This window comes from Streptomyces cellostaticus, assembly GCF_023630175.1.
In the GTDB taxonomy this organism is placed as follows: Bacteria; Actinomycetota; Actinomycetes; order Streptomycetales; family Streptomycetaceae; genus Streptomyces; species Streptomyces cellostaticus_A.
The window spans coordinates 1-56,695 of record NZ_JALLIN010000038.1; the positions used below are offsets into that span (position 1 = coordinate 1).

Consider the following 56,695-nt stretch of genomic DNA (forward strand, 5'->3'; position numbering starts at 1 on the left):
TTCGGTGCCGGGCAACGGTACGCGCCCCCGCCGACAAAGCAGCGCACCGCGATGGCTGAGAGGGACCGCTGCAACCTGCCGGCCCGCGTGCTGGCCGTCTGGTCGGCCGCACGGCGAGCAAGATGGACGTAGGACTCCCGTTCCGTGTTACCCCCGAGCCGGGATGGGAGCCCCCTTTCGTCCGAGCGGCCCTGCGCAACCCTGCCCGGCCCTCCTGCGACCGGGTCACGCACCCAGGGGAGCCTGCTCCGGCATCTGGAGCAGGCTCCCCTGGGTGGCCCCTGGCTGCTGTGGCGGGTTACTTGAACCAGTAGCGGACGCCGTGGTGGCGGGAGCAGGTGCCCTGGGAGTGCCGCGAGTACGACAGCGAGGCGTCCTTGCACTTGGCCGTCTCGTACTTGTTCGCGGGCTTCTTGTTGTGCGTCCAGCCGCACACCCCGGTGGTGTGGTGGACACAGTGGTGAGCGGTGTTGGTCGACGGCAGCGTCGCCGCGGACGCGGCCGGTGCGCTGAACAAGACGCCCGCGACGGCGATGGCCATGGCTGAGGCGGCAAGACGAGCACGCAAAAGGGATCCCCCCCTTGAAGTCGAGCAAATGCAGGGGGACTCTATCCGCCTTTCACTCGCGTATGAGGGCGTTCACGCCCAAGTCATCGTTCGACGCCGAGCGGGTACGAAGTGCGGCTCAGAGCGCGCGACGGGCCTTCTCCCGCCGCACCCATGCGACGCCGGCTGGGCCCGGCCACGGTCCGCGTGCGAGTCGGCTCTCCACAGGCGAGAATCAGCCGACCGTTCAGCCAGGAGCGCCCGAACGTCGAGCAGCGACGGCAGCGATGCCACCACTCTCACCCTCCGGGCCAGCGATTCCCTCTCAGGTGCGCCCGCTCGACCGGTGCACCGCGCCTCGCGCTGTGCCGCCCCCCGGAGCACCCTGGCCCGTCGTGGCGCCCCTGACGGTTCTCCGATCTCGGTCGTCAATCGCGCTCAGAGGGTGGACGTAACCGAGCACGAGGTCTCGCGCAGCACCAACACGTTCCATACGGCGTCACCCCCCTGAGCCCGTGGCTGAAGGGATTGTTCCATGGGCCGCCAGCGTCTCCGCAGGACGGCATTCTGAAACGATCGGTAAGTACGGATCGAAGATCCATCGATCACCGAGCGGACGGGTCTGCCCCTGCCCGTCGGAACCTCAGGGGCGAACCCGCACGACAGCCAGGCACTGATCCCGCTGGTGAAGGGCATACCTCCGGTCCGTTCCCGCCGCGGGCGGCGACGCAGGCCGGACAAGCTCCCCGCAGACAAGGGCTAACTGCCACCTGCACCGATGGCTACGAGGGCGTGGCATCGAGCACCGCATCGCCCGCAAGGGGATCGAGACCTCGCAACGACTCGGCCGCCACCGCTGGACCATCGAGCGAACCATGTCCTGGCTCGCCGGCTGCCGCCGCCTCCACCGCCGCTACGCGCGCAAGGCCGAGCACTTCCTCGCCTTCACGAGCATCTCCTGCACCTTCATCTGCTATCGGCGGCTTGTCTGCTGATGTGGGCCTGCAGCAGTTTCACGGCCAGGTCGTGGCCATAGTGATCGGCCATGTCCAGAGGGGTGCGACCGTCTGGGTCTGCGAGCTCCGGATCAGCCCCAAAGGCCAGCAACACGTCCGTGGTGTGCACAGTCAACGGCTGCCCGCTCTGCATGGAGCAATCACCCTCGGCGTCGATCGCCTGCGTCGGCAGCGTCATGTTGCTGGAGACCTCGTCGGGATCGGAACCAGCGGCCAGCGATCGGGCCCAGGCCTCTGCGTCCTCATGCTCGACTGCTTGATGCGCGGGTGTCCAGTAGTCGCTCACCACAACATTCAACTGTCCCCACAGCGCGCCTGCCAGCGACAATCTATGTCATGAGCCACCAATTGAGATGACTCTAAAGCAACTTCCAGTGGCCCTCGGAGACCACTTCGACGGCGCCATCGGCCACCTTGATGGCAGTCTGCTCGTCAATCGCGTACGCCCGACCCGCGATCCCGGCCGCCCATTGCTCTGCCGCGGCCAGGGTGTTCTCCGGACAATCTGGATGATCCAGGTGCGGGAAGATCGAAAAGTCAACCACGCCCAGCGTGCTGTCGTCGCCGGTGGGCGGCCTCCAGCCCACGAAGTCCTCCCCTATATGGGGGGTCATCACCATGCTCCCGGCGCTGAGTCCCACGTAGACCGTGTCGCGCAGCGACGGCAGGAGTTCCACCAGCCCGGATTCCCGCATCCAGTAGGCCAGGTAGAGCGCGTCGCCTCCATTGACCAGCAGGGCGTCGGCCTCCCGGACCCAGGAGACCCAGCGGGCTTCGTCGATGCTGGGCAGCGCGGTGAGTTCCAGCAAACCCACCGACTTCCACCCCAGCTCGGTCATGGGGCTGGGAGATCGTCCGCTGACGAATCGCCATGGCCCGCCCGGATCGGCACCGGGGCCCCCATACCCCGCGGTGGGGATGCACAGGGCGCTGGACTCGGCGATCGGCTTACCCAGGAGATCGACCAGCGCATCCCGGATGATCGCGTTCTTGATACCGGAGTCGGTGAGGAGAAGCTTCATCATGTCCTTCCCGAGGTGCTGACTTCACGCGTCAACATCCAGCCGTTCGGCAGCGCGTCACGGCTGCCACCATGTCATGGCTGCAACACGAACAGGTGCTAGCGGGTACGGCCCCGAGGACGTCCGCCCGTGCCGCGCCCGGCGTCACCCCGACGCGAAGGACTCCGCCCCGCACATGCGCAGGGCCGGGTCCTGTCGGGGGCCTACGCGTCCCGCAGGGCCGCCGACCGTGCGCACAGGTCGGCGCGGTTGGCGGCTCCCGTCTTACTGATCAGACTCGCGATGTGCTTCTCCGCCGTGCGCGGAGAGATGAACAGCCGGTCGGCGATGTCCTTGTTGCCCGGACGCTCCGCCAGCAGGCGGAACACCTCGAACTCCCGCACCGTCACACCCCGGGCGCGCAGCCGGTCGGGGATGCCGCTGGTGCCGGTGCGGTGCTGGTGCACCGAGGCGCCGAGCCGGCGCAGCCCGGCCCGGCAGGCGCCCGAGACGGCCTGCACGTCCCGTTCGTGGAAGTGGTGCTCCGCCTGCCGCAGCCAGGCCACCGGATCGCCCCAGCCGTCCTGGTGGGCCGCGTCCGCGATCAGCCGCAGTCCGAGGTGCCGGGCCAGCGGGTACGCCTCGGCCACCGCGAGCGCGGAATCCACCGCGGCCGCCGCCCGCCCGCCGTCTCCCTCACGGCCCAGCAGGACGGCGTCGGCCAGGAGCACGAACTGACGGTTCCAGCGCATCCGGGCGACGGCGGTGGCGGTGACCTCCTCGTGCCGGGCCCGGTCCGCGTCCCCGGCGAGCACGTCCAGCAGCAGGACCAGGCCGTGGGTGCCGCTGAGGTGGTAGGTGGAGGGGTTGCCCGCCTCCAGCGCCAGCACCTGCCGCAGCTCCTCGCGGGCCAGGGCGCGGTCCTCCTCCAGCAGGGCGCAGAAGGCCCGGGCGAGTCCGCGGCCCAGGGGTTCTTCCTGCGAACCGGCGCCGTCCCACGCGGCGAAGTCCGCCAGCGCCCGCTCCATCGCCGTCCGGTCGGCGTGATGGGCCGCCAGGACGGCCTGGGACATCAGGACGTACCGCACGGCGGGCGCGAGGCGCAGCCGTCGTACGACGGCCAGGCACTCGTCGGCGGCCGATCGGGCGGCGTCGTAGCGGCCGCTCAGCACCGCGTCCAGCACGAGGATGCCGTCCACGGTGTGCACGATGTTCACGGAGCCGAGCCGCAGCGCCTCCTCGCGGGCCGCGAGCAGACCCGAGGTGTCGCCGTCGGCCAGCCAGTCGTTGCCGCCGAGCCGGGTGGCCGCGTACATGCGCTGCAGGGGCAGGCGGTGGCGCTCCGCCGTGGCCAGGGCCTGCCCGAGCATCGCCGCCGACTCCTCGGGGTCCCGCTCGCGGGCCACCGTCGCGAGGAGTTCCCGGGCCTGGCAGGCGACGACGGGCAGCCCGTGCCGTTCGGCGGCGTCGGCGGCGGACCGGGCCAGCTTCTCCGCGTGCTGGGTGCGGTCGGGGCCCGGAGTGTCGAGGGCCAGGTAGGCGGCCGTGACGTCGACGGCCGCGGCGGCCGACTCGTCCGGCGCGGCCGCCAGCACCTCCCGGGCGCGGTCGATCTGCCGGTTGCCGTCGAGCCAACGGCCCGCCGTGTGGGCGACCTTGGCCAGCCGGGTGTGGAGCGTCGCCAGGCGGACGGGGCTCAGCCCGGAGCCGTCCAGCACGTGCAGGTCCTCGGCCAGGTCGAGGGCGCGGGCGAAGTCACCGGCCTCGGCGAGAGCCGGCAGCAGGTTCTCCAGCACCGTGGCCCGCGCCTGCGGGTCGCCCGCGCCGGCCAGCAGACTCTCGGACCGGCAGAGCAGGGTGACGGCGGAGCCGAGCGCCCCGGCCGCGAGAGCCCGTCCACCGGCCTCCGCGAACAGCAGACCGGCCTCCACCTCGTCGCCGGCCGCGCCGCGCAGCCCGGCCGCCAGCGGGCACCAGTCACCGGGCATGCCGGGGTGCAGCTCCTCGACCGCCTCCGCGCCCCGCCGGGCCAGGTCCGCGCGCCGGCCCGGCGTCATCTGCGTGAACAGGGCCTCCACGGTGAGCGAGTGCCGGAAGGAGTACCAGTCGGGTGCCGGTTCGTCGGGAACCACCAGGCGCGCGGCCACGCCGGCGTGCAGATGGCTCAGCAGGGCCCGGTCGTCGACACCGGTCATGCGCTGCAGAACCGTCAGCGGGAAGCGCCGGCCGAGCACGGCGGCGGCCGACAGCAGGGTCAGACCCTGCGCGCCGAGGCGGTCGATGCGCCGCACGATGCCACGGGCCAGCGAAGAGGAAACGTCACTGCGGAGGTCGCCGACGGCCCGCCAGCCCTCCGGCCCCCGCACCAGGGCACCGGCCCCGATCATCGACTGGAGCAGCTCCTCGACCAGGTACGGGCTTCCCGAACTGTCCTCCCACAGGCGCTCCAGCACCTCGGCGGGCACCCGCTCCGGGGCGTCGGAGCCGAGTTGGGCGGCGATCATCTCGTGGGCCTGAGGCCGGGTCAGCGGCGGCAGTTCCACCAGGGCGGCGGCGCCGCGCCGGCGGGCCGACTGCGCGAGGTCGAGGGCGTCGCTGAAGTCCGTGCGGACCGTGGCGAGCAGGAGGACGGGTGAGCACTCCAGGTTGTCCACCAGGTATTCGAGGACGCCGAGCGTCTCCGGGTCGGCGTCGTGCAGGTCCTCCAGCAGCAGCAACTGGCCCCGCTCGCGCCCGGCGGCGATGAGCAGGCGCAGCACCGCCTCGCCCAGGATCACCATGGAACTGCTGTCCCGTTCCCCGGTGTCCCAGTCCGGGATCAGCCGGCCCAGAACCGGCCGGTAGGGGCCGAGGGCCAGGTCGTCCAGTGGCTCGCCGCCGCGGAACAGCGACATCAGGGCCTCGGTGAGCGGCCGGAACGGTACGGCGGGACCCGTGGTGCTGCCGCGGCCCCGCAGCACCCGCATCCCGGCGCCCAGCGCTCCGCCGACGGCTTCCGCCGCGACCCGGGACTTGCCGACGCCCGCCTCTCCCACCAGGAAGACGACACCGCCGCTGCCCCGGCGCGCATCGGCCAGGGCGCTTTCGAGCAGGGCAAGTTGGGAGTTCCGTCCGACCAGGGTGGGCGTGTGGGAACGCATGAGCGCAGATAGTAATCGGACAGCGCGGCCTGCGGCAGGTGCCGCGTACGCGGAGGTGTTCCGTCACCGTCGAGCCGGCCGTGCCCGGACGGCGGGCGCGGGCCGGCGGGCAGGCGGGCAGACCCTCGCCCTGCCGCCCGCCGGGGCCGGCCCGGTGTCAGTGCGGCACCGAGACAGACGTGTCGATGGTGCTGAGCGTGATCACGACGCCACTGGTGAGCACCATGCCGGCCAGTGCACGGGTCCGGGCGCAGGCCCGGTTGCGGCCCTTGAGCACCATCCCGCCCGCCGCGTCGTGCTCGTCGTCGGCGTGCTCGTCGTCGCAGGCGCCGGTGGCGTCGGTGGTGGCGTCGGTGGCGACCGGGGTGAAGCGCTTGTCCATGAGGGTGATCCCCTTCTGTCGTCCCGTGCGGGAGGGCACGGGGTAGGCGGACGAGGTGCCGTGGTGCGCGGGTGGTACGTCGGTGGCGCGGGGGAGCGGGGGCCTGATCGGTCAGGGGCCGGACTGTGCCAGGAGCAGCACGGACGGCACGGTCCCGGGGGCGGCGAGACGGAGGAGTCCGTAGCCGATGCCGGACAGCCCGGCCAGCAGCCCGGGGGAGGGAACGTGGTCGGGGGTGGCACAACGGTGGCTCTGCGCCTCCACCAGCGCCAGCACCTGCCCCGTACGCCGGGACAGCGCCCGTCCGGCGGCCCTGTCGCCCCGTCCGGCGAGCACGGCCAGGGCCTCCAGAGTGCCGAGCGCACCCCGCCCGAGGCTCAGGCCGGGACACACCTCGGCGCCGGCCAGTGGGGCCGTCAGCGTGCCGGCGGCGTCCACGGGCGCGGCGGCGGCCACCCCGGCGAGCCCCGAGACCCAGGAGGCGTCCGCGGGCACGGTCCGGACCTCGCGGACCGCGGCCCGCAGCAGGGCGTCAGCGGCTCCCGCGTGCGCTGCGGCCCGCTCCGGCCGACGGCCGGCGTAGCGCCGCAGCGCCCAGCCGATCCCGGCCACGCCGTCCGCGAATCCGTGATCGCCGCCGGTGCCCGCCCCGTTCCCGGGCAGGGCGCGGTCCGGTGCGCTCACCGCCGCCAGCAGCAGATCCGCCACGGCGTCCGCCAGCAGCAGCGCATCGGGGGACCCGGTCGCCTCGTGGGCGGCGACGGCGGCGGCCAGCGCTCCGGCCGCGCCACCGGCCAGCCCGGGGTCGGAGCAGGCGGCGACGGCGTGCCGGAGTGAGGTGAGCGCGTCCGGCAGGCAGCCCGTCAGGTCCTCATCGAGCAGCGCGGACAGCCGCACGAGCGCGTGGACGATCCCGGCGAGCCCGTTGTAGGCGCCGGGTCCGGCCGCCGCGCTCAGTTCGGGATCGGCGGCCAGGGCCCTCATCAGGGCGGGCAGCGGACGGACCGCCTCCCGGGCCAGCGTGGCGTACCGCCCGGCTCCGGTCAGCGCGTTCGCCTGGGCCAGGAACAGCGCCACGCCGCAGTACCCCTGGCCCAGTCCGGCGCCCATCGGCAGCACGGCCCAGTGCGGTCCCGACACCTGCTCCAGGCCCAGCCAGTTCGTCCGGCCGCCGCCGCGTATCGCGCGCGCGGCGATCTCGTCGGCGATGCCGCAGGCGGCCGCCAGCAGCCGCGAGGTGTCCGGCACGACCGCCGGGAGCGGGGCGAGGGCGAGTTCGGAGCGCCGCGCCAGGGGCGAAGCGGCCCCCCGTGCCGCCAGCGTGGCCGAGATGACCCACTCCTGGTCGTGGCAGTCGACCTCGTCCATCCGGGCCAGCTTCTCGCCGACCGCGGCCGCACTCGCGACCGGCAGCACTCCCGGGAGCCACGTGCCATCGGCCGTCCGGACCCCTGTACCGGACGGCCGATGCACGAACAGGGGGACGTCACCGCGCCACAGGTCCGCGATCTCGTGCTCGATCAGCCGCCGGCGCGCCTCGTCGTGCTCGGACTCGGTCCACAGCACCGCGAACACGCTCTCCCGGGCGAGGGCGTTGCCGAGCAGCGAAGGGTGGACGGACTCCTCCAGCAGCGTGGTGTACAGGCGGGTGGAACGCGCCACGAGCCGCGCCGGGCTGTCGGCGTGCGCCGCCAGCGGCCCGTCCGGGCCGAGCAGTTCACGACCGTGCGCGGCCAGCGCCGTGTAGCCGGCGCGGAATCCCTCCAGCAGGGCGGCCCGGTGGTCCGCCGCCTCCAGCGGCGCGCCCGCGGGCAGCGGCTGGTTCTGCGCCGCCGGGCTGATCACCGGCCCCCGTACGGCCCGCATCGTGTCCCTGCCGCTGTCCTCCCAGCGCAGGCCCTCGCTCGGGAAGGTGCCGTCGGAGGACCGGCCGAGCGCGGAGATGTCGAGCGCGCCGTGCTCGCCGATCAGCAGGTGGGGCAGCAGGCAGGCGCGGTGCACGGAGGCCTGCAGGGCCTCCGCGGCCGGATCGGCGCCGGCCGTCATGGCCTGCGGCAGGCCGGTGTGCAGCAGGGTCTCGGCGTCCACCAGGACCGGCTGGTCGCCGCAGGCGATGACGTTCTCGTAGTGCATGTCGGCGCCGTCCACCGCGTAGAGCAGGGCCAGCAGCGCGCCCTGGCGGCGGTAGAAGGCGTCGGTCTCGGTGACCGACCGGCACCAGCGGTGCTCCACGAACTCGAGCCAGCCGTATCCCGGCCGGAGCACACTGCGCGGCGTGCGCAGCGCCAGGCCGGGCACCTTGGCTCCGAGCCAGGCCACCAGGTCGTCGAGCAGGGCGTGCTGGCCGAGCGGCCGGGGCTTGTACACGAGCCGGCCGCCGGTGGCGAAGCGCAGGACGGCGACTGCCCGGTTGCCCTGGTGGGCGTCCCCCAGACCGAGGTCCACCCCGGCCAGCGCACCGGGTCCGCGCCCGTCGAGCGGCCCGGCGGGCAGGTCCTCCCGGTCGGCCTGGAACCGGTTCACCAGCTCGACCGCCGCGTCCGCCGCGTCGAGCGCGGTCCGCGCGAGCATCCGGGCCAGCACCGGGTAGGCCGCGAAGAGCGCGACCAGCCCCGGCCGGCTGCCGGTGGCGGCGACGAACGAGGCGAACCGCTCGCGCGGGTCCGCTCCGGGGAGCCGTCCGGCGCGCCGGGCCAGGGACAGCTCGTGCACCAGGGTCCGGGCGGCCTGCCGGACGAGCTGCTCGGTCAGCCGGCGCTCGAACGCGTTCCGCCACACGGACCGTTCTGCGGCTGGCACGTCCGCCGTGCGGCGCGCGAGCCGGTCCGACACCGGGGTGACCAGCGGCCGTACGACGGTCGCGAAGACCTCGGGACCCGTGCCGTGCGCGGTCAGCTCGTCCAGACCCTCGGGGGCGGCGGCCAGCGCCGCCTCGGCGTAGGCGGCCCAGTCGGGCTTGGCCGCGCGGGCGGCGAGGGCCTCGGCGGACTCCGCGGCGAGGGCCGCCGCGGCCGCCCCGTCCACCGCGAGGTGGGCCAGCCGCAGGGCGAAACCGCCACCGTCCCCGGCGTCCCAGGGAGCGCGCCCGGCGGCCGAACCGGCGGACGGCGCAGGGCGGCCGGGCGCGGCGAGCCGTTCCGCGAGGGTCAGTGCCGGGGCCCACCAGGCGAGCGGCAGGCCGGAGCTCCCGGGAGTCGGGAGGCCGGTGCGGGGAGTCGGGAGGCTGGCGGTCTCAGTCACGGGAACGAAGCTGCCAGACCCCCGCGGCCCCCGCATGGGGGTGTGGCCCCCATATTTTCGGGCGCCCGCCCCACCCTTGGGGGGCGGGCGAGGCGCTCACGCCCCACGGCCCGGAGAACCGCGGGTCGGCGTGGTCGGCCCCGGGGCGGCGTGCCGGGGATCGGGCGGTGCCGGCGGAACGGTCTTCCCGGCCCTCGCGCCCGCCGGCGCGGCGCGCCTCCTCCCGAGCGGTGCCCCCCGGCGTACCGCGTCAGAGCCGGGACGCGGGCAGCAACCGCGGCTCGATCCGTTCCTCCACCGTCCCGGCGCCGGAGCGGCCGACCACATAGGCGCCCTTGCCGGGCAGTTCCGCCACGGCCTCGACCAGTTCGGTGCCCCGGTAGACCAGGCCCACCCCGTCATCGGTGCAGTGAGCCGTGCGGAAGGCGCCCTCGGCGACCAGCCGGTGGATCAGCGGGCGCCGGCCCGGATCGGAGTCGTAGTGCACGCCGTTGCCGTACGGCAGCAGGCCCAGCGCGTCCGTGACCGGACGCAGCCCGGGTCCGAAGGAGTCCGTCGCACCGCCCTCGAACCAGCAGATCGAACCCGCGCTGACCCCGGCGAGCACCACACCCGCCAGCCACGCGCGCCGCATGATCACGTCCAGGCCGTGCACCCGCCACACGGCGAGCAGGTTGGCCACCGAACCGCCCATCACCCACACCACGTCGTGGGCCAGGACGGTGGCCTCGACGTCCTCGACGTTCGGCATGGGGAACAGATACAGGGGAGTGAGGTCGTAGCCCGCCGCCCGGGCCGCCTCCGCCACGCGCGCCGTCACGTGCTCGGCGTCACCGGTTGCCGTGCCGACGTACAGGATGCGGGGACGCCTGCCGTGCGCACCGGAGAGGTCGACGGCGTGGTGGAGCAGGCCGTCGAAGAGCAACCGGGTGCGCGTGCCGGCACGGTGTCCGCCGGACGTGGCGAGGACGGTCGGTTCCGGAGCGGTCACGCGCTTGATCGTAGCGCGCCGAACTCGGCCCGGCGGGTGCGGAGTTCGGGAAGGGGCGCACCTGCGGGCGGGCCGCCCGCGGCCGGGTGGGCCGGCACCGGGTCATCGGCGGCGGCCGGGGCCGGGACGTCATCGCGGTGCTGCCCCGTCTCCGGCGCCGGGCGGGGCGGAGGGCCCCCACGACGACGAGGGCGCCCGCTCCGTACGCCGATCCGCCGGGTCCGCGGGATGGCCGCGGAGGTCCAGCATGCAGAAGACCTTGTCGTAGCGGCGCTCGCCGACGGCGACGAATCTCGGCAGGCGGCCGTACTCGGTGAAACCCAGCGACTGGTAGAGGCGCAGGGCCTCGGTGTTGTCGCCGCGAACGTCCAGAGTGAGGACCTCGACGCCCGCCGCCCGGGCGTCGTTGATCAGGCCGGTGGTCAGCGCCCGGCCCACCCCGCGACCGTGGACCGCAGCGGCCACCGCGAGCTTCTCCAGATCGGCGTGCGGCCGGTGGGTCGGCCGGGCGTAGCGCGTCCAGTGCCCCAACCCGACGAGCCGGCGGTCGAGGTAGGCGGCACGCAGCGCCGCGTCCCCGGTCCGGGCCGCCGAGACGACGTCGCGGAGGAGCCCCGCCACCTCGTCCCGTGCGGGCGGCTCCACCCATCCCAGGGCGGCACCCGCAGCGACCAGATCCGCCAGGATCCGGTGGGCCGACTCCGCGAGCCGGGCTTCCAGCTCGGGATCGGAGGTCAGTTCGAGGGTATCGAGGACGACGGGCTCGGTGGTCATGGCCCTGATCATGGCCGATCCCGGGTCCGGCGCCCACCCGGCCGGACCCGGGCAGCCCGGCGGGGGCCACTGCCGCCGGCCTGACCGTCCCGGGCTTCAGGAGAACTTCTGCGCCCCGCGGGCCCGCCCCTTCCCGGAGTGCCGCATTCCGGTACGCGGGAGCAAGTGGAAGGCTTGGCCCATGGCCTTTCGACCGTGGCGGGACCTCCGTCGTTCCTGGTGGCCGGGTCCCGTACCCGCGCTGATGGTGGTCCCCCTGGGACTGATCGTCACGGTCTGCGTGGTGGATGTGCTGGCGCCGCCGCACATCCACCTCGGCCCGTTGCTGGTGGCCGCACCGGCGATCACGGTGGCGTTCGCCGGCGCCCGTGTGACGGCGCTGATGGGGGCGCTCGCGGTGGTGGCCCAGGTGCTGATCGGTGTGCTGAGAGGGGTGCTGGGCACCGCGAACATCCAGGCGCAGATCATCGCTCTGATCGTCGTCTCCGTCGTCTGTGTCAGCCTCTGCGTGGTGCGGGACCGGCGTGAGCACCAGCTCCACCAGGCGCGGTCCGTCGCCGAGGCGGCGCAGAGCGTGCTGCTGCAGCCGCTGCCCGCCCGCACCGGCCCGCTGCGGATCGCCGGCCTGTACATCCCCGCGGAGGAGGAAGCCGACCTGGGCGGGGACCTGTACGCCGCCGCACGGACCGACCACCACAGCACCCGGCTGCTCATCGGCGACGTGCGCGGCAACGGGCTCGCCGCGATCAACAACGCCGCCCTGCTGCTCGGCGCGTTCCGCGCCGCCGCCCACCGGCAGGCCACCCTGTCTCGCCTCGCCATCCACCTGGACGCCGCGTTCCGCTGGGACACCAGCCAGTGGCGGCCACGGGAAGAGCGTGACACCGACGAGGACTTCGCGACCGCGATCCTGCTCGACATCCCCGACCACGACCCGGTCGTCCACCTCATCAGCTGCGGCCACCCCCCGCCGCTGCTCCTGCGCGGGACCCGCGTCACCCCGCTCATGCCCGACGTGGCCCACCTGCCGATCGGTTTCGGCGGACCGTTCGGCGTCGCCTCGTACGACGTCCAGACGTTCCCGTTCCAGGTCGGCGACCTGCTGCTCCTCTACACGGACGGCGTCATCGAAGCGCGCGACGGCACCGGACACTTCTACCCGTTCACCGAACGGGCGCCCGAATGGATCGACGACGATCCCGGCGAACTGCTGCGCGGTCTGCGCGGCGACCTGCTGGCCCACGTCCACGGACACCTCGACGACGACGCGGCCGTGGTCGCGATCCGCCGCCTGGCGGTCTGACTCCCGGACGGCGCACGAGCAGCCGCCCCCGCCCGGCCTCCGTCCCCGCCCGGCCGTTGCCGAGCGACCCACGTCGTACATGAGCCGTTCACCGTCCGGGCCGCGCGGCGTAACCGGGCCCTCCCCGGGGATCGCAAGGGTTGCCTCTCCCGTTGCCGAAACCCTGTCAGGAGTACACGCCCCCGATGGACAGCCCCACGCCGAGACCCGCCGGGACCCGCGTCACCGCAGGTCCCTCCGACCGCGCCGGTGCCACCGGGGAGAGTCCGGCCCGCGACCCCTGGTGGGACAACACCCGGTTCGTGTCCGCCTCGCTGATCGTGGTCCTGCACACCATGGGCAGCATCATGGACCGCCACGGGCCGCTGCACGCCTTCCACGTCGCCGCCTGGGCCTTCCGGGTCCCCGTGTTCGTGGTGCTGGCCGGGGTGTTCAGCAGCGCCGGGCCGCTCGGCGCGCGCCATCTGCGCACCCTGCTGCGCAGCATCGTGCTCCCCGCGCTCCTGTTCAGCCTGCTGTTCTCGGTGGAGTCGTACGCCCTCGGATCGCCCTTCGCCCTGCACATCACCCAGCTTCCGTGGACCCTGTGGTTCCTGATGTCGCTGTTCTTCTGGAGGCTGCTGCTGCCGCTGGTGGCTCAACTGCGCCACCCCCTGGTGGTGACCACGGCCGTGGCACTCGCCGTCGGGTACGTGGAGGAGTTCGGCCTCCAGTTCTCGGCCAGCCGGACCCTGGTGTACATGCCGCTGTTCCACTTCGGCTGGCGGCTCGGGCAAGGCGGGTTCGGCAAGTGGTTCGAGAGCCGGTGGAGCCTCCCCGCGGCGGCGGCCGGAGTGCTCGCCTCCGGACTCGTGGCCTGGCGGTGGCACCGGGACATCCAGGGCACCTGGCTGTCGATGCGCCATGCCTACCGGGCCGACACCGCGCTCGGTATGGAGGGCGCCTGGCTGATCCGCCTGGCGGTCCTGGCCTCGGCGGCGGCGCTGGTGCTGTGTCTGCTGCGGCTGGTGCCGAAGCGGCGGCTGCCGCTGATCTCCGCCCTGGGCGCGGGTGGCTTCACCGTCTACCTGCTGCATCCGCTCGTCATCCTGCCGCTGCGGGAGAAGGGCCTGATCGAGCGGGCCGACACCACGCCCGAGCTGATCGTCCTGCTGCTGGGCGCCGTCCTGCTCACGGGACTCCTCGCCTCGGCGCCCGTCCGCCGCCTGGCCCAGCCGTTGACCCAGCCCCCGGTGGGCTGGCTGCTGGCCCCGGCCCCGGCGGCCGCCCCCGCCCGCACGCCGGAGCGGGTGCCGGAGACGGTGCGTCCGCCGCGACACGGCGACAGGTCCCAGGGAGCCGGTGTCTCCTGACCTGCCCCCACCGGCCCGCCGCGGGAGGGCGAGCCGCGCCCGGGCAGTCCGCCACCGAGGCGGGGTGGATGCCGGGACCCGCCCGGCGGTGGGGGCCGAGAGGGGCGGGGCCCGGCTGCGCGGCCCGCTCCGGGCCCCTTACGGGAGGCGGGGGGCCTGCGCGCGGCGTGCGCGCAGCGGCACCGCGTTCGGTCGTCACCCGGTGTGCCTTCGCAGCGCGGCGAGGGTCTCTTCGACCAGCGCCCGCGCCTCGGCCACCGTTGCCGCCAGCGACCGCGCGGTACGGCCGGGCGCCGCCAGCAGGCCGCGGACCCGTGGGCCGAAGCCGCTCGGCGCCACCGGCAGGGCCTCGGCGACGGCCAGCGCGCCCTTCTCGTTCAGGCACCAGCGCCGCTCCGCCGCGAACATCGCCTGCACCAGCACCCCGACGGCCCGGGACAGGCAGAGTGAGACGTGGAGCGGGTCCGCCCGCGCCGCACCCTTCGCGGCGATGCCGGTCAGGAAGTCCGCCTCCCAGGCTCCCGCCGTCAACGCGTCGCGCAACGGCTCGGGGTACGTCGCGGTCCGGCGCCGCAGGCCCGTCAACTCGCCGGTGGGATCGGACAGCACCTGGCCGAGCGCCACCTCGCCCACATAGCAGGGTGACCAGAATCCGAGCGGATGCCCCGGCTGCGTGCCCACTTCGTAGCGGCCCTCGCGGCAGTCCGACCACACCCGCTCGACCCGGTCCAGTTCCCGCAGGATCCAGTCCACCGCCACGCCGTCGACCTTGAGCCACGCACCACCGTTCACCCAGGGCCCCCACCCGCCCGGGCCGGCCACCTCGGCATCGGGGCCGGCCAGCAGGCGCAACGCGGCGACGTCGAGTTCGCCGCGATAGTAGACGCCGAGGTCCCAGTCCGAGTCGTCCTGGTGCTCCCCGCGTGCCCGGCTGCCGCCGAGCATCACCGCGACCACACCCGGCACCTCGGCCAGGCGGTCGGCCATGTCCTCGACGATCACTCGCACGGAGCCGAGTCTCCCAACCGCCGGCGCGCCGGGCCGGGCGTTCGCGCCGGCGGTCGCCAGGACAGGGGGCGCCGTCCCGCCACCCGGCGGAACGCGTGGGCCGTCGCCGTGTCCGAGAGGCGCGGCCGCGCCCCTCTGCCCGGAGGTTCGCCCGCGCCACCGGGCCGGCGCCCCGGTGGCACGGGCCGCCGGCGCCGCCCGCGCCGATGGTGCGCCGTACGCCCGCGCGGAAGCAGCGCGGCCGGGCCAGGACGACGCTTCCCCTCGCTCATGTCGCGTCGTCTCCGGCCGGAGCGGTCACGGCCGAGGCCGTCCGGCGCGGGGTGCGCGCGTCCAGCCGCAGGCGCAGCCGCCGCGGGTGGTAGACGGTGGCCAGCGGCACCGGGCGGATGTCCATGCCGGGCTCGCAGGAGACCCGCCAGCGGCCGAGGATGGTGGCGAGCCCCAGAGCGGCCTCGGTCCGTGCGTAGAGGTCGCCGATGCACTTGCGGGCACCGGTGCCGAACGGCACGTAGGCGTGGCGGGAGGCCGGAGCGACACGGTCCGGGAGCCAGCGGTCGGGGTCGAACCTCGTGGGGTCCTCGAAGGCGTCCTCGTACTGGGCGACCGCGGCGGGGCTGAAGACGACGGTGGAGCCGGCGGGAATCCGGCGGCCCGCGAGTTCGGTCGGGGAGGTGGTGAGGCGGGTGAACAGCCAGGCCGGCGGGTGCAGTCGCAGCGTCTCGGAGATGATCCGGTCGGTCAGGGAGAGTTTCGGCAGGTCGTCCCACTGCGGGGCACGGCCGTCGAGGACGGTGTCGATCTCGTCGTACAGCGCGGCCTCGATCCCCGGGTGCTGGGAGAGCAGGTAGAAGACCCAGGTGAGGGTGCCGGCGACGGTCTCGGTGCCGGCCGCCATGACGGTGATGACCTGGTCGTGGATCTCCTTGTCAGCGAGCCGCCCGCCGTCGTCGTCGCGGGAGGCGATCAGCGCGGCGAGCAGGTCGTCGTGCTCGGTGTCGGAGCTGCGGTAGTCGTCGATGAGGAGCTGGGTGGTCTCGTGCAGGAAGTCCAGGTTGCTCCGGTAGCGGCGCTGGGAGGGCAGCGGCAGCCGGCGGATCGGGGCCGGCAGGAACATCTGCCGGAACAGACCGTTGAGCACGACGTCGAAGGAACGTTCCACCTTGTCCGCCAGCTCGGGGCTGACGGGTGTGGAGTACAGGGTGCGGCCGACCGTGCGCAGGGCCATGCCGTACATCTCCGGGAAGGCGTCCACGACCGTGCCGTCCTGCCAGCGTGACGCCGTGTCCGCGATCTCGGCGTGCATGGCCTCGGCGTACCGCTTGAGCCGGCCGCGGGTGAACGCCGACTGCATCAGCCGGCGCTGGCGGCGGTGGTCCGCGAAGGGGCAGGTGACCAGGCCGTTGCCGGCGATGTCTCGGGCGCGGTCGTAGAACACGCCGCCCTTGTCGAAGAGGCGGTCGTTGGTCAGGACGTGCCGCAGCAGTTCGGGGTGGGTCGGAACGTAGGCCGTGGTGGGGCCGATCCTGATCTCGACCAGGTCGCCGTGGGCCGACAGCGAGGTCATGAAGTTCACGGGGTGACGCATCATCTGGAGGGCGTGTCCCACGACGGGGAGCGCCCCGGGCGCCGCACCCGCCGAGAACGTGGTCTGCTCGGTCATTCGATTCTCAACTTCCCGTCTCTGCGATCTGATGACAGCCGTTCCGGTCCGCCCACGGCCGCGCCCCGCGACGGCCGGGCGCGGGCGCGGGGTGCTGGTGGGCGGTGCCGCCGGGGTCCGCTGCGAACGCCCCGCCGTCCGCCCGCGGGGCAGGCGGGACCTTCGCACCGGGCCCTGAGGGCCATCCCGCCCCGCGATCCCCGGCGGGCGCCCGACGACAGCCGCGGCACCTCGCGGCGTTGCCGGATCGCCCGGACACACCCGGTAGGAGGAGCCCCTTCCGCCCCGCGACGCACCGCATCCGGCCGTGCGCCGGTCCACCGGGGATCACGGGACAACCCTCAGCGCGCGGTGCTGCCGAGTTCCTCCAGGTAGCCCTGGGCGCCGGAGGCGAGCGCGAACTCGGCGTCGTAGCGGCCCGATGAGCGGTGCCAGTCGTAGGAACCGCGGATCACGGTGCGCACCGCGTCGTCGCGGTAGCGCTCCAGGGCCTCGCGCTCGGCCCCGTCGAGCCGGTAGATGTCACCCACCTGCGGCAGGCAGGACTCCATCAGGAGGTACTGCTCCAGGCGGACGCGCACCTCGCTCTGGATGTGGGCGACGCTGCGGTCCTTCGACCAGCCGTGTTCCCGGCGCAGGATCATGACCATGTTGTTCTGCTCGCCGCGGGCCTCCTCCTTCTCCAGCGAGGCGATGTCGTTGAGCAGCAGGTTGACGTCGACGGCGATCTGGAGCACCGCGGAGAGCACGGCGCTGTCGAAGACCCGGTGCGGCACCTCGAACCGGCCCGCGCGCTCGGCGAGGTCCACCGTCGGCTGCACCCCGATGGTCTGCCGGCGCACGGCCAGGTACTGCGCGGCGGAGTCGTAGCGGATGTCCCAGAAGCGGCTCTCCGCCTCGTCGACGTAGCCGTCGAGGTAGCTGCGCCAGTGCCGGGCGCTGCGCGCGCACCAGGCGGGTGACATGCCCTCGCTGGTGCGCCGCCAGATGTCGGCGAAGCCGTGGGCGATGGGCGGCGCGGTGTCGGGGAGGGGCCCGTCCAGCGCCGCGGCGACCGCGTCGGTGAGCCGTTTGGTCTCCTCCGGGTTCTCGCCCCGCGGCCCGTCGAAGAGGTCGTCGAAGAGGAAGAACCACGACATCAGGTCGACGCCGAGGTCCAGTTCGGCGCCGGTGGCGTGCGGGTAGAAGCGGGAGGCCAGGTCGGCGTAGCCGCCGCGCAGATGGCGCGTGGCCGCCGCCTCGGACTTGATCAGCCCGAGCGAGCGCGGCCAGACGAGCTGCTCGGCGTCGGCGCGGGCGTGGTCAGGGCTCTGCCGACCCGGCAGGGGTATGTGGAAGTCGACGTCCTGGGGCATGGGGGAATCCTTAGGAGTGGGTTGCAAGGAGGCGGCGGGCGTGATCGTGCCCGGGGACACCGTGCTGATCGGGAAGCGGGCCGCGGCGGGGCGGACGGATACGGAGCCGGTCCGGCATCAGACCTCCCGGTCGACGACGAACCGTCCCAGCGCGAGGAGTTCGTCCCGCGCGCCGGCGTCCAGCTCGGCACCGCGCAGCGCGGCCTCGGCCAGCGCCGTCCGCCGGGCGGCCTCGGCGAGCGCCCAGTCCCGGCCGCCGGCGTCCTCGATCAGTCCGGCCACGCGCCGCAGTTCCTCCGTGCCGGGTTCGCCGGAGGCGGTGAGCCAGGCGGCCAGCTCCCCGCTGAGCGGGCCCCCCTGGTTCAGCGCGTGGCTCACCGGCAGGGACTTCTTGCGGGAGCGCAGGTCGGAGTGGACCGGCTTGCCCGTGACGGCCGGGTCGCCCCAGATGCCGAGGACGTCGTCGACGAGCTGGAAGGCGATGCCGACCTGGTCGCCGAAGAGCGCCAGCGCGTCCACCGCCGCCTCCGCCGCCCCCGCGAGGACGGCGCCGATCGCGGCGCTCGCCGACAGCAGCGCCCCGGTCTTGCCGGCGGCCATGTCGACGCACTCCTCGACCGTGACGTGCGAGCGCTGTTCGAAGGACAGGTCCTGGACCTGGCCGCGGATCAGATGACGGGTGGTACGCGCAAGCAGCCGGGCGGCGGGTGCCGCCGTCGGCAGCCCGGTGTCCAGCAGCACCTCCTGGGCGAGCGCCAGCATGGCGTCCCCGGTCAGGATGGCGCTGGAGGGGCCCCACAGCTTCCACACCGTGCGCCGGTGACGGCGCTCCTCGTCGCCGTCCATCAGATCGTCGTGCACCAGGGAGAAGTTGTGCACCAGTTCCACGGCGACGGCACCGGGCAGAGCGACCTGGGCCGGTGCGCCGACCGCCTCGGCCGACAGCAGCGCGAGCGCCGGCCGTACGGCCTTGCCGGCGTCGGCGCTGGTGGGCGCCCCGCCGGCGGTGCTCCAGCCGAGGTGGTAGGCCGCCTGGTGACGTGACCGGTGGTCGAGCCGGTCGACGGCGGCGCGCAGCGCCGGAGTGATCGTGACCCGGCTGTGCTTCAGGCAGGCGGGGGCGCTGCTCATGCGGCGACCTCCGCACACCAGGGTGCGGCCGGGTCGTCGAAGATGCTGACGACCTGGCGCATGACGCGCCGTTCGGCCGGGGCGAAGGCCTGTTTGGCGTGGACGGTGCCGAGCTGGTCCCACATGACGATGTCCCCCGGCCGCCAGGTGTGCGCGTACGTGTACTGGGGCTTGCCCGCGTGCGCCAGCAGTTCGTCGAGCAGCTTGCGGCTGTCGTCGGGGGCGAGGTCCACGATCCGTTCGGTGTTCAGGGTGCTGACGTAGACCGACTGGCGGCCGGTGCGCGGATTGCGGGCGATGAGGGGGTGGACGGTGGAGGTGCCGTCCTCGGGCTGGATCCGCTCGGTGCCCTCCCCGAGGGACACCTCGCCCTGGAGCTCCTCCTCGATGGTCTCCTCGTACCCGGTGCGCAGGGCGTGGCGGACCCGGTAGGAGTGCAGACGCCTGCGCTCCTCGGGCGACAGCGACTCGTACAGGGCGTACATGTCGGTGAAGAGGGTCTCCCCACCGCCGGACGCGGGCACCTCCACGGCCTCCAGGAAGCCGACTTGGGAGACGCGGGGGCGAAAGGAGTAGTCGGTGTGCCAGCCCATCCACCCGGCGTCGCCCACGCCGATCTTCCGGCCGTCCTCCACCAGGTTGGAGACGATCAGGATCTCGTTGTGGTCGGGGTGGGCGCCGTTGGTCAGTCCGGTCTTCGGGATGTACCCGAAGCGGCGGCCGAAGGCCAGGAACTCCTCGTGGGAGGGGGTCTCGTGACCGCGGAAGGCGAGCACGAGATGCGTGTCCAGCGCCGCCCAGATCTCCGCCGTCTGGGTGCTGTCCATGTCGCCGGTGACCTGGGCGCCGTGCACGACGGCGCCGAGAGCGGAGCCGGGTATCGGCGTTACGTCCATGGGCGTTGCCGCCTTTCGCAGAGGGGACGGAGGGTGGTCAGCGCAGCTCCAGGCCGGCGAGGTCGCCCGCCTCGCGCCAGCGCCTGAGGATGTTCACGAACTCCACGGAGCCGCCGCCGTAGCTGGAGTTGAGCAGGGGCAGTCCGCCCGGGTCGCCCTCGTTGTTGTAGAGGCCCGGTGTGCAGTTCTCCAGGAAGTCCAGGTCGTTGCTGGCGAGCCGGAGGATCTCCTCGACCCATTCCTTCTCGCCGGCCTCGGAGGCCTCCACGATCTGGTGGCCCCGCTCCTCCACGCACCTGACGATGTGCGCGAGGTGCCGGGTCTGCTCGCCCAGCATGTAGGCGATGTTGACGTGCCGGCCGGCCTGGGCCTTGGACAGGATGAAGCAGTTGGGGAAACCATTCACCTGGAGTCCGTGCAGGGTGCGTGCCCCGTCCGCCCACTTCTCCGACAGCCTCACGCCGTCGCGGCCGACGATGTCGTAGCCGGCGCGGTCGGTGTACGGGACGGCGAACTCGTGCTCGTAGCCGGTGGCGAAGACGAGGCAGTCGACCGGGTACTCCCGGCCGTTCGCGACCACGCCGGCCGGGGTGAGCCGCTCCACGCCCCGCCCCTCGGTGTCGACCAGGGTCACATTGGGCCGGTTGAAGGTCTGGAGGTATCCGTCGTGGAAGCAGGGCCGCTTGCAGTACACGCGGTAGTACGGCTTGAGGGCGGCGGCGGTCGCGGGGTCGGCTACGACGTCGTCGATGCGGGCGCGCAGCTCCTCCATCTTGGCGAAGTCCGCCCGTTCGGCCGCGAGGGCCCGTTCCTTCGGATCGCCGCCGGTGTCGCCGGTGGGCAGGATCGCGGCGGCAAGCTTGGCCGTGGTCTGGGTCCACCGGTCCTGGACCAGGTCCTCGTCCTGCGGGACACCTGAGGTCAGCGCGTGGAAGTTCTCCATCCGGTGCTGCTGCCAGCCCGGTTCCAGGCCGTCCGCCCAGCCCGGCGGGGTGGGCCGGTTGCCGCGGACGTCGACCGCGGCCGGGGTGCGCTGGAATACGACGAGCTGCTCGGCCCACTCGGCGAGGTGCGGGGCGAGCTGGATGGTCGTGGAGCCGGTGCCGATGACACCGACCCTCTTGTCCCTCAGCCCGGTCAGCCCGCCGGTGCTGTCGCCGCCGGTGTAGTCGAAGTCCCAGCGGCTGGTGTGGAAGGAGTGCCCGGCGAACGTCTCCAGGCCCGGCAGGCCGGGAAGTTTGGGACGGTGCATCAGACCGATCGACATGGCCACGTACCGGGCCCGGAACAGATCACCGCGGTCGGTGCTCACCAGCCACCGCCCGGCGGCCTCGTCCCAGCGCAGCTCGGTGACAGTGGTCTGGAGGAGGGCGTCGCGGTACAGGTCGTACCGCTGGGCGATCCGCCGGAGGTGGGCGAAGATCTCGGGCCCGGTGGAGTACTTCTCGGTGGGTATCGTGCCGATCTCTTCGAGCAGCGGCAGGTAGATGTAGCTCTCGACGTCGCACCGGACGCCGGGGAAGCGGTTCCAGTACCAGGTGCCGCCGACGTCGCCGGCCTCGTCGATCAGGCGGATGCGCTCCAGGCCGGTCTCCTCGCGCAGACGGGCGCCGGTCAGCAGGCCGCCGATGCCGGCACCCACGACGGCGACGTCCACCTCGTCGGCGAGCGGCTCGCGCTCCCGCCACCCGGTGTAGGGGTCCCGCGCGTAGCGGCGGAAGTCACCGCGCGCGAACTGGTAGGTGCGGCCCGAGGTGCGCTTGTCGCGTTCCTGCCGGTATTTCTCCCTCACCGCCTCCAGGTCGACGGTCGGTGTTCCATCGCTGCGGTCGTCGCTTTCGGCGCGGGCCACGGCTCCTCCTCGGGGGAAGGGGGCGGAAGGGAGACATGACGCCACACGTCGTCGAACTGGTCGCGCAGCCGCGGTGGGGCGTCGGAGTTGGTGAAGAGATAGAAGCGGTCGGTGCCGAGCGCCTCCCACACGAGTGCGGCGACGTCCTCGGCGCTCATCGAGGTGTCACCACCCGCGCCGCGCGGGGCCGTCAGACCTCGGACCATGGGAGTGTCGACCCGGCCGGGACACAGCACCGAGACCCGGACCCCGGTGCCCCGCAGATCGGCGCGCAGACTGCGGGCGACCGCCAGGTCGGCGTGCTTGGAGGCGGCGTAGGCGGCGCTGCCCGCACCGACGACGAAGGCGGACATCGAGGCGGTGTGGAGCAGATGTGCCGGCCTGCCGCGCTCCAGCAGCCGGGGGACGAAGGCGCGGGCCACCAGGACGTGCGCCCAGTGGTTCACCTCGAAGACCTGCCGCATCCGCTCCAGCGGCACCTCCCACAGGGGCCGGCCGACCGGGCCGAGGACTCCGGCGTTGTTGCACACCACGTCGACGTCGCCGAGCACGTCGAACGCGGTGTCCGCGAGGCGCTCGACGGCTTCCGGGTCGGTGAGGTCCGCGGTCACGGCGGTGACCCGGGCCCCCGCCGCGGCGAGTTCGCCGGCCCGGTGGCCCAGCGCGTCGCCTTCGACGTCCGCCATGACCACGTCCATGCCGGAGCGGGCGAAGCGGGCGCTGAGAGCGAGGCCGATACCGCTGGCCGCGCCGGTCACCACGGCCGTCCTTGTCTGTAGCTGCACTTGGCTGTCTCCGCTTCTGCGCGTGGGAACGCCGAAGGACGGCGCGCCCTCGCCGACGAGAGGGTCCGGATCGGATGCGCCGTTCGAGGGGCGCCCGCGTCATCTCGGGTCGGGGAGCTTCAGACTGATCACGAGTACGGTCATCGTGAAGCACACCAGCAGGGCGACGACGAGCACGGCCGCCGACACCGTCGACAGCCAGCCGGACAGTGAGACGTACAGGGTTCCGCCGACGGTCGCGCCCAGCGCGGTCGCCATCTGCTGGCTGGTCACCAGCACACCGCTGCCCATGCCGGCCTGGGCGGGGGGCACGTCGGCGAGGATCATCCGGAACAGCGCCGGACCGGTCAGCGCCGCGCCCACCCCGAACAGGCCGATCCCGACGAGCACGAGCGCCAGGGAGGGGTGTGGCCAGCCCAGTCCGATCGCCAGCGCCAGCAGCGGCAGACCCGCGCACTGGACGACGGCGCCCAGGGTGACGATCCGGCCGCCGAGGGCCGCCGCGATCCTCGGGGTGAACAGCGTCACCACGAAGAACGCCGCGGCGAACGGCACCAGCACCCCGCCGGAGGCGAGCCCGTCCAGACCGAAGTGCCCCTGCCCGACCAGCGCGTAGACGAACAGGAACGCGCCGAAGCCGGCCGAGAACGGCACCATCGCCGCCAGCCCTCTGCGCATCCCGGGACGGGACAGCACCGACGGGGACAGCAGCGGCGAGCCGCCGTGCGCCTCCAGCCCGCGCTCGACCCGGACCAGGGCCAGCGCCGCCACCGCGGCGACCGCGAGCAGCGCCCACAGCCACAGCGGCCAGCCCAGGTCGGGGCCGGCCACGACCACGGCCAGGACACAGACCATGGTCACACCGAACAGCAGGGTGCCGACCGGGTCGAAGCCCGGCTTCGCGCCGGCCCGGGTGGCGGGGACGCGCCGGACGGCCAGCAGCGCGGCCGCGCCGACCGGCACATTGATCGCGAAGACCGACCGCCAGCCGATCCCGGCGACGTCCAGCGAGACCAGCAGCCCGCCCAGGATCTGCCCGACGACCATGCCGAGGGCCGCGGTCGCGCCGTACATGCCGATCGCCCGGGCACGCGCCTGCCCCTCGGTGACCGCCTGGATCGTCGCCAGCACCTGCGGCACGAGCATGGCGGCGGCGGCGCCCTGCAGCAGCCGGGCCGTGACCAGGAGCTCGATGGTCGGAGCGAGCCCGCACAGCGCCGAGGTGAGGGTGAACGCCGCCAGCCCGCAGGCGTACACGCGCCGTCTGCCGAAGGCGTCGCCCAGCCGTCCGCCCAGCACCAGTCCGAGGGCGTAGGTGAGGCCGTAGCCGGACACCACCAACTCCAGCGCGGCAGCGCCGCCGTGGAGGTCGTCACTGACCGAGGACAGCGCCACGTTGACGATGGAGGCGTCCACGATGGACAGGGCGTATCCGGTGAGCACCACCACGAGGGCGACACCGCTGAGCCCGGGAGCGGACGGCGCGGGGCCGGCCGTGGGCTGCCGTGTCGCGTCGGGCTCCGTCAGAGGGGGGACACCCTCGCGTTTCGTCATGCGCTGCCTACCCTGGCGCTTGTGGGGGACGGTTGAGGCCGGTGCGGAGGCGGCGACTCACTCGGTGGTGGTGGGGGTGCCGGTGATCTTCGACATGATCCCCTTGGAGGCGTCCTTCGCGGACTCCGGCCAGGGGGTCAGGGCGTTGAACCCGCGGGGGGAGGAGGCCGGCTGGATACGGGTGTCCATCGACATCCGCATGGCGGCCGGGTCCACCGAGACGTTCGGAAGGGACTTGTGGCACATGAAGGCATGGAAGACGATCACGTCGCCCGGTTCCATGGGTGAGAACAGCAGCCGCTCGTCCGCGCCGAACTCCTGTGCCGGGATGCCCCGCACGGGGTGGCCGAAGCGGCGGAAGCTCTCGGTGACGACGTGCTCGCGCGGCCCCTTCTTGTGGCTGCCGTCGGCGACGGCGACGCCGCCCGTGCCGCGGGTCGTCGGGAGCAGCGGTATCCAGGCGGTGCGGAAGTCCTTGTTCGGGCCGATGTAGAAGCCGTCCTGGTGCAGCGGCGTCAGGAAACTCGGCTCCGCGGTGTCCGGCGCGGAGGGGTAGTAGCGGATCGTCGTCGACTTGAAGACGAAGACGGGCTCGCCGAAGACCTTCTCCCAGACCTTGAGGGTCGAGGGGTGGTTCCACAGGTCGTCGTACCTGACGTGGTCGTGCATCGCCACCTCGTCGACCGCCTCGTAGGACTCTATGGAGAGGGTGTCCAGGGTGGTGCCGGGGGCGGCGTGGCCGAGTGCGACCAGGCCCTCGAGCATCTGCTCGGCGGCGGTCGCGACGAGTTCGCCGTCCAGGGCGCCGCGCAGATAGACGTAGCCGTGCTCGTCGTAGAACCGGTCGAGGGCCTCACGGTCGTCGAGAAGGGGTGTGCAGTCGACGTAGTCGCTGAAAGTGTCCGGCATGGTTCCTTGTCCTCGTGACGTCTGTGCGTGGGGGAGGAGCGGCAGAGATCCGGGCGGGCCGACGGCTTCGACCGTGCGGTGCGGGCCACCTGTGACCATGAAGGGTGGCCGGGTGTGACTTCGCTCGCGCGACACCGCTCAGAAGGTGACGGGTATTTCGTCGAACCCGCCGGTGATCCGGTGCTCCTGCCAGTGCAGCGACTCTTCGGGCACCGCGAGCCGGAGACTCGGCAGCCTGCGGAAGAGCCGCTCGAACACCGCGGTCAGCTCGATCCGGGCCAGCGTGCGGCCGATGCAGTGCCGGGCGCCGTGCCCGAACGCCAGGTGCGACCTGGGCTTGTTGCGGGTGACGTCGAACAGGTCGCCGTCGGGGAACGCCCGGTGGTCGTAGTTGGCCGCGCCGATGGCCAGCATCACGGCGTCCCCGGTCCGGATCACCTTCTCCCCGACGGTGATGTCGCCGTGCGCGTAGCGGGGTATCAGGGCGTTGGATCCCCTGCCGCCGACGCCCAGGCGCAGGATCTCCTCGACCGCGGCCGGCGCGAGTCCGGGATCCTCGGTCAGCAGGGCCCGCTGGGCGGGGTTGCGCAGCAGCAGCAGGGTGCCCAGGTCGATGCGCACGATGGTGGTCTCGTAGCCGAACAGCAGCACGGCGTTGCCCAACTGGGCGATGTCCGCGTCGGACAGGGCGCCGTCGGTGTCGGCGATCAGCTCGGACAGGATGTCGTCGCCCGGCTCGACGCGCTTGCGCGCCACCAACTCCAGCATGTAGTCGACGACCTGCTGGAAGGTGTTCGCCGAGTGCTGGTTGTCGCTCTGGTCGAACGTGCCCCTCGCCCACAGCCCGAACCGCTCCCGGTCCGCGAGCGGCACGCCGAGCAGGTCGCAGACCACCATGGTCGGCAACGGGAACGACAGGGCGCGGTGCAGGTCCACCGGCGGAGTGTCGGCGGCCAACCGGTCGAGCAGCTCGTCCACATGGTGCTCGATCCTGGTCTTCATCAGGCGCATCCGGCGCGTGGTGAACCGGGGGACGAGCAGGGCGCGCATCTGCGCGTGCCGGGTGGCTTCGGTCTCGTGGTCGTCCCCGGCCATCAGGGCGACCATGAAGGCCCGGGCCGCGCTCTTGGCCGACGGCTCCGGGTTGGGATCGCTGAGGGAGAGCCGCCGGTCGGCCAGTAGCGACCGCACCTCGTCGTAGCGTGTGACCAGCCAGGCGTCGTCGCCGGGGGTCCGCACCCTGGTGATCGGCCCCTCCCGCTGCAGTGCGAGCATCTGGGGGGCGATGCCGATTATGTCCGGGTTGTCGAAGGGTAAGCTCGGAAGTTCCTTCATGGAGTCTGTCCTCGTGGCGTCGCGCAGGGGCTTCGTCGGGCATCCGGGCACTCGGGCACGCCGGTGGCCTCGGCGGCGCCGGGTGCGCTGCGCGCCGTTCACGGGCGCGCCGGGACGTCGTCCGCCGCTTCGGCGGGCGACCGTTGCTGACGTACGGGTGGTGCAGACGCCGGGTCGGCGGGGAGCTACAGCGACGACCCGATGAGCAGTGAGAGGTCGATGAGGCGGTTCGAGTAGCCCCACTCGTTGTCGTACCACCCGACGACCTTGACCTGCGGCCCGGACACCCGGGTGAGTCCGGCGTCGAAGACGCAGGAGGCGGGGTCCCCCACGATGTCGGTGCTCACCAACGGCGCGTCCACGTAGGAGAGCAGGCCCTTGTACGGTCCCGCGGCCGCCGCCGCGTACGCCTCCTTCACCTCCTCCACCGTGGTGCCGCGGCGGGTGGTGACCGTGAGGTCGGTGACCGAGCCGGTGGGGACGGGCACGCGCAGGGCGAAGGCGTCGAGCCGGCCGGCCAGTTCCGGCAGGACGAGGCCGATCGCCTTGGCGGCGCCGCTGGAGGTGGGCACGATGTTCAGGCCCGCGGCCCGGGCCCGGCGCAGGTCCTTGTGCGGGGCGTCCTGGAGGTTCTGGTCCTGCGTGTAGGCGTGGACCGTGGTCATCATGCCCGTGTCGATGCCGACGGCGTCGTGCAGCACCTTGGCCAGGACGCCGAGGCAGTTGGTGGTGCAGGAGGCGTTGGAGACGATGGTGTGGTGCGCGGGGTCGTAGTCCCCGTCGTTGACGCCCAGCACCACCGTGAAGTCCTCGCCGCTGGCCGGAGCGGCGATGATGACCTTCTTCGCCCCGCCTTCGACGTGGGAGCGCGCCTTGGCGGCGTCGGTGAAGATGCCCGTGGACTCGATAACGATGTCCACCCCCAGGTCACCCCAGGGCAGGGCGCGGGGGTCACGCTCGGCGAGGACCTTGATCGTCCGGTCGCCCACGCGGATCGCGCCGGGCTCGGCGGTGATCTCCTCGGGGAAGCGCCCCAGAATCGAGTCGTAGGCGAGCAGGTGGGCCATCGTGGGCACGTCGCCCAGGTCGTTGACGGCGACGATCTCCAGCTCCGACGTCCGCGCGGCCGCCGCGCGGAAGACGTTGCGACCGATGCGCCCGAAGCCGTTGATGCCGATTCGCACAGTCATTGGTGTGTTCCTCACCTAGCGCTCTACCAGTCCATTGACGCGCCGTTGCGCCGAGGTGCCATGCACACCGTGCGCCTGGACGAGGCGCCGGCCCGCAATCGATCAGGAGCTTATATAAGTCTGCGATACATTTCCAGGGTGACTCCTACTCAGCGTGCCGACAGCAACACCGACTTGGATGTCGGTGACCTCATCGCGGCGATCGAGAACTTCAATCGCTACTACATCCGGCTTCCCGCCGTGCAGAAGCTGTCGTTCACGACGCTGTCCGTGCTGGACACGCTGGCCGTCGGTGGTCCGAAGCGGCTGACCGAACTCGCCAGGACCGAGCAGATCAGCCAGCCCGGACTCACCCAACTGGTCACCCGGCTCGAGCGCGACGGGCTCGTGGAACGGCGCCCCGACCCGACGGACGGACGCGCCGTCCTCGTCCACATGACCGACAGCGGCCGAAGGGTCGGCCGGTCCAGGCAGGAGGACCGGGGCCGTCACCTGATCCCGCTGATCGCCCAGTTGACTCCGGCGGAGCGGCAGGCGATCGCGGCGGCGCTGCCCGCCCTGACCCGCCTGGCGGAACTCGGTACCCAGGCCGGACAGGCCGGACGGTAGGGGCCGCCGTTCGGCGAAAGGCCTCGGCCGTGCCCGTGGCCCGACGGCGAGGGTTCCCCTCCCGCGCGTCCTGCGGCGCGGACGCCGCCGGGCGGCCGGCTGCCGGGCCCCGGCGCCCCACTGGTCGCGGCCCTCGGCGAGCGGCCGCGACCACGGTGGATCCGGACCGGACCGGCCCGAGCCCTCCCGGGCCGGAGAACGCCGGGCCCGGTCACCGGCTACCTGCCGCTCCGAAAAGGGCCGGACGCCCACTGTCGCCCGGTCGAGCGGTGCCCGCAAAAGCCGTCGGAAATGGTGTGCCCCTCATCCCGTAGTGGCGCGGCGCCTCAATTCCCGGCGCTGATTGCGGCTCATTCCGTGGGCCGCGCATAGGGGTTCGGGGTACCCCGCACCGGTGGGTGGCGCTGTCGGTTCCAAGGCGCCGTCCAGTCCGGCTGCTCCCGGCTCTCGTGGTGGGCCGGAGCGAGCCCCAGTGCGAAGAGGGTGGGGGTCCATTCACCTCACCCACGAAGATGCCCCAGCGGTCGGCGCGCTCCAGGTCCTCGATCCTGCTGGAGGTCGGCCACGACACGAGGGACAACCCGATGGACGCGGTCGCGGCGAGGTGGGCGTGCTCACTCGTGACGCCCGCGTCGTGCAGCTTCTTGACGATCACGGTCGCTCCCGGCGCCGTCCGATGGCGTGTCCCGTTGTCGACAGAAGATCCGATGAGTGTGGAATGAGTCGATGATTCCTCTTCGGCTCCGCGGCGGCCCCCGGATGCGCTGGACCGGTACGGCCTCGTACCCGCCTCACGCCCGCGACGCCGATACGGTGAGGGGGCTACCAGGTCCGACCGGGCCGGTAGTCGCCCACGCTCCACTCGTGGCCCTCCGGGTCCAGGACCCGTGCCCTGCGGCTGCCCCAGGGGGTGTTCTCGGGCGCTATGACGTCGCGGGCGCCGGCGTCGACCGCCCGGCGGTACCAGTCGTCGACGTCGGGGGCCTCGGGCAGGAAGACGTAGAGGCCGCTGCCGCTGCTGGTCCCGCGCAAGGGCGCGATCGTGTGGTCCCGGTCGGCGCTCGCGATCATCAGGACGATCTCGCCCATGCGCACCTCGGCGTGCACGACGCTTCCGTCGGGCCCGTCCTGCCGCGTCGTGACCTCGAAGCCGACGGCCGTCAGCCATTCCAGGGCCGCGTCGGGATCGTCGTAACCGAGGTAGGCGTGGAGTCGTGCTCCGGCTCGGTCGGACATGGTGGCCTCCGGTGGTCGGGGTTCACTCCTCCTTCGCCGCATGGCGGGCCACGGGATGCGCTCCGCCCTGCCCGGGGTGTGACCCGCGGCCGACTGGTTCGCCGGCCGCGGGTCGCAGGGGTGCCGCAGGCGAACGGATGCACCCGGGCGGCCTCCGCTCCTGGTGAGGGTGCAGGCGTAGGTCTCGGGGCCGGGTACGCGGCAGGCCTCGGTCTTGACGCAGCAGGGTCCGGTGCCGGACGCGGTGCGGGTGAAGGAGAGCGCCTCCGCCCTCCCCGCGCCGTCGTCGACGGACCGGACCGGGGTGCCGCCGTTCGCGTCCGGGAAGTACCCTGTCAGCCCGCCGGCTGGAGCTTCAGGGGGACGGCACGGTCGCGTACGGGCAGCAGGCAGCCTTCGCGCTCGCTGCACGCGCCGTAGGTGAGGACGACCCGCGCACGGTCAGCGTCTGCGCCCCCGACGCGCCGCACCGGAAGTTCGAGGGTGATCCGGCCGTCCCGGTAGACCGGCAGCCGGACATCGAGGCCCGCGGGGCGCAGCACGCGCTCCTGGGCGTCGGTGGTCGCCGGGCCCGTGGGGCGCAGGGCGCCCCCCGCACGGATGCGGGTCGGGATGCCGATTCCGTCGACGCCCCCGTCGGGAAGGGCGAGGCTGTACAGGTGGAAGCCGGGCCGCTCCGGCCGCAGGTCGGCGAGGACCCGCAGGCCGCTGTCACCGGACTCCACCCGGACCGACACCGCCACGCCACCGGCCGAGAACGGGGCGGCCACGGCCGCCGGGCCGCTTTCCCCCGCCCCCGCACAACCCGTGAGCGCAAGGACGGCCATCGCCAGCGTGAGCGCCGTGCTCGTGTGCGCTCCGCGGACGCGGAGCCGGGCGACTATGCCCATCGCCGCAGGAACTCCTCCACCTGATCGGCCGACATGGTGCGCGCGTCGGCGAACTCACCACGGTTCGTGGCGGTCTTGGTGCGGCCGGAGGCGGGGTCGAGGACCGCCAGCGCCGGTATGCCGCTCGTCCGCAGGTTCACATAGCGCCCGGCCACATCCAGATTGCGGTCGAACTCGCCGACGTCGACGCTCACCACGTGGTACTTCGCAAGCGCCGCGGACGGCCCGGGTTCCTCGAAACGCGCGCCCAGGACACGGCAGTCCAGGCACCAGTCGGCGCCGAAATCGATGAGCACGGGACGGCCGTCCTTCTTCGCCGCCGCGAGGGCGGCCTCGATGTCCGCCGCGGCGTGTGCGTGCGCGTCGTAACCGTGCGCGGGCTTCGCCGGTGTGGCGGACGCCGTGGACGGTGTGGTCTCCGCCGGCCGGGTGTCGCGCGCGGCCGTGGCGGAGGGAGGGGTTTCATGGGACGCGGCGGTCGTTCCGGCGCAACCGGTGAGCGCCAGCAGGGCGATTCCGGTCAACTGCGTGGTGATCGGGAACAGGTGACGTCTCATATGTCTCCTCGTTGTCTCTCCGGTGGTGCCGGCCGCCGCCGGCCGGCAGGGCGCCACCACCTTTATGCGGCCGTGTTCCGGTGCCGAAGCCCAGGGATGATCCAATCACGCCCTCGACAGGTGAGGCGCACCGATGTTCGACCCGTGATGAGCGTCCCGCCCGCGGCACGGAGCCGAGGCGGTTCCCGGACGGCACCCCGGGAGTCGCGCCCGCCGCCGGGCACACCACGGGCGGACCCTCGCCGTGGGCAAACACCGACACCGTGCCGGGGTGCGCCTCTACGATGGGGAGGCCGAAGCCGCGCGGCCCGTCAGCGCATGGCCGGGAGGGGAGGGACCGTGGCAGCGGAACGCAGCCTCAGCAGGTTCTCGGGGTGGTCGGAGCTCCAGCCGTTGTGCACCAGCGGAGTGCTGGAGGACCGGCGCCCGTTCTTTTCCGGGACGAACGTGCAGAGCCGGATGTCCGAGGTGCGGCGGGCGATCAACCACATCCGGATCCACTGGGACCGCTACCCCGAATTCATGGCGGAACTGCGCGCCCACATGGAGCGGGTGAGTCCTGACTCCCCGGGAGCGGACGACCCAGGACTGGACGGCCAGTTGGCGGACCTCTTCGCCAGCACCAAGGACTGGGCCGACCGCCGGGTGGACGGCGGTCCGCAGCCGGAGGACTACAGCGCGGTCCGCCTCTACACGTCGGACGCCGGGTACCAGCGCATCTTCAGCACCATCAACACCGCGTTCCGCACTGTGTCGCTGACCGGCGACCCGGTTGCCCTGCGCAGCGCCGCGTTCCTCGTGGAGCTCTTGAGCATCGACCTGTTCAACTACCGCCACACGCACCGCACCGCCGACAACTTCCAGGGCACCGTCTACCGGGGCATGGCGGTCACCGCCGAGGAACTGGCGGCGTTCGCCCGGGCCGCCGCGGGCCCGGTCGAGCAGCGCTACCTCTCCGTTCCCCTGGCCATGATGTCGGCCAGCCGCAGCCGGGCGAAGGCGACGGCCTTCGCCCGGGAGACCGCGAGGCGCTTGCCCGATCGCCGTCCACTGCTCTGGAGCATCGACGTCGCCGGGCTGCCGCCCGAACTCCTGAACGTCTATCGCTCCGCGTTCCCGGAGAGCACCGTCACGTCGATGTGCGCCGTGCCCGTGCACGGGCTGTCGGAGTACGCGTACGAGAAGGAGGTGCTGCTGCGCGGGCCCTTCTTCCAGATCCTCGGCATGAGGGAGGACGACGCCGGGGGTCCGGGCCGCGGTCCGATGCACACCATCGAGGCCGTCATGCTCAACAGCAATCGCGACCACGTCACCACGATCGCCTCGGACGAGGGGGAGGACCGCCGGGCCAGGGACCTCTTCCGCACGATCGTCACCCTGCACCGCGCGGGACTCTGCCTGGACTACGCCCGCACCCGCGGATTCGACGCGGACGCCGACTTCTACCGCGCACAGCTCGACAGGAACAGGGCCGAATTCGACCGGCTCGCGGCGGCCGCGTAGCACCGGCCCCAGCGGATCGCAGACCGGAGGACGACGATTTGACCGTCACCGCGCCGGGCCCCGCACCCGGACTCGGCCTCTACTACCCGTACTTCCACGTCCGCGACGAGCGGTGGCTGAAGATGTCCGCGCTGTACTGGCCCGCCATCGTGCGCATCGTCCCCGAGGACTATGCGACGCGCGACTCGCGGACCGTGCGCGTTCTGGCCGACCAGGCCGGCTTCATCCAGAACGCCGGCCCCACGGCCGCGATGGACGCCATCGCACCGCGCTTCCTCGAACTGCTCGCGGGCCACGAGGGCGCCCTGCGGGCCGGACTGCGCGTGGAGCAGCGCGACATGGCCGCGTTCGACCACACCGTCTCGGGTACCTCGGCCGCGGCGCCCCACCGACCGCGCGTGGCCGCGCTCCACGAGAGCCAGATCCGCCCCGACCTCGCGCGGGCCCTGGTGGAGGCGGGGTTGGCGGTCCGGGGGCGGCTGACCCTGTCGCACGAGGTGGACGCGCGCTGGCTGGTCCTGCGCGAGCGCTTCGTCTCCCTGTACATGAGCTGCCTCGCGCAGGAGTTCGCCTCCGCGAACCACCTGGAACCGACCACCGACCAGCCTCATGCGTTCGCCCTCGCCAACGGCTGGTCGGCCGACCTGCTGGCCGGGTATCTGCTGCGGACACCCGTGCGGGCGACCGCGCCGGCCGGGCCGTCCCTGGCCGAGCGCGTCGGCATCCTCGCCCTGGGGCTGGTGGTGCCCGCGGACATCGACCGGGTGTCCGCCGAGCAGATCGTGCGGCTGCGCCGACGCCACGGCCGGGAATTCCTCGCCTTCCGCCAGGCCGTGGGCCAGGCCGCCGCCGAACTGGCGTCCCTGGCGGACATCCCGGACGGCCGGACCCTGGACGCCTATCTGCGGAACGAGGTCAACGACCGTTTTGCCGTCCCGCTGGCCGAGTTACGCCAGTGCCTGGCCGGGATGAACCTCGGCGTCGCGACGGCCGCCGTCAACGTCAAGACGCAACTTCCCTCCAGTGTGACGCTGGCCGGCGGCGCCTGGCTCGCCGGCCAGCCGCTCGTGGCCGGTGCGGTGGCCGCCGGGTTCGGGCTGCTCGCCATCGGCCACACCTCCCGACAGGCACGGAGCACGGCCATGACCGCCGCGGGTCCGGCCGCGTACCTGCTGCACACCGGGAACGCCCTCAGCCAGCGCCGCCTGCTGTCCCGCACCCTGCACCGGATGACCGGTATCGCGGGCCCGGCGGCGCGCGGCTGACGCCCGCACCCGGGGGAGTGGACGCCGGGCCGGTCGCACCGCCGGGAGAGGTGGCCGCGCCGGTCCGTGCTGTCCCCGCGGATCCCGCGGGATTCCCCGACCCGGCAGGGCGGAGGCAGCGGCAGTCCGGTCGAGCCGATCACCCTGCCGTCTCAGCCGAGCGGGGCGGCCAGGCCCCAGCCCTCATCGAGCAGCCGGTCGACTGCCTCCAGGGCGAGACCCAGCCGGGCCGTGCGGTCGCCACGCACCTCCAGCCAGGGCGCGCCGCGACCGGAGAGAACCTTGCGGAACCGTTCGGTCATCCACGGCCGCAACTCCTCACCGTCACGCAGACCGTCGTCCTGGAACGGCACGTCCTCGTGGCCGGTGAGCAGGTACAGCGCTCTGGGCGGCATGGCGTCGGCGAGCAGGCGCACCGCTTCGGTGGTCCGGCCGACGTAGCGTTCCTGCCAGACGGTGGTGGCCAGCGCGTCGGTGTCGCACACCAGCACAGGCCCGCCGTTTCGGGCGGCACGATCCTCGTCGGCCGACTGGCGGGCGGCGACGGCCTCGAAGTCGGCGTCGCTCCACCCGAGGTCGAAAACGGTGGGCTCCGGCAGGCCGCGGCGGGCCGCCAGCGCGCGGGCCACGGCGAGCTTGGCGACGGTGAGTTCACGCCCGTACTCGGGAACCCAGCGGGTCAGCGCGTGCGGACCGCCACGCCGGCGCAGCGCCTCGGCCAGGTCGCGGGAGAGCGTGGTCGTGCCGGTGGACTCGGCGCCGAGCACCACCACCCGTCGGGCGAACCAGGCCCGTACCGGCTGCTCCAACGCGTCCCAGTGGCGCACCGGGTCGCCGCGGACCGCGGTGGCGGAGACCGCGAACGTCTCCCGTGGCGGGTCCAGGCGGACGTCCGCCGCGCTGAACCGGCGTGCCAGTTCGCCGCCGTACGGCTCAGAGGTGAACACCGCGTCCACCGGGACGGCCGCGTGCGCGGCGGCCGCCACCGCCTCACGCATCAGGGCGACGTGCCCCGCCCAGACGCTGTCGCTTTCGTAGTCCACCGGGATGTTGTCGACGACACCGGCGACGGCCACATGGGGACGGTCCGCGTGCGCCTCGCGCAGCCAGCCGACCCGGTCCGCCAGTGGTATCGACTCCACATCGGCCGCCATCACCACCACCGTGACGCGTCGGCAGCTCTCCGCCGCGGCGCGCACCAGGAAGTGGTGACCGGCGTGCGGGGGGTAGAACTTGCCGATGACCAGACCGTGGCCGAAGGGGGCGGTCACGCCCGCACCGGGGCCGCTGCGGTGGTGGACCGGCCGACGGCCACTTGCCGGCGCCAGTTGCGCAGTCCGAGCAGGCACATCGTCAGGAAGAGGATGTAGACGATGCCGGTCAGGTAGAGCAGCTTGGCGAAGTACAGCGGGATGTAGACCACGTCCGCGGCGATCCAGAAGTACCAGTTCTCGCAGGACTTGGTGTTGAGCAGCCACTGGGCGGCCAGTGAAAGCACGGTGGTGAGGGCGTCCCAGAACGGTGCGATGTCCTGGGCGCGGGTCAGGACCACGGTCAGGCCCCAGGTCGCGGGGACGGCCAGAAGCAGCAGCACGGCGATGGTGCGCGCGGAGGCATGGCCCATCCGGCGCGGCGAGCGGCGTTCGCCGCCGCGCAGCCAGGTCCACCAGCCGACGGCGGCGAGCATCAGGTAGACGACCTGCAGCACGGCGTCGGCGTACAACCGGGCACTCCAGAACAGGGCCAGGAAGAACAGGTTGTTGGCGATGCCGACGGGGAAGTTGGCGATCCGCGCCCTGACGGTGAGCCAGACGCAGGCCGCACCCGTGGCGAAGCCGAGCAGCTCCGCCCAGGTCACGGCATCGCGGCCGAAACCGAACAGCACGGTGTTCAGGGGCGCGACCATGTCGCCCAGGACGTCGCCGACAGCCATCGAGAGCTCCTTGCCCAGTAAATGTCAGCATGACGATAAAGGGTGGAGTCGTCGCCTGCCAAGCCCTTTCCGGCGGATCCGCGCAGCGCCGGAACGCTCACACCTCGTCGACGGCCGGCTCACGCACCCACGGCATGCCGCTCGGCGTCCCGCTATCCCGGGACACGGGTCACCGAACCCAGGGGCATGCCCCCACCGGGCCCCGGGGAGAGCGGAGAGATCGAGGCCGAACGCGCCACGCTCGCGGTTCTCCGCGACTCGGCGACCCGGGAAGCCGCGGCGGCAGGGATCCGCTCCGTGTCCGCCGATCACGCGGACGCTCTGAGGGAAGGCACCCCAGGCTTCCTCCGGAGAGGTGCCCGGACCGGCTGAGGCATCCGCCGGCAGACCTGACCATCCCTCGCGGCCCGAGGCGCACGGGCGGATCCCGCCACTGCGCCCGACCCGTTTCGCATCACCGTGAAATCCCTTACCCGAAAGCCCAGTTGGCGCGACGCAGGATCAACGGGATCCGTGTCGGCCGCGAACGTGAGGGACGCCCACGAGGCCACCGCCGCGACCCATTACAGAAGTCTGACGCGGGGCCCGGTCACCCCCTCCACCGCGTGACCGGACTGGTGTTCTTGGTGCAGACGCGGAGGGCCACCGTCCGCCGCCGCGTCCTCGACCGATCCACGCTCCGGGAGTTCGAGATGATCGAGCAGCTTTCCCTGAACGCCGCGATACCCTGGCAGGCGCGCCGCACCGCCGATGCCGCTCTCGGCGGTCACCGTCCCCCCGACCCCCACGCTCCGCGACTCTCGTGGGACCCGGCCTCCCTGGCTCATCTGCCCAGGGAGCAGTGGTGGCTGCTCCACCAGTTCGGCCAGGGCCCCGCGGCCGCACCCTCGCACTCCTGCATCCACCATCCGATCGAGGAATTCGCCGCGGCCCGGCCCCTGGCGGCGGCCGCCGAACACGAGGGCCGCACGCTGAACTACGGCGAGCTGGACGCACGGGCGAACCGGCTCGCCGCGCTGCTCACCGAGCAGGGTGTGCGCCCCGGCGACCGGGTCGGGCTGTTCCTGCGGCGCTCGCTGCCGATGCTGGTCGGCGTCCTCGCGGTACTGAAGACCGGTGCCGCGTACGTGCCCCAGGACGCGGGGCAGGCTCCAGCCGCGCAGGTGGAGCACGTGGTCCGGACCGCCGGCATCACGGTGGTGCTGACCACGTCGGCGTACGAGGGCGAGCTGGCGGTGCCGCCGGGCACCCGGCTGGTGGCCGTGGACAGGACGCTCGAGGAGCCGCTGCCCCCGCACACCCCAGGGTTCCGGCCGCTGCGCCCCGTTCACCCCGATGACGTCTGCTACGTGCTGTTCACGTCCGGCACGACCGGTCGCCCCAACGGGGTCGCCGTCACCCATCGCAACGTGTGCAACCTGCTGCTCACCGCTCCGGGCGACCTCGGGATCCGGCCCGGCTGGAGGGTCGGCCAGATCCTCAACATCGCCTTCGACATGGCCGCGTGGGAGATCCTCGGGGCGCTCGCCCACGGGGCGACCCTGGTCGTGCGGGGGACCGACACCGCGGCGGCGGTGCGCGACGCGGACGTGATCATCGCGACGCCCAGTGTGCTGGCGGCGATCGACCCGGGTGACTGCGCGCGGGTACGGGTGGTCGCCGTTGCCGGGGAGCCGTGTCCGCGTACGCTGGCCGACACCTGGGCACGGCGCTGCACCTTCTACAACGGCTGCGGTCCGACCGAGACGACGATCGTGAACACGCTCCAACGGCACTGCCCCGCCGCCCCGTCGCTGACGATCGGCCGCCCCACACCGAACAACACCGTCTACATCCTCGACCCGCGCGGCAGGCTCTGCCCGCCGGGCGAGGTCGGGGAGATGTGGGCGGGCGGCGACGGTGTGTCCGCCGGGTACCTGGCCGCCGCGGACCTGAACACCGAGCGCTACGCACCCGATCCGTTTCTCGGCGGCTCACGGCTGATGTTCCGCACCCGCGACCTCGGGCGCTGGACCGCCGAGGGCGAACTGGAGCACCTGGGACGCACCGACGACCAGGTCAAGATCCGCGGCTTCCGAGTGGAACTGGACGCCGTCTCCACCGTGCTGGAGTCGGTGCCCGGCTGCGAACGCGCCGTGACCCTCAAGACCGACGACCGCACCCTGATGTCCTTCGTGACGCCCGCCACGGTGGACGCGGACGCGGCCCGCGCGGCCGTCGCCGACGCGCTGCCCTACTACTGCGTGCCCACCGCGGTGCACCGTCTGCCGCACCTGCCGCAGACCGACCGCGGCAAGGTCGACAAGGCGGCGCTGCGCCGGCTGGCGATGCAGGGCGGCACCGCATGACGTCCTCCGCCCCGCCCACACGGGCACGCGGTCACCGGCACGACCCGGCCACCCCGGAGTCCGCGGCCGGACTTCCGGACCCGCTGCCGCCGCTGCGCCGCATGCTCAAGCATCCGCGTCTGATGCACTACAACCGGCTGATCGCCCTCGTCGTACTGGTCAACCTCATCGTCGCCGGAGCCGCCGCGGCCGGCGGGACCGACCCGCGGACGTGCGCCGACGCCGTACTGGCGAACCTCGCCCTCGCCGTCCTGATCCGGCAGCAGTACGTCATCAACGCGTTGTTCCGGATGGCCACCGCGGCCCCCGTCTCCTGGCCGCTGCGGCTGCGCTGGACCCTCGGCAAGGTCTACCACTTCGGGGGCCTGCACGTGGGCGGCGCGGTGTGCGGCACCGCGTGGTTCACGGCGCTGCTGGTCAAGCTGGCCATGTCCGGCGCGGACCCGGTCCTGCTGGCCGTCTCCCACGCCCTGGCGGTCCTGCTGGTCGTACTGGTCATCACCGCGCTGCCGCCGGTGCGCGGCCGGTTCCACGACGTCTTCGAGAGGGTCCACCGCTTCGGCGGCTGGACGGCGCTCGCCCTGTTCTGGTGGCACACCCTGCTGCTCGGGCACGGGGACGGCCGCACCCCGCTCACCGCTCCGCAGACCTGGGTGCTGGCGCTGGTGACGTTCAGCGTCGTCCTGCCGTGGCTGCGTCTGCGCAAGGTGCCGATCACGGTCGAACGGCCGTCCTCCCACGTGGCACTGGTCGGCTTCGACCACGGGCACACCCCGTTCGCCGGCTCGTCGACGGCGATCAGCCGCCGTCCGCTCCGGGAGTGGCATTCGTTCGCGAACGTACCCGCGCCCGGGCGCAGCGGCTTCCGCCTGACCGTGTCGCGAGCCGGCGACTGGACCGGATCGTTCATCGACGACGCCCCGGAGCACGTCTGGGTCAAGGGCATCACCACGGCCGGCGTTGCGAACATCGAGACGCTGTTCACGAAGGTGCTGTACGTGGCGACCGGCAGCGGGATCGGCCCGTGCCTGCCGCACCTGCTCGCCGCCGAGGTGCCCGCCCGGCTGGTGTGGGTCACCCGGTCCCCGCGGGAGACCTACGGCGACGCACTGGTGGAGGAGATCCTGACGGCACAACCGGACGCCACCGTCTGGGACACCTCCGAACGCGGCAAGCCGGACATGGTGCGGCTCGCCTGCGAAGCCCGGCAGGAGTGCGGTGCCGAAGCCGTGATCTGCATCTCCAACAAGCACGTCACCTGGAAGGTGGTCCACGGTCTGGAGCGCCTGGGCATCCCCGCCTACGGTGCGATCTGGGACTCCTGACCCGCGGGAGGGAAAACACAGTGAACGAACGCAAACCGCACCACATCGTCGTCGAGCGGGACGGGGCCGTGGTCACCGTCCACCTGCACCGTCCCGCCGTCCGCAACGCGCTGAGCAGCGCGCTGCTGGACGAACTCCTCGGCGCGCTCGCCCCGCTGGACGAGGACCCGGCGGTCGGGTGCTTCGTCGTCACCGGATCCGACGGCGTGTTCGCCGCAGGCGCGGACATCGCGGAGATGGCCGATCGATCGGCTCCCGAGATGGCGCAGGAGGACTACTTCGCCCGGTGGGAGGAATTCGCCGCCCTGCGCACCCCGAAGATTGCCGCAGTGGACGGATACGCCTTGGGCGGAGGCTGCGAACTGGCCATGATGTGCGACATCGTCGTCGCGTCCGACCGGGCGGTGTTCGGTCAGCCCGAGGTCCTGCTCGGTGTCATGCCCGGCATCGGCGGGACGCAGCGGCTGACGCGTCTCGTGGGCCGGGCCAAGGCCATGGACCTCATCCTCACGGGGCGTCGCATGAATGCCGAGGCAGCCGAACGCGCCGGCCTCGTCTCCCGGGTGGTGCCGACGGCCGAACTCGCGGGAGAGGTGGCCGAGATCGCCGCCACCGTGGCCGGGCTTGGCCGCGCCGCGGTGCGCGCGGCCCGCGAGGCCGTGGACCAGTCCCTGGAGGTGGGACTCAGCCACGGACTCCGGTTCGAGCGCCGCTCGTTCCACGCGCTGTTCGCGACCGAGGACCAGAAGGAAGGCATGCGGGCGTTCCTCCAGAAGCGCCCGCCCACGTTCACCGGGCGCTGACGAGCCTCTCCGGTGCCCGCTCCGGCCGGGCACCGGGAAGGCTCAGCCGTCCGGCAGAGCTCTTGGCACTCCGGCAGCGGTTCGTTCCTGGGGCGGCTCGATCACCGTCCACGGCTCATCCGTCAGCCCAGGACCGCGCACCGCGAACAGGCCGACGCCCCACTGACCTCGCGGACACGACCTGGTCCGGCTGGGCACCCTGCCCACCGGGTGACCCACGCTCCGCAACCGTAGTGCCGGCGCCCCGTCCACCCGATCTCGTCCCGGAGCCGATCACTTGTGCCGCGCGGACGGCGGCGCAGGAGCTGTGTCGCCGAGATCCTGGAGCGGGGCGGGATCGAGCAGTACACCGGGGTTCAGGACGCCGGCCGGGTCGAGCGCCCGCTTCGTGGCGCGCAGGGCCAGCGCGAAGGGTTCCGGGCGCTGGCGGTCGTAGCCGGGCCGGTGGTCGCGGCCGACCGCATGATGGTGGGTGACGGTCGCGTCGAGGTCGTGGAGGACGTTCATGGCCGCGGACTTGATCTCGTCCCACATCGCCACCTCCGCGCCGCGCCTGCCCGGTGCGATCACGGTGAAATAGGGCGCGGGGCCGTCCGGATAGACGTGTGTGAAGCGGCAGTTGATCGTGCCGGCCGTGCCCGTCACCTCCTTCAGGACCTCGGCCAGCCGACGGCGCACCGATGCGTACAGCTCCGGTGCGCGGTCCCAGGTGCAGGCCGTTTCGAAGGTCTCGCTGATCACGCTCATACGGGCGAGCCCATCGCGGAGGTAGGGCATTCTCAGAAAGGCCGAGCGCCAGGTGTCCGCGGCAGTGTCCGCGCCGCCGGATTCCCCCACGGTGGGTGTGCCGCCGTGGTCACGGGCGAGGGTGAGCAGTTCGGCCAGACGTTCCTCGACGCGGGCGTGTGCCGACTCCACCCCGAGGACGAGGACGCTCTCGCCCTGGTGCGTGATTCCGGCCAGGGCGGCCTCCCCCGGGTCCAGGAGTCGGCAGTTCGCCGGGTGCAGACCCGACTGCGCGACGGCGCGCACCGCGTCCATGGCGGCACGCATGTCGTCGAAGACGACCGTGGCAGACGCCTTGTGGGGCGGACGTTCCTGGAGTCGCATCCAGGCCTCGGTGATCACACCGAGCGTGCCTTCGGACCCGAGGAACAGCCGGTCGGGGGAGGGGCCCGCGCCCGACCCCGGTACCCGGAGCGACTGGTTGACTCCGACCGGGGTCACCACACGCAGCGACTCCACGAGGTCGTCTATGCGGGTGTGGAGCGTGGCGTAGTGGCCTCCCGCCCGCGTCGCGAGCCATCCGCCCAGCGTGGAGAACTCGAAGCTCTGCGGAAAGTGCCGCAGGGTCAGTCCGTGCGGTCTCAGCCGCGCCTCCAGGGCGGGCCCCAGCACGCCGGCCTGGATTCGCGCGGCGCGGCTGGTCCTGTCGATCTCCAGCACCTGGTCCATCGCTGAGAGGTCCAGGGACACCACGCCGCGATGCCGGCCGGCGCGGTACTCGACTCCGCCGACGACCGAACTGCCGCCGCCGAACGGCACGACCGCCACGTCGGCGCTCGCCGCCCATTCGAGGATGTCGATGACGTCCTGCTCGGTGCGGGGGCGGGCGACTTGGTCGGGTGCCGCCGCGAGGTCCCCCCGGAGTGCGCGGACCACGTCGCGGTACGCCTTGCCGTACGTGTGCGAGGCGCGGTCCCGGGGTGCGGCCGACATCAACGGGTCGAGTGCGGTGGGCGGTGCCACACGCACCTTCGGCAGGGTGAGCGCGGAGACGTCGGGAACGGGCAGCGGAGCGGTCGCCGCGCCGGGGAGCAGGCGCCCGAGGGCGGTGCACTCGGCGCCGGACAGGGCCCTGTTCTCGGTGCCCCAGCCCCACCAGGAGCGGCGCGGGGTGCAGCCGGCAGAGGGCGCCTTCGTCGTGGTGGTGTCGGACATGCCAATTGACCTCTCGGTAATTTACCTCTTGGTAAGTTACTGCAACGTATAGTTCTGTCATGGCAACCGCAAGAACCTCGACCCCACCGGATCCGCCGGACGGCGATCGGGAACGGAACCGACCGGGAGCACGCGCGGGGACCAAGGGCGTGCCGCGGGTCCACCGGGAACAGCAGATCCTCGGCGCGGCCGTGGAGGAGTTCGGACGGCATGGATACGCCGCGGCGTCCATGGCCGAGATCGCCCGCCGCGTGGGCGTGACGAAACCCCTGCTGTACACCTACTTCGGTTCCAAGGACGGCCTCTGCACGGCCTGCGTCGACCGCATCGGCCCGCAGCTGCTCGAGGCGATCGAACGGGCCATGGCCTCGAAGCCACCGGAGAGCGGGCTGCCCCACACCGTGCTCACCGCACTCTTCCAGGCCCTGGAAGGGCAGCGGCACGCCTGGTTCGTGCTGTACGACCGGACCCTCCCGCCCGGCTCCGAACCCTGGCGCGCGGCCCGACGCCATCGCGAGGCCGTCGACGAACTGGCAGCCGCCGGCACGGCCGCCCTGCTGCACGCCCAGGGAAACGACGACGCCCGGGACGCGGACGCGCTCAAGCACATCTGGACGGGCACCGTCAGCGCACTGCTCGGCTGGTGGATCTCCCACCCCGAACTGTCCGCGCAGGACATGAGCGCCCGCTGCGCCCGCCTGCTCGCGGCCATCCGGAACGGTGCCTGAAACGTGCGGAATCGGTGGGCGGCAGGAGGGAGCAAGGGCGGCTGCTGCCGCCCCGGGCGCGCGCCACCCGGTACGACGAGCACGATCGCGCCCACATCGCAACCACCGTTCCGCGACGGGCGACCCCTGACTGGCGCGGCACTAGTCGTCGGTCAGGACGGTTTCGTGCACGGTGTGGAGCGTCGCGTTCGAGGTGGTGCGCTCCAGACGGAGTCGGGCCGAGCGGTCGCGCAGAGTCAGGGTCATCAACTGGTTGCCGAACCAGGGGCCGCCCTGCTTGCGCCAGCTCACCGGAGGCCGGGGACAGCGGCCGTGCCGGGCGAGGAGGCGTCCCAGCAGACGGGCCGGTGCGCTCCAGCCGAAGCGGAAGCCGATCCGCATCATCAGGGGCACGGAGTTGTGCACGGGCGAGCAGGTGAGCTGGACGACGGGCAGGTGGGGGCCGCCGGACCGCCAGGACGCCTTGGCGAGGTAGCCGTGGTGGACGTCGCCGGACAGGACGCACACGGTCGCGGGGGCGGCCGGGGCGGTACCGGCCTCGGCGATGAGCTCGGCGAGGTCGGCGAAGGAGCGGGGGAAGGCAGCCCAGTGCTCCAGGTCGGCTCCTCGACGCAGCCGTTCGCCGAAGCGGGCCCAGCGCCCGCCGCGTTCCCCGGCGCACAGGGCGGAGTTCCAGGTCTCGGTGTCGTGGACCAGGTGCGGCAGGAGCCAGGGCAAGGAGGTGCCGATCAGGAGGTGGTCGTAGGCCTGCCCGTCGGGCAGTACCTGCTCGCGCAGCCAGGCGGCTTCGCCGGGGTCGAGCATGGCGCGCCGCTCCTCGGCGAGGACTCGCGCGGCCCGGGAGTCCACCATCACGATCCGGACCTGGCCGAAGTCGCGACGGTAACTGAAGCGGACCGAGGCTGAGTCGGCGTCGGCCCGTTCGGCCAGTGCGCGCAGTGCCGGCGTGCCGTCCGGCGCTGCGTGGACGGCGGCCCAGGTGGGGTCGTCGGCCAGTTCCGCGGGGGAGAGGTTGCCGAGGTGCTGGTGGACCCAGTAGGACATCAGGCCGCTCAGCAGCCGTTCCTGCCACCAGTCGGTGGTGCGCATCTCGGCGAGCCAGGCGGCGGAGGTGTTCCAGTCGTCGACGATGTCGTGGTCGTCGAAGATCATGAGGCTGGGCACGGTGGACAGCAGCCAGCGAACCTCGGGGTCGAGCCAGGATTCGTAGTAGAGGTGACAGTACTCCTCGTAGTCGGTGACCTGGCCTCCGGGCGGCCGCTCGAGGTCGCGGCGGCCGGCGAGCCAGCGCCGGGTCTGCTCGGAGGTCTCGTCCGCGTAGATCTGGTCGCCCAACAGGAGCAGTACGTCCGGCCGCTCGGCGTCCGGGTCGGCTGCCAGACGGGTCGCGAGGGTGTCGAGGGCGTCCGGGCCGACCGGATCCCTGCCGTGGGCCGGGGGCGTGGCCCAGCGGCACGAACCGAAGGTGATGCGGACGGCGTCGCCGGGGGCGGGCGAACGGATGACCGAGGGCGGGAAGGGGGAGTCGGGAAGGGGCCACACCGTGGTGCCGTCCAGGAGCACCTCGTAGGAGGGTGCCGTACCGGCCCGCAGGCCGGTCACCGTGACGAGCGCGTAGTGGTGCCCGGCCACCTGGAAGGTGGAAGCCGTGCCCACCGCGCCGTCGGAGCAGCGCACCCGTACCGTGCAGGACTCGCTGGTCTCGACCCACACCGTGGCGAACGAGCCGTCGGTGCACCTCAGCAGTGGTCCCAGGCGCAGTTCGGCCACTTGATCGCCTTCCTGTCTCGCGCATAGGGAACGGAACGACCGTAGCGCAACAGGGGAAGCCGGAGTCCGCGCCACCCATGAGCCGTGGGCGCGACGCGGCTGGGATTCGCTCGATGCTGAAGTTCTTCGAGCTCGACGGCCGCTTTCCCCGGTCCGGCATTCTGCGGAATCAGATTTGTCGGGTGGTTCAGCCATCCAGGGCGTCGGAGTCCCGCCTGTCACTGGTCAGGAAGCGCACGTCCGCCACCGATTCGAGCACCGAAAGCCTCCGCGAAATCCCGTTGGCGGAACCACGGCAGCCACTGCTACGTTTCCGGAGGCCGTGCAAGAGAGCGAGGAGGTGGTACCCGTGAACGTATCGACATGGGTGCTCTCCTCCGGGGTCACGGTCGGGCAATAGGTCGTCCGGGAGCGCCGTTCAATGGCACTCCCGAAAGGCACGACCATGCACTTCACTTCTGAACGGCGTCTCGACGGCGCTGTCCTCGAGCGCGAATTCACCCTCGGTGAGATCCCCGGCATCCTGTGGACGCCCGCATCCGCATCCGCGTCCGCACCGGCGCCGCTGATCCTGCTCAGCCCCCCTCCTCTCGTGCTGCGCAAGACGTACCCCCGGCTGGTGGCTCGGGCCCGCCACGCTGCGGCGGACGGCTTCGCCACGGCTACCATCGAGCTCCCCGGAAGCGGCGACCGGCCCCGCTGGCCCGGCGCCGAGCAGGCCCGCGCCGACCTGCGCCGGGCCATGGAGGCCGGCGATCCGGTCAGCGACGAGATCATCGACGCCCTCGTCCTCCCGCTCGTCGACAAATCGGTCCCGGAATGGCAGGCCGCCCTGGACGCCCTCCTGTCGCTGCCCGAGATCGGCGGCCCGGTCGGTTACTCGGGGGGAGTGATCTCCATCGGGACCCGGCTGGTGGTGGTCGAGCCGCGCATCTCGGCCGCTGTTCTGTTCGCCGGGAGTTTCGTCCCCCGGACCATGTTCGAGGAGGCCCGCCAGGTCACCATTCCGCTGCACGTCCTGCTGCAGTGGGACGACGAAGGGAACGACCGGCAGGCGGCCCTGGACCTGTTCGACGCCTTCGGCTCCAAGGAGAAGACCCTGCACGCCAACATGGGCGGGCACACCGGCGTCCCGCAGTCCGCAGGCGACGAAGCGGGCCGATTCCTCGCCCGGCACCTGAAGTGACGCCGGGCCGTCAGGCCACCAGCGGACGGTAAGCCGTGTCGGCCAGGACGCTGGCCATCTGGGGACGGGTCCCGGCCCTCGTCGGCTCTCCACAGCACGGGCCCCTGCCAGACTCCCGGCAGGGGCCCGCACGGCCCGAAGTCGTGAACTGCTCGACGTCTGCGAAGCTTCGCAGGCTGCCGAACGGCGCGAACACCGTGCTCCACTACGGCAGGGACGGCGCCCTGACCGGACCCGACAAGGAGCACGCCGACACCTCGATGCGCCCTGCGCCTGCTGTGGTCCGCGCTCGTGCACGTCAACACCCTGCTGGTGCGGCGTATCCTCGCCGAACCCGGCCGGGCGAAGAAGCTGACCGACGAGGACCGGTGCGGCCCGACCCTCTTGTTCCGGTCGAACGTCAACCCGTACGGAACACTCCGTCTGGAGAGGGGCACTCGCCTCGACCTCGGTCGGCCGGCGACCCTGCCGGTGCGGGGAAGTGGGCCACGCCCCAGCCGGCGGTCAAGGACGACGAGCGACATCCCGTGACCCACCTCAGCCTGGCAGCGCGTCCTGAAGCTGCGTCAGCTCAAGTGTGCTCAGCTCGAGGTCCGTGGCCTTGGCCGAGTCGGTGACGGAGGCAGGGCGGCTGGCGCCCGGTACCGGGATCACCGCCGGGGAGCGGGCGAGCAGCCAGGCCAGGGCGATCCGGTGCGGGCTGACGCCGCGCTCGGCTGCGATGCGATGGAAGGCGGTACCGACCGAAGTGGGCCCGGAGGGGCCGTCGAGGGAGCTGCGCGCGATGCCGCCCAGCGGGCTCCAGGGAAGAAATGCCAGCCCCAGCTGTGTGCTCAGCTGCAGCTCTGCCTCGCTGTCGCGCACGGCCGGCGAGTACTGGTTCTGCACGGAGACGAGTCCGTCGCCGAGGATCGCATGCGCTTCGCGGATCTGGGCGGTGGTGACGTTGGAGATGCCGGCGGCGCGGATGGTGCCGGCGCCGAGCAGGTCGCGCAGGGCGCCGACCGACTCCGCCCAGGGCACATCGGGGTCGGGCTTGTGCAGCCGGTACAGGCCGATCGCGTCGACGGCCAGGCGCTTGGCGGACGCCTCGGCAGCGAGCTTGAGATGTTCCGGGTTGGCGGTGACCGTCCAGCTGCCGTCGCCGGGGCGGCCGCGGCCGCCCTTGGTGGCAACCAGCACGCCGGAGGTGTCGCCGCCGTAGCGGGCCAGGGCGCGGGCGATCAGCAGCTCGTTGTGGCCGACCTCTCCGGCGTGCCAGTGGTAGCTGTCGGCGGTGTCGATGAGTGTGACGCCGGCGTCGAGGGCGGCGTGGATGGTGGCGATGGCCCGCGTCTCGTCCGGGCGATGCTCGATGGACAGCGGCATGGCGCCCAGGCCGATGGCACTGACGGTGGTGTGGGCGATGGTGCGGTATTGCATGCTGGCCCTGTTCCTCAGGTGGTGGACGGTTCGGCGGTGAGGGCCTCGGTGACGGCGCCGGGCAACCAGTCGGTGGTGCGGGAGAGGGCGAAGCCCAGCTTTTTCGCCCGGGCGTTGCTCATGGCGTAGTGGCGGTCGAACGAGAACGGCGACGCCTGCCCGCCTGCAGGGACCGTGCGGTAGACGGGCGTCCGGCCGACCTGGGCAGCGACGATCGTGGAGAGGTCGCCTACGTCCAGCGGCCCATCGGAGCAGGCGTTGAGCGGGCCGGTGAAGTCCTCTGCGGTCGCCCACAGCAACAGGGATGCCAGCTCCTCGTAGTGGATGAAGACCGTGGGCTGCGCGTGTGCGTGCACAGTGATCTCTTCGCCGCGGATGATGCGCTCGGTGTAGTGGGCGAGTCGGCCGGTGAACTCCTGCGCGCCGCCGCCGAGCACGTGGGCGCTGCGGACAGTGGCGAAGGCGAACGAGCCTTCCTGTGTGAAGACGGCCTCCGCCTGGCGCTTGCCCTCGGCGTAGTGGGCCTCCAGGTAGGCGTCGTCGAGCCAGGGCAGGTCCATGGCCACCAGCCAGGTGGCCGGGTCCACGGTCTCCTCCGGCACCGGCGTGCCCGCCGGGGTCGACGCCAGTGCGGCGGTCGCCGGGTCGTAGACCTCGATCGTGGACGTCATGACGTAGCGCCGGGTGCGGCCGGCGAAGGCGCGGGCGGCTATCGCGGCCTGTACGGGCGTGTAGCAGACCTGATCCACCACGACGTCGAAGGCGCGTGAGCCGAGGGCGGCCGTCAGGGCCGACTCGTCGTTGCGGTCGACGACGAGGTGCTCGACACCGGCGGGCGGCCGGGTGGACCCGCGGTTGATCACCGTGACCTGGTGACCAGCCGCCTGCAGGCGTTTGACCAGGAGCTTTCCAAAGTACCGGCTTCCGCCGATGACGCAGATCCTTTGCATCCCCCCACCCTGGACGTCTACGGTCATCAAAAGAAGTGCTGACTTACTGGCCTTGCATTAAGGAAAACTGTTGATCGACGTGCACCGGCTCCGCATCCTGCGGGCAGTGGCAGAGCACGGCAGCTTCAACCGGGCTGCCGCCGCCCTGCACCTCACCCCCTCGGCCGTCTCCCAGCACGTGGCCGCCCTGGAACGCAGCCTGGGCGCCGAGGTCGTCGTCCGCAGCACCCGCGGCGTCACCCTCACCCCGGCCGGTCAGATCATGGTCGGCGCCGCCGAGTCCGTTGCCGCCGAGCTCGAACACGCCCGACAGCAGGTCGACCAGCTCAACACCGGCCGCGTGCAGCTCACCGTGGCCACCTTCACCAGCGGCGGCCGGCTCCTGCTGCCCGGCGCCCTCGCCCGGCTCAGGCCCGCTCACCCCCGCACGGTGCTCCACGTCCGGGAAGGCGAGCCCGAGGACACCCTGCCCCTCGTTCGCCAGGGCGCCGTGGACGTTGCGCTCGCCTATCACTTCGACGGCCCGCTCCCGGTTGGGCCAGGACCCAGCTCCAGCCTCGAATGGACCCCACTTCTGGAAGACCCCCTGCACGTCGTCCTGCCAATGGGACATCGCCTCGCCGGCCGCGACGTGCTCGACCTCACCGAGCTGGCAGCCGAACCGTGGGTGCTCGGCTGCCTGAAGACCGAGTCCTACCTGCGCCGCTTCGCCGAGCGCGCCGGATTCGCTCCGGAGGTACGCGGCACCACCACCGACTACTTCTTCGCCCGCTCTCTCGTCGCCGCAGGCATGGGAATCTCGCTGATCCCCTCCATTGCCCTCACCCCGGAAATCCCGGGCCTGCGCACCGTCCCGATCAAACCGCCGGGGCCGAGCCGGTACATCGGTGTCGCCGCGATCAACTACCGGGATCGGCCCCATGTCACGACGCTCATCGAAGCGCTCCGTGAACAGGCGATGCAGCAGCACCGGTAGAGACGCTGATCCGCTTCGCTCCGGGCGGCCCTGACCGATTGCCGGCGACGTCGGCGTCTCATGGGTGGTCGCTCGTGAAACAGGCGACCACCTGGCGGTCCACCTGCGGTGATCATTTTTCATGAGTTGCCGCAGACGAGCGGACGCTCACTGACACGGCGGTGGTATTTCGCTGCCACGCAGCTGTCGTGGGCGGCCCGCTGCCGCGAGGGCGGCACATCGCGTGCAAGGCGTTACAGGAGGGAGTGTCTGCCCCGGCGGATGACCTGATGGGCTGCCTGGCGTAAGGCTGCGAGGGCGGGGCGGTTGCGGTTTCGGGGCAGCCAAGCGAGCGCCGCGGTGAACAGGGGGAGATCGCTCACGTTGAGGTAGGCCGTGCCGGGGCGGGGGAATAGGTGACGGGCTGCGGCGGGGAGGAAAACGATGCCCTGGCCACTTGCGACGGCCAGCAGCATTGCCTCGAGATCGGCCACGGTCATTCCATAGCGCACGGGTGTGCCGTCGGGGCGGGGGTTGACGGTCCAAAAATCCCACCACGCGCGGGGGACCCCGGGGGGCATGTCCAGCATGGTGTGATCGGCGAGTTGTGCGAGGGTGGTCGACGTCTGGTCTGCCAAGGGATCGCCGGCAGCCATGCACGCTACGCGCTGGTCGGTGGCCAAATGCAGGCTCTGAAAGCCAGGCGGCAGTGGAGGAAGGAGGAAGGCGGCATCAGTCTCGCCGCTCACCAGCGCCTCAACCTGTTGGGTGAACCCGAGGTTGCGCATCTCGAAGGTGACGTGGGGATGGCCGGCGCGCAGGTGGGCGAGGATGGCGTGGGTATAGGGCATCGCGGCCTCACCGCCGATGGCCCCGAGTACCAGGTGCCCGGACAGCTCACGGGCCTGCAGGCCGGCGGCCTGATTGAGTTGCGTCATGGCCGCTATGACGGAGCGGATGTCCGGGAGCAGAGCTTGTCCGGCGGGGGTCAGCTCCACCTTCCGGCTGGTGCGCTCGATCAGAGGCACACCGATCCGCTTCTCCAAGGCGCGTATTTGTTGGCTGAAAGCGGGCTGCGTCATGAACATGCGTGTGGCCGCCCGGCCGAAGTGCAGCTCTTGAGCCAAGGCTAGAAATAATCGGAGTTGATGCGTGCTCGGGTCCCGGCGCGCGTCATGGGCGGGCAGAGAGGACGCGCTCACTTCGTCGTCATCGGTCATACATGAAAGTGTATCGATCCGGTTCGGAAGGTGACGGTCTTAGGGGTACCGGGCTGGTGTCGCTTCGATGGAGGATCGTGCAAGACCTCGGGAGAAATGGAAAACCGGGGCGACACCAGAGAGGGCAAGAAGAATGAGGGTTTCCGCTATTCGGCTGGCACGTATGGCAGTTTCGGCCGGTGCTGCTGCTGCTCTCCTCATCGGAGCGTCCGCATCAGCTGGGGCTGACGGTCAAATGGCATACGCGAAATACGGGGCGGGGAAGGGATACTTCAAAGCCTACGGGGACTACTTCTACATCCAGGACACCAAGTCGGACGGTCACTCCGCGGTGATCCAGTGGAAGGCGGCCGGCCGGGAAGGAGACGATTGGGATCACAACGGTGCGAACAACGGCTGGACGGTGGCCAACCGCAACTTCCCGGAAGGGGCGACGGTCCAGTACCGAGCGTGCTGGGGCGAGTGGGGAACTCAGTACATTCAGCTGTCCAGCTGCTCGCAATGGGTGACCACCATCAACGACAATTGACCTCGACTCGGCAGTACCGACAGGCGTGATTCCTGGTCATTGACGCGTTCGTCGTGGTCATGAGGGCCGACGCGGTCGAACGCAGCAGCAGCCACGCCGTCCCCGATGGTTGAGGCGCGTGGCTCTGGGGCACCTGACGTGACTCCGGTCCGCTAGAGGACTGTTGACCGGCGCCGGCCCGTACCGCTTCGTCTCGGCCCGGCGTCGACGTCAGGTGCCGGCTCCGCTCCGCAGGCGTGTCGCCCCAGTGAGCCTGTGACGTGGAACACGTTGGCACCGCGTGAGCGTGGGCCGCCGGCGCCCTGCTGGTCCTTGCGCACCTGCGCCCCGGCCATACCTACGCCCGGCTCGCAGCCGGGTTCGGCGTCGGCACCACGACCGCCTACCGGTACATCGCCGAGGCCATCGATGTCCTGTCTCACACCGACCCTCGCCAAGCCGGCCGTCCGCTACGAGGCCCCCGTGCTGGTGGCGGTACTGAGTGAATGGCTGTGACCGGCAGCGAAGCCGCCCTCATCGGTCACCTCATAGCCGGGCACAGAAGGCCAGCGGATCGTCAGAACGACGGACTCTTCCTCCGCGAACCAGGAGTGATCGACGCCCCGACCCCACACGACGTAGTCCCCCTGCCGAGCCAGGAGAACACTGCGCCCGGGCAGCTCCACCCGGAAGCGCCCGCTGATGAGGACCAGCAAGGCGGTGCGCTCCTCGCCCGTCACCCACTGAGCCCGCCTATCGCCCTGCGGGTGAACGCCCCATTTGACCTCCACGGCCACGCTATGCCGAGGATCGGAGGCTTCCTTGAAATGCCCCAGCAGCCACCCCCGGTCCAGCGCCGCGTCGCTGCCCGCATTGCCCACATACACGCTGTCGGTCATGACCCCGGAAGGTAGCAGCCGACCGCACCAGCACTCCCAGGGGCAACTACTGGCATCCGGGTCTACGGCACTGTTCGGCCCCGGGCTTATGGGCCGACGCAGGACACACCCTCACCGCGCCTGACGACGATGTGCGATGGCCGGAGCAGCAGACTGCGCAGCGTCGGCTTCATGACCTTGAAGGGAGCGTCTGCGTCCGGGCAGGCCGCGGTCGGCGACCACCGCCAGGGACACAGGAGCGCGGTCCGACATCTCGACGTCATCGAGACCGGCACCGACTCCTACCGCCTCGCACACGCCAAGAACCGACAGAGCAACGGATGACCGGCCAGCCCAACCCCGTCTACCTCAGAGGGAAGGAGGCCCGCTGCCGCCACCGTGTCCCGTCGTGGACCAGCAGATCGACCGACGAGACCTGCGCGACGAAGGGGAGACCGGTGAGCAGATCGGCCTCGGCCTTCTCCAGCACAGCCTCGCTTTGGCCCTGGGCGATGGTCAGATGCGGAACAACATCGTCGAACTGCCCGCCGAATGGAGGGTATTCCGGCCACCGCTCCACGATCGCCTCTGTGAGACGCCTGAAGCCAGTCTCCGATTCCGGGGCGACATACAGCACTCCAGGGAACCGGCCGCAGTGGTCGAACCGGGCCTCGAAGGACTGGTGTCGGCCCAGGACCTCGCCGACGGCGGCGCAGACACCCTCGTCAATGAGGCTCGTGTCGAGGAACGGGAAGAGCACGGTGACATGCGCCGGAACGCCCGCACCGGCCGAGGGGTCAAACCGGTCACGCCACGCTCGCACCAACGGCTCCGCCTCCGGGACCCTCACGATCAGCCCCGACTGCCCTGCCCGGAATCCCTGCGCGTCGTCATCCGCCATCGCATCTGTCTATCAGCAGACCACATCCGGCGGCGCCCCGAATGAATCGCCGCCTTGCCGAGGAAGGACGGAGCACGACCCAGGCGCACCGGTGGGGAGAAATCACCGTGACAGATCATGCCCGCGAGATCACCAAGGGGGGCCACGTCCCGCTGTCGACCGGGGCCGGCTCACATTGTCGAAGCGGGGATGGGTTGGGAGTCACGTCAAGGCGGTACGGGTAGGCGGTGCCCCAGTCGTGCGCGGTAACCCCTGTGGGATGCGCGCTTGGGCCGTCAGGCGGGTGTCCACGCGCTCTCCAGCCAGCGGGACGCACGAACAATCGTCAAGAGCTGCGGGCAGGTGGGCTAGAAGAAGCCGATGGTGTCCTTGAGGAGCCGCAGGGCCTTTGCAGGGATTGTCGCGTTGTCGCGCCATCTCTTCTCGGCCTGCACGCTGATGACGGTGACGCCCGCGTTTCCGGCCGGGTTCTCGGCTGGCGACAGGTGACCGCAGGCGATCAGGACGCCGATGCGGCAGACGGCGACGCCCAGTTGCCGGGCGGCCTCGGGCTGGGACAGCCACGCGTCGTCTTCCACCCGGACAGCCCGCAGCAGATTGGAGCAGCGGCGCTGGTCTGGCGCGATCATCAGGCGATCCTCGCTTCAGGCCGCTCCGTCAGGACGACCTTCTCGAAGCGGGCGCCAGCGCGGACCAGGGCGACGAGGTGCGCTCCCCTGATCGCGCGCCGGCGGGTCTGGGCGGACTCGACGAGCTTGAAGACCATCGGAAGGGCCGCGGCCGGACTGCCGGCGCGGTCCCTGCGTTGTAGATCTCCTGCACCGCCCTCGTCGCGCCCGGCTGTGCGGACTGCGGCAGGGCGTTCGCGACGTGCCGGGCCCTGTGGACCCGGCACCGCTGATGGCGTCCGGCCGGGAAGACCTCCGCCGGCGCCTTCCTCAGCCAGCCTCATCGCGCCGTCGCCGACGACCAGTTCGGGATCGCGCATGCCGCGTCTGCGGCAGTCGCGCAGCGGGTCGGCCCACCCCTCGGCCGACTCGCGCAGCCCCTCGGCCGGCGCGATCAGTTCCTCGGTGCCGTCCTGGCACACCCCCATCAGCACCAGGACGCACGAGTGCGCCTGCTCGAGACGGACCTTGGGGTGCACCCCGTCGGCCCACACGTAAACGTGGTCGCTGTCGGCTGGGTCGCGCTGCGAGCATCCCGCGGGCGTCCTCGCGCACGATCCCGTCGATCAGGGAGCGGACTCGGTGGAACCGTCGGTATTCACTACGCTGAGCCACGGGTGTGCCCTCCCGCCCCGCGCTGCGAACGCCAGCCTACTCGGTGACCATCAAAGCATCATTCGGGAAGGTACGTCCTCTGCGTCCTCCCACGGCCGATCCACAGGTCTTGAGCATTGCCCGGGGGCCCCGGCTTATACCCTGCACTCATTCGACGATCGGACGATCACGGGTACGGGCCCACGGGCACGGGGCGGGCGTCCAGGGGCGGGAGCGCGGGGACTTCAATGAGTGACGAACATCCGATACAGAGCCGCAGACAGGGCCTCTCGGTCGGTGCGCGCATCATCGCCGGGGTCGTCCTCGTCGCGATCGGGGCCGTCAGCGCCTGGCTCCAGCACGACCCTCCCGGCCGGAGTGCGCAGCCGCGTACGGAGTTCACCGCGAACAACCCGCCCGCGGGTCTGCCCACCGCGCTCACCACCGGCCAGCACCTCCACTGGTCCCGCTGCACCTCGCCGCCCAGCGCGCGCACGGGCTACGACTGCGCCGCCATGAAGGCCCCCCTCGACTACCGGAAACCGGACGGCAGGACCATCGACGTCGCCCTGGTCCGCCGCAAGGCCACCGGCCCGAACGCCCGGCGCATCGGCTCGCTCGTCCTCAACTTCGGCGGCCCCGGCGTGTCCGGCGTGAGCGGACTGCCCGAGCTCCTCGACCAGTACAAGCCGCTCCTCGACCGCTACGACCTGGTCTCCTTCGACCCGCGCGGCGTTGGCGCGACCATCCCCGTGCGCTGCGGGAAGACCGCGGACGACACCGGCTACGACGGGGCCGGCGCCTGCGCCGAGCACTCGGGGGCGCTCCTCCCGTACGTCGGCACCTCGCACACCGCGCGCGACCTCGACCTGATGCGCTATCTCCTCGGCGACGAGCGGCTGCACTACTTCGGCGTCTCGTACGGAACGGCGCTCGGCGCGGTCTACGCCCACCTGTACCCGTCGCACGTCGGACGGCTCGTCCTCGAGGCGTCCGTCGATCCGACCGAGGACCTCGACGAGGAGCAGGTGTCGCAGGTCAAGGCGGTTCAGGCGGCGTTCGACCGCTTCGCTGCACACTGCGCGGCCCGTATCCGCCGCTGCCCGACCGGCGACGGTCCCGAGGAGGCCGCGCGACGCATGGCGCGCCTGGCCGACCGCCTGGAGAAGAAGCCCGCCCCGGCCGGCGGCGGAAGGGATCTCGACGCCAACGGTCTCGCGTACGCCGTCAGCGACCATCTCGACCTCGGCGCAGACGGCTGGTCGCCGCTCGCCAAGGCCCTCACCGCGCTGATCGACCGCAACGACGGCCGTCCGCTGAGCAAGGGCGCGCACGGCACGGGCTCCGCCGACCGCGCGGCGACCCCGCGCGACAGCAGCCGCGCCGCCCAGACCGCGATCACCTGCGCGGACTCCAGCCTGCGCCCCGGCTTCGAACGCCTCGACAGGGACGGGGCACGCATCAAGGCCGCCTCACCCGTCTTCGGCGCTGCCTGGTCCTCCGGCGTCTACCTCTGCTACGACTGGCCGTTCGACGGCGAGCGCGCCACGCCTCAGGTGAACGCCGACGGCGCGGCACCCGTCCTGGTGGTCGGTGGCACCGGCGACCCGACCACCCCATACCCCGGCGCCCGCCACATGGCCCGCGCCCTGGGCGACGGCGTCGGCGTGCTCCTGACGGCCGAGGAGGAGGGCCACGGCACATACCCGCAGAACCGCTGCGTCACGGAGACGGTCGACCAATACCTCCGCACGGGCCGCACTCCGGCCCCGGGGACGGTGTGCCGGGGCAGCATGTCCTGATGCCCGTACGACTCCGCCGGGCGGCCGTCAGCACACCGGTTCGCTCGCAGGTGCCGCGGGCATGCGCCATCACGCCACCCGGTCCACACAGGGGAGGATTGAATCCCTCCTCCATCCCGTGCCCACCGGCCCGCCCGTCCGCACCGTGTGTCGCGGACGGGCAGCCGATGGCGCCGACTTCGTCGGCCGGTCACCTCAGTGAGACCGCGTCCCCGGCGGACGTGACCCGCGCCGTCGTCGTGGTGCCGGGAAAGTGCCAGCGCCAGCGACCGGCCGAGGTAGCCGTGACCTTGGCGGTGAGCTTCCCGGAATCGCCCGTCCGCACCGTCTTCACTGTGCGGTAGTGGGCGGCGCCGGTCGCCTTGAACTGGAGCTTCACGTCCTGGCCGGCGAACCCGTGGTACTTCAGGTGCTCCCAGTTCGCCCGGGTCAGCTTGCCGGAGACGGTGAGCCTGGCGCCCTTGGCGACGGGCTCGGGCGCGGCATCCGCGGTGAGCTTGGAGGCACGCTTCATCCTGAACTCGGCGATGTCGTCAGCGATCCAGTAGTCGCCGTCGTTCGCCTTGACCGTGGCGTTGACCTGCCAAAGGCCCGCCGCGTGGTCGACGTCCTCGGGCAGGCTGCCGGGAAGCCACTGCGGCGCTGTCGTCATGGTGGCCGTGCACACCGAGGTGGTGTGGCTCTTCTTCACGCACTTGGTGCCGGTCCAGTCGCTGAAGCCCCAGCCGTTGCTCTTGTTGAACACGCTGACGTGCGACAGACCCTTCACCCCGGAGTTGTCCCGGATGGTGATGGCGATCGGGTAGGTGACGCGCCGGGCCAAACACCGCAACCTCGCCCGCTACCTCTTTCTCCACCCGGCCGCGCGAAACCTCTTCGGCGACTGGGACCGTCAGATCACCGGCTGCGTCGCCCGGCTGCGCGCCGTCGCCGGCACCGCCCCCGACGCTCCTGACCTGACGAACCTGGTCGGTGAACTTCTCCTCAAGAGCCCCGACTTCGCTCGGCTGTGGGAGCGATACGAGGTCGCCGGCCGCAAGCCCGCGCAGAAGACCTTCAACCATCCCCGCGTCGGCACGGTCACACTCACCTCCCAGTCCATGCAGCTGGAAGGCACCCCCGGCCAGCGCATCGGCGTCTACACCGCCGAACCCGGCACCCCCGACCATGACGCCATGATGCTGCTCGACATGACCGCCTCCGCAGCCGCGCCCAGCCAGGAAGTCCCGCGCGCATCGCCCTGACCGTTGCTCGCAGACGGTCCACACCAGCGGGCGGG

Annotated in this window: 47 protein-coding genes and 4 pseudogenes; 17 read left to right on the forward strand and 34 right to left on the reverse strand. The window is 72.0% G+C overall.

The annotated features are described in order from the left end of the window. Window positions 1-298: 298 nt before the first annotated feature. On the reverse strand, window positions 299-541 hold the full coding sequence (locus MXD57_RS22820) for a DUF3761 domain-containing protein (RefSeq protein WP_250403624.1): 243 nt from the start codon (window positions 539-541) through the stop codon (window positions 299-301). Between the two features lie 584 nt (window positions 542-1,125). On the opposite strand from MXD57_RS22820, the pseudogene MXD57_RS22825 reads away from it, so the two are divergent. Then, a pseudogene (locus tag MXD57_RS22825) lies at window positions 1,126-1,542 on the forward strand (transposase); the annotation flags it as partial. Here MXD57_RS22825 and MXD57_RS22830 read toward each other — a convergent pair. The 7 genes from MXD57_RS22830 to MXD57_RS22860 form a co-directional block, all read right to left on the reverse strand. Next, a complete protein-coding gene (locus MXD57_RS22830) occupies window positions 1,514-1,849 on the reverse strand; it encodes an ankyrin repeat domain-containing protein (RefSeq protein WP_250403625.1) in 336 nt (111 codons plus the stop codon). The pseudogene MXD57_RS22825 and the gene MXD57_RS22830 sit on opposite strands and share 29 nt — an antisense overlap. Before the next feature lie 73 nt (window positions 1,850-1,922). Beyond that, complete coding sequence (locus MXD57_RS22835) at window positions 1,923-2,585, reverse strand: Type 1 glutamine amidotransferase-like domain-containing protein (protein WP_250403674.1); 663 nt, start codon at window positions 2,583-2,585, stop codon at window positions 1,923-1,925. 203 nt (window positions 2,586-2,788) lie between these two features. After that, window positions 2,789-5,704 (reverse strand): helix-turn-helix transcriptional regulator, encoded by a 2,916-nt coding sequence (locus MXD57_RS22840; protein WP_250403626.1) that lies wholly within the window; start codon window positions 5,702-5,704, stop codon window positions 2,789-2,791. Window positions 5,705-5,861: 157 nt separating this feature from the next. Then, a complete protein-coding gene (locus MXD57_RS22845; protein WP_250403627.1) occupies window positions 5,862-6,086 on the reverse strand; it encodes a hypothetical protein in 225 nt (74 codons plus the stop codon). 111 nt (window positions 6,087-6,197) lie between these two features. Next, the gene (locus tag MXD57_RS22850; protein ID WP_250403628.1) at window positions 6,198-9,326 is read right to left on the reverse strand and encodes a type 2 lanthipeptide synthetase LanM family protein; all 3,129 of its coding nucleotides are present in this window, start codon (window positions 9,324-9,326) and stop codon (window positions 6,198-6,200) included. A 250-nt stretch (window positions 9,327-9,576) separates the two neighbouring features. Next, the gene (locus MXD57_RS22855) at window positions 9,577-10,317 is read right to left on the reverse strand and encodes a Type 1 glutamine amidotransferase-like domain-containing protein (protein ID WP_250403629.1); all 741 of its coding nucleotides are present in this window, start codon (window positions 10,315-10,317) and stop codon (window positions 9,577-9,579) included. 129 nt (window positions 10,318-10,446) lie between these two features. Further along, window positions 10,447-11,103, reverse strand: a complete 657-nt coding sequence (locus MXD57_RS22860) for a GNAT family N-acetyltransferase (protein WP_374114741.1) — start codon at window positions 11,101-11,103, stop codon at window positions 10,447-10,449. Between the two features lie 169 nt (window positions 11,104-11,272). On the opposite strand from MXD57_RS22860, the gene MXD57_RS22865 reads away from it, so the two are divergent. Further along, window positions 11,273-12,394 (forward strand): PP2C family protein-serine/threonine phosphatase, encoded by a 1,122-nt coding sequence (locus MXD57_RS22865; RefSeq protein WP_250403631.1) that lies wholly within the window; start codon window positions 11,273-11,275, stop codon window positions 12,392-12,394. A gap of 185 nt (window positions 12,395-12,579) precedes the next feature. Then, window positions 12,580-13,746 (forward strand): acyltransferase family protein, encoded by a 1,167-nt coding sequence (locus MXD57_RS22870; protein ID WP_250403632.1) that lies wholly within the window; start codon window positions 12,580-12,582, stop codon window positions 13,744-13,746. A gap of 195 nt (window positions 13,747-13,941) precedes the next feature. On the opposite strand, the gene MXD57_RS22875 is transcribed toward MXD57_RS22870, so the two are convergent. The 11 genes from MXD57_RS22875 to gap all read right to left on the reverse strand — a co-directional run bounded on the left by MXD57_RS22875 (window position 13,942) and on the right by gap (window position 27,424). Beyond that, the gene (locus tag MXD57_RS22875) at window positions 13,942-14,733 is read right to left on the reverse strand and encodes a DUF4037 domain-containing protein (protein ID WP_250403675.1); all 792 of its coding nucleotides are present in this window, start codon (window positions 14,731-14,733) and stop codon (window positions 13,942-13,944) included. Window positions 14,734-15,022: 289 nt separating this feature from the next. Next, window positions 15,023-16,417 (reverse strand): pentalenene oxygenase, encoded by a 1,395-nt coding sequence (gene ptlI / locus MXD57_RS22880; RefSeq protein WP_250403633.1) that lies wholly within the window; start codon window positions 16,415-16,417, stop codon window positions 15,023-15,025. Window positions 16,418-16,758: 341 nt separating this feature from the next. Beyond that, a complete protein-coding gene (gene ptlA / locus MXD57_RS22885) occupies window positions 16,759-17,772 on the reverse strand; it encodes a pentalenene synthase (RefSeq protein ID WP_250403634.1) in 1,014 nt (337 codons plus the stop codon). Window positions 17,773-17,889: 117 nt separating this feature from the next. Next, on the reverse strand, window positions 17,890-18,903 hold the full coding sequence (locus MXD57_RS22890) for a polyprenyl synthetase family protein (RefSeq protein WP_250403635.1): 1,014 nt from the start codon (window positions 18,901-18,903) through the stop codon (window positions 17,890-17,892). Next, a complete protein-coding gene (ptlD, locus tag MXD57_RS22895; protein WP_250403636.1) occupies window positions 18,900-19,799 on the reverse strand; it encodes a neopentalenolactone/pentalenolactone F synthase in 900 nt (299 codons plus the stop codon). Before ptlD ends, MXD57_RS22890 begins: the two co-directional genes overlap by 4 nt. 37 nt (window positions 19,800-19,836) lie before the next feature. Further along, window positions 19,837-21,651, reverse strand: a complete 1,815-nt coding sequence (gene ptlE, locus MXD57_RS22900; protein ID WP_250403637.1) for a neopentalenolactone/pentalenolactone D synthase — start codon at window positions 21,649-21,651, stop codon at window positions 19,837-19,839. After that, window positions 21,588-22,436, reverse strand: a complete 849-nt coding sequence (ptlF, locus tag MXD57_RS22905) for a 1-deoxy-11-beta-hydroxypentalenate dehydrogenase (RefSeq protein WP_250403638.1) — start codon at window positions 22,434-22,436, stop codon at window positions 21,588-21,590. Before ptlF ends, ptlE begins: the two co-directional genes overlap by 64 nt. Window positions 22,437-22,535: 99 nt before the next feature. Beyond that, window positions 22,536-23,990, reverse strand: a complete 1,455-nt coding sequence (locus MXD57_RS22910) for an MFS transporter (protein ID WP_250403639.1) — start codon at window positions 23,988-23,990, stop codon at window positions 22,536-22,538. 57 nt (window positions 23,991-24,047) lie between these two features. Continuing rightward, on the reverse strand, window positions 24,048-24,899 hold the full coding sequence (ptlH, locus tag MXD57_RS22915) for a 1-deoxypentalenic acid 11-beta-hydroxylase (protein WP_250403640.1): 852 nt from the start codon (window positions 24,897-24,899) through the stop codon (window positions 24,048-24,050). A gap of 138 nt (window positions 24,900-25,037) precedes the next feature. Then, on the reverse strand, window positions 25,038-26,234 hold the full coding sequence (penM, locus tag MXD57_RS22920; protein WP_250403641.1) for a pentalenolactone synthase: 1,197 nt from the start codon (window positions 26,232-26,234) through the stop codon (window positions 25,038-25,040). 185 nt (window positions 26,235-26,419) lie between these two features. Beyond that, window positions 26,420-27,424 carry a type I glyceraldehyde-3-phosphate dehydrogenase gene (gene gap / locus MXD57_RS22925; protein WP_250403642.1) on the reverse strand — a complete coding sequence of 335 codons (1,005 nt, stop codon included), beginning with the start codon at window positions 27,422-27,424 and terminating at the stop codon, window positions 26,420-26,422. A gap of 138 nt (window positions 27,425-27,562) precedes the next feature. On the opposite strand from gap, the gene MXD57_RS22930 reads away from it, so the two are divergent. Then, a complete protein-coding gene (locus tag MXD57_RS22930; RefSeq protein WP_250403643.1) occupies window positions 27,563-28,033 on the forward strand; it encodes a MarR family winged helix-turn-helix transcriptional regulator in 471 nt (156 codons plus the stop codon). 822 nt (window positions 28,034-28,855) lie between these two features. Here the strand turns inward: MXD57_RS22930 and MXD57_RS22940 are convergent. The 3 genes from MXD57_RS22940 to MXD57_RS22950 form a co-directional block, all read right to left on the reverse strand. Next, window positions 28,856-29,269: a VOC family protein gene (locus tag MXD57_RS22940; protein WP_250403644.1), complete on the reverse strand. Its 414-nt coding sequence runs from the start codon at window positions 29,267-29,269 to the stop codon at window positions 28,856-28,858. Window positions 29,270-29,604: 335 nt separating this feature from the next. After that, window positions 29,605-30,159 (reverse strand): hypothetical protein, encoded by a 555-nt coding sequence (locus tag MXD57_RS22945; RefSeq protein ID WP_250403645.1) that lies wholly within the window; start codon window positions 30,157-30,159, stop codon window positions 29,605-29,607. Next, the gene (locus tag MXD57_RS22950) at window positions 30,150-30,716 is read right to left on the reverse strand and encodes a thioredoxin family protein (protein ID WP_250403646.1); all 567 of its coding nucleotides are present in this window, start codon (window positions 30,714-30,716) and stop codon (window positions 30,150-30,152) included. Before MXD57_RS22950 ends, MXD57_RS22945 begins: the two co-directional genes overlap by 10 nt. A gap of 339 nt (window positions 30,717-31,055) precedes the next feature. On the opposite strand from MXD57_RS22950, the gene MXD57_RS22955 reads away from it, so the two are divergent. Together MXD57_RS22955 and MXD57_RS22960 are read left to right on the forward strand one after the other, a co-directional pair. Then, window positions 31,056-32,219 (forward strand): hypothetical protein, encoded by a 1,164-nt coding sequence (locus MXD57_RS22955; RefSeq protein WP_250403647.1) that lies wholly within the window; start codon window positions 31,056-31,058, stop codon window positions 32,217-32,219. Between the two features lie 38 nt (window positions 32,220-32,257). Continuing rightward, window positions 32,258-33,484: a DUF6236 family protein gene (locus MXD57_RS22960; protein WP_250403648.1), complete on the forward strand. Its 1,227-nt coding sequence runs from the start codon at window positions 32,258-32,260 to the stop codon at window positions 33,482-33,484. Window positions 33,485-33,636: 152 nt separating this feature from the next. Here the strand turns inward: MXD57_RS22960 and MXD57_RS22965 are convergent, their stop codons facing one another. Both MXD57_RS22965 and pnuC read right to left on the reverse strand, forming a co-directional pair. Continuing rightward, window positions 33,637-34,755, reverse strand: a complete 1,119-nt coding sequence (locus MXD57_RS22965; RefSeq protein WP_250403649.1) for an AAA family ATPase — start codon at window positions 34,753-34,755, stop codon at window positions 33,637-33,639. Further along, the gene (gene pnuC, locus MXD57_RS22970; RefSeq protein ID WP_250403650.1) at window positions 34,752-35,417 is read right to left on the reverse strand and encodes a nicotinamide riboside transporter PnuC; all 666 of its coding nucleotides are present in this window, start codon (window positions 35,415-35,417) and stop codon (window positions 34,752-34,754) included. Before pnuC ends, MXD57_RS22965 begins: the two co-directional genes overlap by 4 nt. A gap of 605 nt (window positions 35,418-36,022) precedes the next feature. On the opposite strand from pnuC, the gene MXD57_RS22975 reads away from it, so the two are divergent. Genes MXD57_RS22975 through MXD57_RS22985 form a run of 3 tightly spaced genes read left to right on the forward strand, consistent with a single transcriptional unit; the run spans window position 36,023 to window position 39,893 of the window. Further along, a complete protein-coding gene (locus tag MXD57_RS22975) occupies window positions 36,023-37,765 on the forward strand; it encodes an amino acid adenylation domain-containing protein (protein ID WP_250403651.1) in 1,743 nt (580 codons plus the stop codon). Further along, the gene (locus tag MXD57_RS22980; protein WP_374114742.1) at window positions 37,762-39,090 is read left to right on the forward strand and encodes a hypothetical protein; all 1,329 of its coding nucleotides are present in this window, start codon (window positions 37,762-37,764) and stop codon (window positions 39,088-39,090) included. Before MXD57_RS22975 ends, MXD57_RS22980 begins: the two co-directional genes overlap by 4 nt. A 20-nt stretch (window positions 39,091-39,110) precedes the next feature. Then, window positions 39,111-39,893 carry an enoyl-CoA hydratase-related protein gene (locus MXD57_RS22985; protein ID WP_250403652.1) on the forward strand — a complete coding sequence of 261 codons (783 nt, stop codon included), beginning with the start codon at window positions 39,111-39,113 and terminating at the stop codon, window positions 39,891-39,893. A 273-nt stretch (window positions 39,894-40,166) separates the two neighbouring features. Here MXD57_RS22985 and MXD57_RS22990 read toward each other — a convergent pair whose 3' ends face one another. Continuing rightward, entirely contained in the window at window positions 40,167-41,834 is a 1,668-nt protein-coding gene (locus MXD57_RS22990; protein ID WP_250403653.1) for an FAD-binding oxidoreductase, read from the reverse strand. A gap of 59 nt (window positions 41,835-41,893) precedes the next feature. On the opposite strand from MXD57_RS22990, the gene MXD57_RS22995 reads away from it, so the two are divergent. Then, window positions 41,894-42,562: a TetR/AcrR family transcriptional regulator gene (locus MXD57_RS22995; RefSeq protein ID WP_284505961.1), complete on the forward strand. Its 669-nt coding sequence runs from the start codon at window positions 41,894-41,896 to the stop codon at window positions 42,560-42,562. Between the two features lie 141 nt (window positions 42,563-42,703). Here MXD57_RS22995 and MXD57_RS23000 read toward each other — a convergent pair whose 3' ends face one another. Continuing rightward, complete coding sequence (locus MXD57_RS23000) at window positions 42,704-44,332, reverse strand: alkaline phosphatase D family protein (RefSeq protein ID WP_250403654.1); 1,629 nt, start codon at window positions 44,330-44,332, stop codon at window positions 42,704-42,706. A 445-nt stretch (window positions 44,333-44,777) separates the two neighbouring features. Here MXD57_RS23000 and MXD57_RS23005 point away from each other — a divergent pair, with 445 nt between their 5' ends. Further along, window positions 44,778-45,518 carry an alpha/beta hydrolase gene (locus MXD57_RS23005; RefSeq protein ID WP_250403678.1) on the forward strand — a complete coding sequence of 247 codons (741 nt, stop codon included), beginning with the start codon at window positions 44,778-44,780 and terminating at the stop codon, window positions 45,516-45,518. 537 nt (window positions 45,519-46,055) lie between these two features. Here MXD57_RS23005 and MXD57_RS23010 read toward each other — a convergent pair. Both MXD57_RS23010 and MXD57_RS23015 read right to left on the reverse strand, forming a co-directional pair. After that, complete coding sequence (locus MXD57_RS23010; RefSeq protein ID WP_250403655.1) at window positions 46,056-46,940, reverse strand: aldo/keto reductase; 885 nt, start codon at window positions 46,938-46,940, stop codon at window positions 46,056-46,058. Between the two features lie 14 nt (window positions 46,941-46,954). Beyond that, the gene (locus MXD57_RS23015) at window positions 46,955-47,890 is read right to left on the reverse strand and encodes an NAD-dependent epimerase/dehydratase family protein (RefSeq protein ID WP_250403656.1); all 936 of its coding nucleotides are present in this window, start codon (window positions 47,888-47,890) and stop codon (window positions 46,955-46,957) included. A 70-nt stretch (window positions 47,891-47,960) separates the two neighbouring features. On the opposite strand from MXD57_RS23015, the gene MXD57_RS23020 reads away from it, so the two are divergent. Beyond that, the gene (locus MXD57_RS23020) at window positions 47,961-48,866 is read left to right on the forward strand and encodes a LysR family transcriptional regulator (protein WP_250403657.1); all 906 of its coding nucleotides are present in this window, start codon (window positions 47,961-47,963) and stop codon (window positions 48,864-48,866) included. 233 nt (window positions 48,867-49,099) lie between these two features. Here MXD57_RS23020 and MXD57_RS23025 read toward each other — a convergent pair whose 3' ends face one another. Further along, entirely contained in the window at window positions 49,100-50,065 is a 966-nt protein-coding gene (locus MXD57_RS23025) for a LysR family transcriptional regulator (RefSeq protein WP_250403658.1), read from the reverse strand. Between the two features lie 235 nt (window positions 50,066-50,300). Between MXD57_RS23025 and MXD57_RS23030 the strand changes: the two genes are divergently transcribed. After that, entirely contained in the window at window positions 50,301-50,594 is a 294-nt protein-coding gene (locus MXD57_RS23030; protein ID WP_250403659.1) for a hypothetical protein, read from the forward strand. A 259-nt stretch (window positions 50,595-50,853) separates the two neighbouring features. Then, window positions 50,854-51,034: pseudogene (locus MXD57_RS23035) on the forward strand (helix-turn-helix domain-containing protein); the annotation flags it as partial. Between the two features lie 9 nt (window positions 51,035-51,043). On the opposite strand, the gene MXD57_RS23040 reads toward MXD57_RS23035, so the two are convergent. Continuing rightward, window positions 51,044-51,472, reverse strand: a complete 429-nt coding sequence (locus tag MXD57_RS23040; protein WP_250403660.1) for a signal peptidase I — start codon at window positions 51,470-51,472, stop codon at window positions 51,044-51,046. A gap of 171 nt (window positions 51,473-51,643) precedes the next feature. Here MXD57_RS23040 and MXD57_RS23045 point away from each other — a divergent pair, with 171 nt between their 5' ends. Next, window positions 51,644-51,796, forward strand: coding sequence for a hypothetical protein (locus MXD57_RS23045; protein WP_250403661.1), 153 nt, complete (start codon window positions 51,644-51,646; stop codon window positions 51,794-51,796). A gap of 19 nt (window positions 51,797-51,815) precedes the next feature. Here MXD57_RS23045 and MXD57_RS23050 read toward each other — a convergent pair whose 3' ends face one another. The 3 genes and pseudogenes from MXD57_RS23050 to MXD57_RS32175 all read right to left on the reverse strand — a co-directional run. Continuing rightward, window positions 51,816-52,352 (reverse strand): 2'-5' RNA ligase family protein, encoded by a 537-nt coding sequence (locus MXD57_RS23050; protein WP_250403662.1) that lies wholly within the window; start codon window positions 52,350-52,352, stop codon window positions 51,816-51,818. Between the two features lie 347 nt (window positions 52,353-52,699). Continuing rightward, window positions 52,700-52,981, reverse strand: a complete 282-nt coding sequence (locus MXD57_RS23055; protein ID WP_250403663.1) for a DNA-binding protein — start codon at window positions 52,979-52,981, stop codon at window positions 52,700-52,702. Then, a pseudogene (locus MXD57_RS32175) lies at window positions 52,981-53,544 on the reverse strand (transposase); the annotation flags it as partial. The gene MXD57_RS23055 and the pseudogene MXD57_RS32175, both read right to left, overlap by 1 nt. Window positions 53,545-53,862: 318 nt before the next feature. Between MXD57_RS32175 and MXD57_RS23065 the strand changes: the two are divergent. Further along, window positions 53,863-55,416 (forward strand): alpha/beta hydrolase, encoded by a 1,554-nt coding sequence (locus MXD57_RS23065; RefSeq protein WP_250403664.1) that lies wholly within the window; start codon window positions 53,863-53,865, stop codon window positions 55,414-55,416. A gap of 190 nt (window positions 55,417-55,606) precedes the next feature. On the opposite strand, the gene MXD57_RS23070 is transcribed toward MXD57_RS23065, so the two are convergent. Then, window positions 55,607-56,239, reverse strand: a complete 633-nt coding sequence (locus tag MXD57_RS23070) for a hypothetical protein (protein WP_250403665.1) — start codon at window positions 56,237-56,239, stop codon at window positions 55,607-55,609. Here MXD57_RS23070 and MXD57_RS23075 point away from each other — a divergent pair. Further along, window positions 56,238-56,660, forward strand: a pseudogene (locus MXD57_RS23075) (MmyB family transcriptional regulator); the annotation flags it as partial. The gene MXD57_RS23070 and the pseudogene MXD57_RS23075 sit on opposite strands and share 2 nt — an antisense overlap. Between the last annotated feature and the right edge of the window lie 35 nt (window positions 56,661-56,695).

Coding starts and splice junctions, on each gene's coding strand:
- MXD57_RS23055 (WP_250403663.1), bottom strand. CDS start 52,981: ATGATCGCGCCAGACCAGCGCCGCTGCTCCAATCTGCTGCGGGCTGTC.
- MXD57_RS22990 (WP_250403653.1), bottom strand. CDS start 41,834: ATGTCCGACACCACCACGACGAAGGCGCCCTCTGCCGGCTGCACCCCG.
- MXD57_RS22950 (WP_250403646.1), bottom strand. CDS start 30,716: ATGAGACGTCACCTGTTCCCGATCACCACGCAGTTGACCGGAATCGCC.
- gap (WP_250403642.1), bottom strand. CDS start 27,424: ATGACTGTGCGAATCGGCATCAACGGCTTCGGGCGCATCGGTCGCAAC.
- MXD57_RS22890 (WP_250403635.1), bottom strand. CDS start 18,903: ATGAGCAGCGCCCCCGCCTGCCTGAAGCACAGCCGGGTCACGATCACT.
- MXD57_RS22995 (WP_284505961.1), top strand. CDS start 41,894: ATGGCAACCGCAAGAACCTCGACCCCACCGGATCCGCCGGACGGCGAT.
- MXD57_RS22910 (WP_250403639.1), bottom strand. CDS start 23,990: ATGACGAAACGCGAGGGTGTCCCCCCTCTGACGGAGCCCGACGCGACA.
- MXD57_RS22835 (WP_250403674.1), bottom strand. CDS start 2,585: ATGAAGCTTCTCCTCACCGACTCCGGTATCAAGAACGCGATCATCCGG.
- MXD57_RS22865 (WP_250403631.1), top strand. CDS start 11,273: ATGGCCTTTCGACCGTGGCGGGACCTCCGTCGTTCCTGGTGGCCGGGT.
- ptlI (WP_250403633.1), bottom strand. CDS start 16,417: ATGACCGAGCAGACCACGTTCTCGGCGGGTGCGGCGCCCGGGGCGCTC.
- penM (WP_250403641.1), bottom strand. CDS start 26,234: ATGAAGGAACTTCCGAGCTTACCCTTCGACAACCCGGACATAATCGGC.
- MXD57_RS22820 (WP_250403624.1), bottom strand. CDS start 541: ATGGCCATCGCCGTCGCGGGCGTCTTGTTCAGCGCACCGGCCGCGTCC.
- MXD57_RS23040 (WP_250403660.1), bottom strand. CDS start 51,472: ATGACCGACAGCGTGTATGTGGGCAATGCGGGCAGCGACGCGGCGCTG.
- MXD57_RS22860 (WP_374114741.1), bottom strand. CDS start 11,103: ATGATCAGGGCCATGACCACCGAGCCCGTCGTCCTCGATACCCTCGAA.
- MXD57_RS22940 (WP_250403644.1), bottom strand. CDS start 29,269: ATGTCCGACCGAGCCGGAGCACGACTCCACGCCTACCTCGGTTACGAC.
- MXD57_RS23065 (WP_250403664.1), top strand. CDS start 53,863: ATGAGTGACGAACATCCGATACAGAGCCGCAGACAGGGCCTCTCGGTC.
- MXD57_RS22980 (WP_374114742.1), top strand. CDS start 37,762: ATGACGTCCTCCGCCCCGCCCACACGGGCACGCGGTCACCGGCACGAC.
- ptlA (WP_250403634.1), bottom strand. CDS start 17,772: ATGCCCCAGGACGTCGACTTCCACATACCCCTGCCGGGTCGGCAGAGC.
- ptlD (WP_250403636.1), bottom strand. CDS start 19,799: ATGGACGTAACGCCGATACCCGGCTCCGCTCTCGGCGCCGTCGTGCAC.
- MXD57_RS23015 (WP_250403656.1), bottom strand. CDS start 47,890: ATGCAAAGGATCTGCGTCATCGGCGGAAGCCGGTACTTTGGAAAGCTC.
- MXD57_RS23050 (WP_250403662.1), bottom strand. CDS start 52,352: ATGGCGGATGACGACGCGCAGGGATTCCGGGCAGGGCAGTCGGGGCTG.
- MXD57_RS22870 (WP_250403632.1), top strand. CDS start 12,580: ATGGACAGCCCCACGCCGAGACCCGCCGGGACCCGCGTCACCGCAGGT.
- MXD57_RS23005 (WP_250403678.1), top strand. CDS start 44,778: ATGCACTTCACTTCTGAACGGCGTCTCGACGGCGCTGTCCTCGAGCGC.
- MXD57_RS22840 (WP_250403626.1), bottom strand. CDS start 5,704: ATGCGTTCCCACACGCCCACCCTGGTCGGACGGAACTCCCAACTTGCC.
- MXD57_RS22875 (WP_250403675.1), bottom strand. CDS start 14,733: ATGGCCGACCGCCTGGCCGAGGTGCCGGGTGTGGTCGCGGTGATGCTC.
- MXD57_RS23025 (WP_250403658.1), bottom strand. CDS start 50,065: ATGACCGATGACGACGAAGTGAGCGCGTCCTCTCTGCCCGCCCATGAC.
- pnuC (WP_250403650.1), bottom strand. CDS start 35,417: ATGGCTGTCGGCGACGTCCTGGGCGACATGGTCGCGCCCCTGAACACC.
- MXD57_RS22945 (WP_250403645.1), bottom strand. CDS start 30,159: ATGGGCATAGTCGCCCGGCTCCGCGTCCGCGGAGCGCACACGAGCACG.
- ptlH (WP_250403640.1), bottom strand. CDS start 24,899: ATGCCGGACACTTTCAGCGACTACGTCGACTGCACACCCCTTCTCGAC.
- MXD57_RS22845 (WP_250403627.1), bottom strand. CDS start 6,086: ATGGACAAGCGCTTCACCCCGGTCGCCACCGACGCCACCACCGACGCC.
- MXD57_RS23010 (WP_250403655.1), bottom strand. CDS start 46,940: ATGCAATACCGCACCATCGCCCACACCACCGTCAGTGCCATCGGCCTG.
- MXD57_RS23045 (WP_250403661.1), top strand. CDS start 51,644: ATGACCTTGAAGGGAGCGTCTGCGTCCGGGCAGGCCGCGGTCGGCGAC.
- MXD57_RS23030 (WP_250403659.1), top strand. CDS start 50,301: ATGGCATACGCGAAATACGGGGCGGGGAAGGGATACTTCAAAGCCTAC.